Below are 57325 nucleotides of genomic sequence, written 5' to 3'. Positions count from 1 at the left end.
GGCGGATTCTGTTGGAATGTTAGGTAGATCGCAAACACTCAATCTGAGGTTTCACAATCCTGCGACTAGCGTTTCATTCGGTTTCTTATGGCAAGAACGATCAAGGCTAGGAGAACTGGACCTGCGGCTTTGACGAAGATATCAACCGCGATCCCCGCGCCGACCAGCGTGACTCCCGCCGTTCCTGCGGGGCGAAATATCGCGACTGTCTCTTGGGCAGCGAATGCCCACGGCCAGATCGCGCTGTCTGGATCTAGTGTGGCCGTAGAACGCGTAGCTCCTGGCCGGACCCAAGCGCTGTTAGTAAAACACCACCCTGCGAGTGTGACTACCATCGCCAATGCTAGGACCGCTCGCCAGGCGCGCAGGCCGTAGCCGGACAACGCCCTGTAGGCTTCCAAGAATAGTCTCTCTGCAGAAGGCATGGCCGCCGCCCGCCGCCGCATTTCCATCTCGCCGTAGTAGAAATCCGATGCGCCAGGAGAGTTCTTGCTCTCCTCGAGGGACTTCCTTAGCGTCCGATAGGTTGCAGAGACCTTACTCGCGGTACTGTGATACTGAGAAGAGTGCTCGGATCCCAACAAAACCTCGTCATAAATAATGCGCCGGTCTGTTTTCCACCACGTGTACCCATGATGACGGTCGATCTCATACGACCCGAAACTCGAACGCCGACTTTCGCCGCGATTGGAGGCGAGTCCATCCGACCCAGATATGACGAGGCTGTCGAGTCCTGAAGCGGCAGAGAACTCGCATCGGCGGAGATTGAGGTCCGAGATTGTGACGCCTGAGACCTGAGCACGACGTAGCGAGGTGACCTCGGGTCGGTTTCCAAGCCCAGGCATCTTTGACAGGCTCTTGTATAAAGAATTCATTGATTGACAATAGGCCCGCCAGACGTCGTCGAAATAGTCGCCAGAGCGCTTCTTAAAGTACTCTATCGGCAGTCTTCTGGGCGATCGTCGCACGTTGATCGAGTCAGTGTCCGGTGCTCCGGCAATTCTCGAACCCGGTGCGATATCTGCCTCTTCGAGTGTGAGCTGCGATTGTGTGCTCATCGTGAAATGGACGCTTTCTTTAGCTTGCATCCTTGTAGCATTTATGGACGGTGCATCCATGTTGATTCTGATTGAAGTCTTGAACTCGGCGTCCACGAGAGATACGGAAGCGCCTGCTGCAACGATGGAGTTGCTCGATAGTCCGCATTCCCAGACCGTCTGACTCAAGTCGAGTTTCATAAACAAGGCTCCCTCGAAGTCTGCCTCTTGGTAGAATCTTGCAGAGCCGAAGAACGCCTCCTTTGCGCAAATTGTATTGCGAAAACTTGCACTAGCTTCGAACGTCGCGTTCCTGAAGGATGCGCCTGAGATCAGAGTTGCACCCTGATACGTAGTGGGTCCTGCGAAGGCTGCTCTGTCGAAGTGGACGGGGCCGTTGAAGGTGCTCGAGTCGAACTGTGCTACACCGCGGAACAATGTGCCTCTAAAATTCGAACTGTTGCCGAAATACGACTTTTCGAAGTGTGCTTCCTTAAGGAACTGACATGCTGTAAAATTGGCTCCTCGTTGAAATATTGTTTCGGCACAATTGAAGTGCTCGGTGAATCTGGAACCCTTGAATCTTGGTTTAAGTGCGAATCTGGATTCGCTGAATGAAACGCCTGCGCGGTAGGTGGTTTGCTGAAAGTCGACCACCTCGTTGAAGGCAGCACGATCGAATCCAGCGCTTGAGTAGAACGTCGCGCCTGTGAACTTGGTGGCTCCTGGGAATTCCGCTCCCGAGAATGCGGCTCCGGCGACGAATGTTGTGCGCTCAAAGCTTGCATCCCCGGATAGCCTTGAATTCTTTCCGTCGACATGCCCTGTGATTACGCACGCGATGAGGTTGAGGGGTACGCGTTGTTCTCCGCGAAACTTGAGAACTCCTACAATCTTTGCGCCGTAAATATGGACACTGTACTTCTTTGTAAATAGCAGAAAGTGGATAAATTCGGCCCTGACGGACCTGCTTTTGTCCCAGCTTTCCGCCTGTTTTACTGTGGGGCGCCACCGCCCGTTTGCGCGTTCTTGGGGGGTGCGGAGGTCGCACGAGTCACTCCGGCTCGCGGCCTCGAGTACTCTCTTTTCTGCCGAAGTTTCGGGTTCCAAATCTTCTCCTGGAGGTAGGCAGCCTTGCTAGCCTCGACTGACGGTGGTGCGACGCGTGACTTCGAAGGGTAGTGTGAGTTCGCAAGCAATCCTAGCGAGTGGTGGCGCACCCGTACCCGTGTTTGATTCCTGTGCCGTGGTCGGGGCGTCTTCTCTCGTGTTGTGTGTAGTCGGACTGGGAGCGGACTATCGGGCATGTTCCCGAGGTTGGGCTTTGCGCGAAGGATGCGAATCGAATTCGTTGGCTTGCCGTCGTTATGTCATACCGGGCGATCGGTTGAGGAAATGGACCTGCGTGACGTCAATTGAGCCGTCCAAACGATCCCGCTGAGAATTATGGTGAATGTGGACAGGTTCGCCTTACGACTCCTACTGGCGGCGCGATCCATGTGGCTCCGTCGGCGCTTCGCAGCGTCTGAGGACTCTCTAGAGGCGGACCGGGTAGACCGGCTCCTCGATGGCGGGGTGGATGCGGTCCTCGACGAAGATGCCGTGCCAGACCATGAACACCAGCACGGTCCAGATCCGTCGGGAGTGGTCGGTGCCGCCCGGCCAGCCCTCGGGCGCCTTGGCCTTGTGCTCGTCGAGCATGGCGAGCACGGCGCGCCGGTCGATCCACTCGTCGGTCTGCGACTCCTCGATGACGTTGCGCGCCCAGTCGTAGAGCTCCGGGCCGGCCAGCCAGTGCCGCAGCGGCACCGGGAAGCCCAGCTTCTTCCGGTGCAGCACGTGCGGCGGGATGATCTCCTCCAGCGCGCGGCGCAGCGCGTACTTCGACGTGCCGCCGGCCAGCTTGAGATCCGCGGGCAGGGTCTCCGCGACGCGGAAGACCTCCTTGTCGAGGAACGGCACGCGCAGCTCGAGCGAGTTCGCCATCGTCATCTTGTCGGCCTTGACGAGGATGTCGCCGCGGAGCCAGGTGAACTGGTCGAGGTGCTGCATCCGCTCGACGGGGCCCCATCCGCGGGTCTTCGCGTAGATCGGCGCCGTCACGTCGGTGTGCGTCCACTCCGGCCGGAAGTCGCGCAGCACGTAGTCCAACTGCGCGTCGTTGAACGACCGGGCGTTGCCGTAGTACCGCTCCTCGAGCGGCAGCGAGCCGCGCTGCAGCAACGACTTGCCGCGCTTGCCCTCGGGCAGGCGGTCGCCGATCTTCCCGGCGGTGCGTCGCGCCCACGCCGGCAGCTTGTCGAAGGGTGCGAGCGAGAGCGGCTCCTTGTAGATGGTGTAGCCGCCGAACAGCTCGTCGGCGCCCTCGCCCGACAGCACCACCTTGACGTGCTTGCGGGCCTCGCGCGCGAGGTAGTAGAGGGGCACGAGCGACGGATCGGCCACCGGATCGTCGAGGTACCAGACGATGGCGGGGATCGCGTCGCGGAACTCCTCGGGCGAGACCGTCTTCACCACGTGCCGTGCGCCGATCGCCTCGGCGGACTCGGCGGCCACGTCGACCTCGCTGTAGCCCTCGCGCTGGAATCCGGTGGTGATGGTGATCAGGTCGGGATTGTGCTGGATCGCCAGCGCCGCGACGGCCGTCGAGTCGATGCCGCCGGAGAGGAAGGAACCGACGGTCACATCGGCGCGCATGTGCATCTTCACCGAGTCGCGCAGCGCGTCGGCGATATCGCGGTAGACGGCCTTCGCCTCGGCGGACTCCAGGCCGCCGCCCACCGGCTTCACGGGGAAGCGGGGCTCGAAGTAGCGCTTCCCGACGACCTCGCCGCCGGGGGAGAGGGTCGCGGAGCAGCCCGACTCGAGGCGGCGGATGCCCAGGTGCAGCGACTCGGGCTCGGGCACGTACTGCAGGACGGTGTAGTGCTGCACGGCGCGGGCGTCGAGGCCCTGCTTCAGGCCCGCCTCGTCGGCCAGGGCGAGCACGGACTTCTTCTCGCTGGAGAAGACGGTGCCCTTCGATCCGGTCGCGACGTACAGCGGCTTGATGCCGAACTGGTCGCGGGCGAGCGTCAGCTCCCGCTTCTCGGTGTCCCAGATCGCGAAGGCGAACATGCCCCGCAGCTCGGCCAGCACCCCGTCGATGCCCCAGTGGTGGAACCCGGCGACGATCGACTCGCCGTCGCCCTCGGTGCGAAACGCGGCGCCGAACTCGTCGGTCAGCCGCCGCCGCAGCTCGAGGTAGTTGTAGATCTCGCCGTTGAAGGTCAGCGCGTACCGGTCGGGGTTCTCCGGCGGGCCCCAGCGCAGCGGCTGGTGCGCGTGCTCGATGTCGATGAAGGCGAGGCGGTTGAAGCTCAGCGCCAGGTCGTCGTCGTGCCACGAGCCGCCGAACTCGTCCGGCCCGCGGTGCCGCATGCACCGGCCGGCGGCGGTCACCGCGTCGACGACGTCGCCCGCGCGCTGATCGGCGGACAGGAATCCCAGGAGGCCACACACGGTTGACCAGTATGCCGGAACGGGCCCCTTCCGCTGGAACGCCGCAGGCCCGCAACCCGGGCACGCGAAACGACGCGCCATTTGCCGACCCCGCAACGTGTACCCCGTCCCGTTGGTCTACGCTGCGTAGTACAAGGGGAACGTGCAGCCCCGGCCGTGAGTTCCCGGACGGGGAGAGCGGTCCGGAACGGGCCCCGTAGCACTGACCGTGTTTCAGCAGGAAGGCGCGACATTGGCACCCGGAAGTAACGCCCACGGTGGGGCCGCGTCCTGGCGTAAGCGCCTGGTTCTGGCCGCCGGGCTCGTCGCTGGCATGTTCGCTCTGGCGGGCTGCTCGGCCGACGAGGTGATGCGTTTCGGTTGGCCCGAGGGGGTTACCCCCGAGGCCCGTGACATGACTGAGCTGTGGAGCTGGTCCGTCGTCGCCGCCCTCATCATGGGTGTGCTCGTCTGGGCCCTCACGTTCTGGACCATCACGTTCCACCGGCGCAAGGCGGACTCGCCCGATTTCCCCCGGCAGACCGCGTACAACGTGCCCCTGGAGCTGCTGTACACCGCGATCCCGTTCCTCATCATCGCCGTGCTCTTCTACTTCACCGTCGTGGTGCAGACCAAGGTCGAGAAGATCGAGGACAACCCGGGCGTGACGGTGGACGTCACCGCGTTCCAGTGGAACTGGCGTTTCGCGTACCGCGAGGTCACCCTCGACGGCAACAAGATCAAGCTCGAGCGGGAGAACCCGTACGGCAAGCAGCCCGACATCGCGAAGCTCAACGAAGAAGCCGAGAAGATGAAGGAGCACGGGCACGTCGAGGCGCAGCCCGAGCGCGGCCCGAACCACGGCCGTTTCCAGGAGATCCGCGACTACCTGAAGTTCAGCACCGTCGAGGTGCAGGGCTCGTCCGCCGAGATCCCGGTCCTGGTGCTGCCGACCGACACCCGCATCCAGTTCGACCTGGCCTCCGCCGACGTCGTGCACTCCTTCTACGTCCCGCAGTTCGCCTTCAAGCGCGACGTGATGCCGAACCCGGTGCAGAACCACACCCAGAACAAGTTCCAGGTGTCCAGCATCGACCGGCCCGGCGCCTTCGTCGGTCGCTGCGCCGAGATGTGCGGCGACTACCACTCGATGATGAACTTCGAGATCCGCGCGGTGACGCCGGAGAACTTCAAGAAGTACATCGAGGCGCGTCAGGGCGGCAAGGACAACGTCGCGGCGCTCGAGTCGATCGGTGAGGTGGGCGTGTCCACCAGCACGTTCCCGTTCGACACCCGCCGCACCGGCCGCACCCCGTCGGGCAACAGCACCGCGCCCGTCAATGCAGAAGGAGCGAACTGACCCATGAAGGTCGAAGCGAAACTCTTCGAGTTCCTCACCGCGTTCTTCTTCCTCGCGGGCATCCTGTACACCGTCGCGACCGCGATCTGGGGCCCCGGCTACGGCTACGGCGCCGTGGAGTGGGTCGGCGTGACCGGCATGTTCCTCACCGGCGGCCTGACGCTGATCATCGGCACCTACTTCCGGTTCGTGTCCAATCGCGTCGACACCCGCCCCGAGGACTACGAGGACGCCGAGGTGTCCGACGGTGCCGGCGAGCTCGGCTTCTTCAGCCCGCACTCGTGGTGGCCCATCCTGCTGTCGGCGTCCGTCGCCGTGGTGGGCATCTCCGTGGCCCTGCAGCTCTACTGGCTCTGGTTCTTCGGTGGCCTGCTCGTCGTGGGCGCCGCCTGGGGCCTCGTCTTCGAGTACCACAAGGGCCCCGAGAAGCACTAGGACACGTTCTTCAGCGACGCCCGCCCCGGTTCTGAGAAATCAGTTCACCGGGGCGGGCGTCGCTCTTCCGTCGGCGTTCACTGCCGCGTCCCCTCCGAGTCGCCTCCGTCTGATTGCATGCACCCATGACGCAGGCCAGAGCCGGGCTGTCCGTACGCAGACTCACCGCCGACGAGGTGCGCGGCAGGGGAGGGACCGTCGCCCCGCCGAAGGTCAAGTTCGACTTCGCCGAGGCGGAGCCCGAGGCGTACGGTGCCGGCGACTACGACACCGTCGGCCACGTCGGCGTCGTCGAGGCCCCCGAGCGGTCCTACTTGGCCGTCGACACCGTCGGCAGCCCGCGCACCTCCGAAGACTTCCGCGCGGCCGCGGAGGCCCTCTACGCGGCCGCCTACGGCGTCAAGGTGCGCAACAAGGCGCTCTACCGGCGCGGTACCCCCGGCGCCGACGAGGCGCCCCGGAGCGACTTCCGGATGCCCCCGCTCGAACGCCTCCGCGGCGACGTGGCGCCCCAGCACACCGACTCCGCTCGCTGGACCCTGCTCCTGCGTCGGCCGGCGTGGATCGACGAGGCGGAAGTGGGGGACGTCCTCGAACAGCTCGAGGTCAGTAAGGGGCTGAGTCTGGCCCGCGTGCGCAGCCTCGACCTGCCCGCGTCGTCGTACCTCCAGACCCGCGTCGACGGGCGCTGGTCGGCCGCCCTGACACCCACCGCGAAGGCCTTCGCCGTGCAGCTGCGCGAGCGCGGCCTCACGGCCGTCGACGGCGCCTGGCACGAGGTGTGCCTCGGCAAGCCCGGCGCCCCGGTGGGGGAGAACAGCTACCTGCTCCGCCTGCGCCTGGCCTGAATCAGCGGCGCTCGTCGCCGCGGGCGCGGGCCCACGTCACGTCGTCCCGGCTGCGTCGTTCGCGCGTGACCCCGGCGACGGTGCCGGGCGCCGCGACTCCGAAGGCCGTCATCGACGTCACCTCCCACTCCCGCGGCACTCCGAACTCGACGGCGACGGCGTCGCGGTCGAAGGCGCGGAACTGGTGCGCGTCGAAGCCGATCGAGAGCGCCTGCAGCGTCATGTGCGCCACCGCTTGGCCCAGGTCGTAGCGGGCGAACTCCGAGTACTCCCAGTCCGTGTCCTCGACGAGAACCCGGGCGAGGTTCACGACGATCGCGGAGGCGTCCGGCGCCCACCGTGCCGAGCTGCCCGCGAGGTGCCGGACGATTCGCGCGTGCACGCCGTCGCCGCGGCGGCCCACGACGAACGCCCAGGGCTGCGAGTTGCCGGCCGAGGGAGCGAGGCGGGCGGCGTCGAGGATCGTGTCGAGCGCGGCGTCGCCGATCTCCGCGTCGGCGTCGAACGCCATCGGGCTGCGCCGGCGCAGGACGGCGGGATGGACCTCCGGGACGACCGGGATCTCGCAGATGCTCACGGAGTCCATTGTGCGCGATGACCGTGGGCCCTCCCGCCGGTGCGCGGACACCCCGTTCGGGCGGGGCGACGGTGCTGTCCGCGCTGCGGCGGACCGTCGGACCCGGAAACGACTGCGGCCCCTCCCCGGGGTAGGGGAGGGGCCGCAGCGGCTTCGTCAGGACTTACTCGACGTCGATCTTGCCGCCGTTGTCCTGGACCTTCTTGAGCGCCTCGAGCGCCTTGAGCTCGTTCGCGTGGTCGCGGGCGGCGTTGTCGCGCTGCTCCTCGGCCGAGTCGGCCCGCAGGAACGAGCCCGTGCCGGGCTGGCCGGCCGCGCCGAGCTGGTTGGCCTTGGTCGGGACGACCGCGCCCTCGTAGGGGAGCGGCACGGCGTGGCCGTGCTCGTCGACCGGGCCGAGCGGCTGGTGGAGCTCGATGAACTCACCGTTCGGGCGACGCACGATGACGCCGGTCTCGATGCCGTGCTCCAGCACCGCGCGGTCGGCGCGCTGCAGGCCGATGCAGAACCGGTAGGTCAGCCAGTAGGCGACCGGCGGCAGCACGACCAGGCCGATGCGGCCGATCCACGTCATCGCGTTGAGCGAGATGTGGAACTTCAGCGCGATGACGTCGTTCACACAGGACAGCGTGAGCACGATGTAGAACGCGAGGGCCATGGCGCCGATCGCGGTGCGCACCGGCACGTCGCGAGGACGCTGCAGGATGTTGTGGTGCGCATCGTCGCCGGTGAGCTTCTTCTCGATCCACGGGTAGCCGATCATCAGGCCGATGATCACGCCGATGATGATCGCCACGAACGCGGCGCCCGGAACCGTGTGGCCCCAGAAGTAGAGCTCCCACGCCGGCCACAGACGGGCCAGGCCGTCCGTCCACATCATGTAGACGTCGGGCTGCACGCCCGCGGAGACCTTCGCCGGGTCGTACGGGCCGATCGTCCACACCGGGTTGATGGTGAAGATGCCCGCCATGAGGGCGATGATGCCGAAGGTGGCGGCGAAGTAGGCGCCGGTCTTGACCGCGAAGACGGGGAGGATGCGGACACCCACCACGTTCTCCTCGGTGCGGCCGGGGCCCGCGAACTGGGTGTGCTTCTGGTACCAGACCAGGGCCAGGTGGCCCGCGATCAGCGCCAGGATGATGCCCGGGAACAGCAGGATGTGCAGCACGTACAGGCGCGGAATCAGCAGCTCGCCGGGGAAGTCCCCGCCGAACAGGGCCCAGTGGACCCAGGTGCCGACCACGGGGAGGCCCACGACGATGCCCGACATCGCGGCGCGGACGCCGGTGCCCGAGAGCAGGTCGTCCGGGATCGAGTAGCCGAAGAAGCCCTCGAACATCGCGAGCAGCAGCAGCGCGCAGCCGATGACCCAGTTGGCCTCACGCGGGCGACGGAACGCGCCGGTGAAGAAGATGCGGGCCATGTGGATGATGATCGACGCGGCGAACATCAGGGCGGCCCAGTGGTGGATCTGGCGGACGAACAGGCCGCCGCGCACCTCGAACGAGATGTCCAGGGTGGTGGCGTAGGCGCGCGACATCGCGACGCCGTGGAGCGGCTCGTAGGCGCCCTCGTAGTGGACCTCCGACAGCGACGGGTCGAAGAACAGGGTGAGGTAGACGCCCGACAGCAGCAGGATCACGAAGCTGTACAGCGCGATCTCGCCCAGCATGAAGGACCAGTGCGTGGGGAAGACCTTGTTGATCTGGCGGCGGATGCCCGGCGCGAGGTGGTATCGGGAATCCACCTCGTTGGCCTGCTGTCCGACGCGCTCGCCGAGTGTGGTCATCAGTGCGTCGCCTCCCAGAAGGCCGGTCCGACCTGTTCGATGAAGTCGCCGTTGGCGACCATGTAACCCTGCTCGTTCACCGAGATCGGCAGCTGCGCGAGCGCGCGGGCGGCGGGACCGAAGACCGGCTTGCCGTACTCGAGCGCGTTGAACTGCGACTGGTGGCAGGGGCAGAGGATGCGGTTGGTCTGCTGCTCGTACAGCGACGTGGGGCAGCCGAAGTGGCTGCAGACCTTGGTGTAGGCCCAGTAGTCGCCGTAGTTGAAGCTCTCCTGACCCTCGCGCTTGATCGCGCGCACGGCGTCCTCGGGACGCAGGCGGATCAGCATGACGGGGTTGCGGATGCCCTTGAGGCCGTGGAGCAGCTTGAGGCGCGACTCCTCGGTCTCGCCGAAGCCGTCCGAGACGCGCCACGGGAACACCGTCATCATGCCGCCGGCGTCGAGGTCCTCGGCGCGGACGAGCTTGACCTTGTACGGGTCGCCCACGTCGTTGCGGAGGAACACGGGCTCGTGGTTGAGGTCGCTCGAGAAGTCGTTCTCCAGCGAGTTCCAGTACGGGGACCAGCCGGTGTGCCACAGCGGCGAGGCCTCGCGCTTGGCCCACGGGTTCTTGATCAGGCCGCCGACGAAGCCGGCCGCGGCACCGAGGCCGAGGACGCCGACGCCGAACCCGGCCGAGGCCATGATCATCTTGCGGCGGGGGAGCGTGGAGGTCTCCAGCGCGTCCTTGAACAGCGCGGCCGTGGTGGCCTTGTCGACCTTGGACGAGCCACCGGCGTCGTGCCGCTGCTGGACCGCGATCTCCTCGGGAATGAACTTCTTCGTGAACTGCACGGTGCCCGCGAAGACGCAGAGCAGCGAGAGGCCGAAGGTGATGCCCAGCATCGGCGTGTACAGCGTGTACCACCAGTAGTGGGCGTCGTCGATGCCCTGGTACTTCCACGGCCAGAAGAGGAAGACACCGAGCAGCGCGGCGCCGAAGACGCCGGCCAGGGCGAACCACAGGGCGACGGTGCGCTCGGCGCGCTTCTCAGCGCGGGTGCCCGGGACGGGCCAACGGGGCTCGCGGTAGACCAGCTCGACACCGTCGAGGTTGGTACCGAGCTTCACCAGCTCCTCGTGCGACAGGTTGTCCAGTTCGTCGTCCGACGGGACGTTGTTCAACGGCTTGGCGGTCAATTCCTGCTCCCAACCCACATCGCGGCGCCGACGACGGCGATCATCCCGGTCACCCACATCACCATGCCCTCGGACGCGGTACCGAAACCGCCGAGGCCGTGGCCGCCGGGGGACTGCGTCTCGCCGACGTTCTTGATGAAGCCGATGATGTTCTTCTTCTCTTCAGGCGACAGTGCACGGTCCGAGAACTTGGGCATGTTCTGCGGGCCGGTCAGCATCGCGGCGTAGATCTCCTGCTCGTTCGCGGGATCCAGCGGAGGCGCGAACTTGCCACCGGACAGGGCGCCGCCCCGGCCGGTGAAGTTGTGGCACGAGGCGCAGTTGAGGCGGAAGAGCTCGGCGCCGGCGCCGAGGTTCTTGCCGCGCAGCGACTCCTGCGCGATGACGCGGTTGCCGTTCTCGTCGCGCTTGATCGAGCCGTCCGGGTTGTACTCCCATACGATCGACGGGCCGCCGCCGATGGACTGGATGTACGCGCCCATGGCGTCGATCTGCTTGGCGTCGAACTTGGCGGGCTTGCGCACGATCTGCGAGGAGTTGACCGTCGCGGGCATGCGGCCCGAGTGCACCTGGAAGTACACGGCGGAATCGCCGACGCCGACGAGGCTCGGACCGCGGTCCTTCACGCCCTCGAGGCTGGCGCCGTGGCAGCTGATGCACGAGGTCTCGTACAGGCGCTTGCCGTTCTCGACCTGCGCGGCGTCGAAGTCGTCGGCGATCGCGACCTGCGGGGTCGGGCTGGCGATCGTGGCGACACCGCCCGCGGCGAGGAGGCCGCCGACCAGCAGCGCCGCGCTCGCGAACTTGCGGCGGAGCTTGCGCTGCTTCCGGGCCTTCTGTGCCGAGGCGACGGACGCGCGCCCTGCACCGTCGGGCCCGCCTTCCTCGCCGGCGGGCTCAAAGTTGGCTGAACTCATCTGCTATCCCTCTGTGATGGCGACTGAGATAAACGTCTTTAGCGAATGATGTAAATGACGGCGAAGAGGCCGATCCACACCACGTCGACGAAGTGCCAGTAGTAGCTGACGACGATCGCCGAGGTCGCCTGGGCGGGCGTGAACTTCGAGGCGCGGCTGCGGGCCAGGATGAAGACGAAGGCCACGAGGCCGCCCATCACGTGCAGGCCGTGGAATCCGGTGGCCATGTAGAACACCGAGCCGTAGACCGAGGAGCTGAGGGTGAGGCCCTCGCCGATCAGGGTCTTGTACTCGTTGAGCTGGCCCGCGACGAACGCGGCGCCCATGATGAGCGAGACCAGGTACCAGATGCGGAACTTGAAGACGTCGCCCTTCTCCGCGGCGAAGACGCCCAGCTGGCAGGTGACCGACGAGGCGATCAGCACGATGGTCGGCGGCAGGGCCGCGGCCAGGCTGATGTTCGTGTCGGCAGGGGGCCATCCGTTCTCCCCAGCTCCGGCCCGCGCCACGAAGTACATGGCGAAGAGCCCGGCGAAGAACATGAGCTCGCTCGACAGCCAGACGATGGTCCCGACGCTGACCATGTTGGGCCGGTTGAGTGAGTGCACGCGCTGGGTGATGGCTGTAGCTGAGGTCGGTGCGGCGCTAGTCACTCCGCAAGTATGACCGGTCGTAGTATCGAATGCCTACCCGGGTCGCAGATTGGGCGCGTCGAATCTCGCGGGCAGGCTGCGCGCCCTCCGCTCGTACACTCGAAACACCACGTCAACGGCTGGATCGGCCCCGGCAGATAAGGCATACCTTGCCCTACGACCTCAACGGCAGACCCGAGCAACGGACCCGTCTGGGCCGGTTGCTGAGCCACCTCTCCGCGCGCACCGTCGAAGAGTTAACGCCCGGGCACCCGGGTTTGGTTCCCGTCGCCGCGTCGGACGACGACGCGGCGGCCTCCTCGTCGGTCCTCGATGCCGCGGAGGCCTTCGATCCGGACGCGCAGAGCGTGCTGCGGCACGTCCTCGAAGTGCCGCCCGCGGAGGTCGACGAGGTGCTGCGGCTCGTCGCGCAGGACCGGTACGAGCGGATGGCGCCCGACGGTGCCGCCCTCTCCGGGCCCGCGGGGCTGGAGACCGTGGTCGTCGCGCGGGTGCAGAAGGTGGACGCGCTGCACGTCTCCCAGGAGCGCTCGCGGATGGCCGGCGTGACCGCGCGGCACGGCGGCCGGGCCGTGTTGTGGCAGGTGCTCCAGATTCCTGCTTGACCGCCCCGATTACAGTTGCGGCCATGGATTGGCCGACGGTTCTCACCGAGCTCACCTCCCAGCGCGACCTCAGCGCGGAGCAGGCGCGGTGGGCGATGTCCGAGATCATGAGCGACGGGGCGACCCCGTCGCAGATCTCCGCGTTCGGTGTCGCCATGAAGATGAAGGGCCCGTCGCCGGTCGAGGTGCGGGCGCTGGCCGACGTGATGCTCTCGCTGACGACCCCCGTGCCCTTCGGCGCGCGCGCCGTCGACATCGTCGGCACCGGCGGCGACCGCTCGCACTCGGTCAACATCTCCACGATGAGCTCGATCGTCGTGGCCGCGGCCGGCGTGCCCGTGCTCAAGCACGGCAACCGGGCCGCCTCGTCCAAGTCGGGCGGCGCGGACTGCCTGGAGGCGCTCGGCGTCGCGATCGGGCTGAACGCCGACGGGGTCGCGCGCACCACCGCCGAGCTGGGTATCGGCTTCTGCCTCGCCTCGGTCTTCCACTCGGGCCTGCGCTTCGCCGGCGCGACCCGCAAGGAGATCGGGATCCCGACCGTCTTCAACGTGCTCGGCCCGCTCACCAACCCCGGCCGGCCCTCGGCCGGTCTCATCGGCTGCGCCTTCGCCGACCTCGCGCCCGTGGTGGCCCAGGCCTTCGCCGACCGCGGCGGGCAGGACCACGTCATCGTCGTCCGCGGCGATGACGGGCTCGACGAGCTGACCACCACGGCGACCTCGACGGTGTGGCGCGTGCAGGAGGAGGGCGTCGGCGTGGAGTCCGTCGACCCGCGTGAACTCGGCCTGGCTCGCGTGGCGATCGAGGACCTGCGCGGGGGCGACGCGACCGTGAACGCGGCGATCGCCCGCACCTTCCTCGCCGGGGAGACCGGCCCGGTCCGCGACGCGGTGCTACTCAACTCCGCCGGCGCCGTCGCCGCCTACGAGGGGCTGACGGCGGGGGAGTCCGTGCAGGACGCGCTCGCGGCGCACCTGCCGCGGGTCGCCGAGGCCGTCGACTCGGGTGCCGCGGCCGCGCTGCTCGACCGCTGGGTCGCGCTGTCGCAGGAGATCGCGGGCTCGTGAGCGACGCGGGACTGGACCGGATGCGCGCCGACGCCGAGGCGCGCGGCCTGACGGTGACCGTGCGCGAACGCCCGGCGGCGCGGAGCCTGGAGGAGGCGGCCGCGCTGATGGACCTGCCGCCGTCGCAGCTGGTGAAGTCGCTGGTCGTGCGCCGGGGCGAGGGGGCCTACCTGTTCGCGTTGGTGCCCGGCGACCGGTCGATCGCCTGGCCCAAGCTGCGCGCCGTGGTCGGCGTGAACCGGCTCGCGATGCCGCCCGCCGACGAGGCCCTCGAGGCCACGGGGTACGAGCGCGGCACGATCACGCCCGTCGGGGCCCGGGGCGACTGGCCGGTGTACGTCGACGAGCGGATCGCCGGCGCGACGGTGGCCCTCGGTGCCGGCGCACACGGGCACAGCGCGATCGTCGACGCCGACGCGCTCGTCGCGGCGTACGGCGCGACCGTCGCCGACATCTCCGACTGAGCACCCACGAACAGAACGCACAAAATTCCATTCCGTGGAATTCAGGGTTCCGCGCGCCTAACCTTGACACTGTGAGTAAGCGCACCGTCTCCCCGCAGATCGCCCGTTCCTGGCTGCTCGTCCCGGCCTCCCATCCCGAGTCGTTCGCCGTCGCGCAGGCCAGCGAGGCCGACGCCGTGATCATCGACCTCGAGGACGCCGTCGCCGCGAAGGACAAGGATCAGGCGCGGGCGGACACCGTCGAATGGCTGTCGACCGGCCATCGCGCCTGGGTGCGCATCAACGATGCGGCGAGCGAGTACTGGAGCGCCGACTGCGCCGCGCTCAAGCAGTGCGCCGGACTCGAGGGCGTGATGCTGGCGAAGTCCGAGGGGTCGAGCCACCTCGACGACACGGCGGACCGGCTGCCCGACGGTACGCCGATCCTCGCGCTCGTCGAAACGGCCCGCGGGATGCAGAACGTCGAGCGGATCGCGTCGGCGCCGTCGACCTTCCGGATCGCCTTCGGCACGGGCGACTTCAAGCGCGACACCGCCGTCGGCGAGGATCCGATCGCGCTCGCCTATGCGCGATCGCAGCTGGTCATCGCCTCGCGGGCGGCGCGCCTGCCCGCACCGATCGACGGGCCCACCCTGAACATCGCGCATCTGCCCACCGGGACCGCCCTGGCGAAGGAGATGGGTATGTCGGGCAAGCTGTGCCTCACGCCGGAACACGCGGGGACCATCAACAGCGGCCTCAGTCCGAGCGATGCGGAGGTGGCGTGGGCGCACGGCTTCATCGACGCCTTCGAGAAGTCGGGCGGCAAGATCACCGACGGCTCCGACCTGCCGCGCCTGGCGCGGGCCCAGAAGATCGTGCAGCAGGCCGTCGACTTCGGCATCGAGGTCGAGGCCGCCGAGGTCAGCCACAGCGGCTACTGACATTCGCGCCTACCCTTCAGGCATGGGGTGGTTCGGGAGGAAGAAGTCGGTCGAGGACCAACGGGACCCGTATCTGGGTCTGCTGACGGTGCGCGACGCCGATCGGTTGCGGGCTCTGACGCGGACGGTCTTGGCGGAGAACGGGTTCGAGGCGCAGCTGCGCGGTAACCATCTCGCCGTGGCCGATGGGCGCACGGTGGGGCTCGACAACCTCGTGCGCAAGGTTCGCGACGTCGGCGATGGGGAGTGGGATCGGATCGTCCGGTCTCATCTGGCGCCGCTGCTCAGGCCCACGGAGGATCCCACCGGCGACGAGCTGGAGACGCGGATCGTGGCGCGGCTGCTGGATGTCTCGGTGGGCTCCGGCGATCCGCGGCTGACCTTCGACTACGGGCTGCACTGGCAGCCGGGCGTCGCGGAGATCCTGGTGGTGGATCATCCCGATCACGTGAGCATGCTCGGCGACGGTTCCGTGCGCGACCTGGCGCCGCTCGGGCCCTGGTACGACCGCGCGCGGCGCAACCTGTTCCGCGAGCTGACCGAGACGGCGGTCCGCGTCGAGACAGTGGAGCACGACGGGCACCGGTTCCAGTGCGCCCTCAGCGAATCCGTGTACACGGCGAGCGGCGCGCTGCTGCTGCCGGACCTGCTGCCGCGCTGGGGGCCCGGCATCGACCTGCGCGGCGGTGTGCTCTTCGCCGTGCCGTTCCGCAACCAGCTGGCCTTCGCCGCGTGCTCGGACGCCGCGTCCGCGCTGGGCGGCCTCATGCTGCTGCCGGTGTTCGCCGCCAACGGCTACTCCGACGGGGTGGGGCCGGTCTCGCCCAACGTCTATTACTGGCGCGACGGCGTGGTGACGCAGATCAGCAGCATCGCCGAGGACGCGCTGACCGTGACCCCGCCGCCGGAGCTGCTGGAGATGATCGACGGCGAGTAGGCGTCAGTTGCCGATGTCGAAGCCCGCGTCGACGTCCGCCGACGCGTACTCGCGGAAGGCGATGTGGGTGGACGTGCTCGCGACGCCGTCGATCCGGTTGATCTTCTCGGTGACCACCTCGGCGATCTGATCGTGCTCGCGCACGCGCACCTTCGCGATGAGGTCGATGTCGCCGGCGCACGAGTACACCTCGGAGACGCCCTCGATGTTCGCGACGGCCTGCGCGGTCTCGGGGATGCGGTGCACGTCGGCGTTGATGAGGACGATCGCGGTGATCACTGCGGGGCCTTCCGGTCGATCTGGCGCTCACGCGGCGTGCGTGGCCTCCTCACTGTATTGCCTGGCGCGCCCGCGCGGATGCGCCGCCGCCGCCCGGGCGTCGCGGCCCGCCTCCGAGGCCCGCCCGGCCCATGCGAGCCAGCGACCCGCGCCCGCGAGCGGCTCGCCCCACGTTCCCTGTACGTCGACGATGCGCGTGCCCGGGCGCAGCGCCCAGCGGCGCAGGAGCGCGGCCTCCTCGGGGCTGGCGCCGTGCAGGTTGTCGGAAGGGAAGAGGGTGCCGGGCACGTCGGGCGCGGCGAGCTCAGCGCCGGCCGCCTCGTACACCGATTCGGCGCCCGCGCGCAGACGGTCGAAGACGGGCATCGGCGGCACGCCGCGCGGCGCCACGCCCGCCGCGGCGAGGCGGCCGTGCCGGACGATCGAGAGCTCCCACCCGCCGGCGCCGTCGGGGTGCGCGATCGACAGCTCGGGGACGTCCGCGAAGGCGACCAGCGCGTGCGAGCGGGCGACCGCGTCAACGAGCCGCGCGGCGCGGTCTCGCAGGCGGGCCGCAGACTCGAAGAACTCCCGCTCCGCGAGGGCCGCCAGGCGGGCCTCCAGCGCGTCGAAGACCTCCGACGAGCGTCCGGTGAGTGCGGCGGCCGCGCGGTCGGCCCGCGGCCGGTACAGGGCCGCCGGCTCGGGCAGCGCGACGGAGGCCTGGCACCCGCCGAGGGGACGCGCACCGTCGGGCCCCAGGGCGCAGGCGTGGACCGCCCCGGCTCGCAGTCGGGTGGTGCACGTACGGAGGCCGCACGCCTCGGCGAGCAGGTCCGCCAGATCGGCGGCGTCGGTCCGCGAGCGCACCGGCCCGATGCACGCGGCGCCCGCGGGCGCGGAGCGTTTGATCGCGAGCCGCGGGAAGGCCTCCGTCGTGAGGCAGATCCACCACCCGCGCTTGGGGTGCTTCGACCGCCGGTTGTACGGGGGAGTGTGCGCGGCGATGAGGCGCAGCTCCCGCGCGGCCGCCTCGAGCGCGTGCGCGCACTCCACGTGATCGACGCGCTCCGCGAGGCCCACCATCTCCTTGATCCGGCCCCGCGTCTCGCCCGACGTGAAGTAGCTCCTGACCCGGCGTCGGAGGTTCCCGGACGTGCCCACGTAGAGCACCTCGTCGCCCGGTCCGCGGAACAGGTACACGCCGGGCCGCTCCGGCAGCGGGTCGGCGAGGTGGCGCTTGGCGCGCTGCTGCGGCGTGACCGAGGGGAGGTGCCCGCGCAGCTCCCCGAGCGTGTGGATGCCGAGGTTGCCCACCCGGCCGATGAGCCCGTGCAGCACCTCGACGGTGGCCCGGGCGTCGTCGAGCGCGCGGTGCGTCGGGGTGGTCTCGGTGCGGAACAGGCGCGCGAGCTCGCTGAGCTTGACCGACGGTGCCTCGTCCCGCGTGAGCACGCGCCGGGCGAGTTGGACGGTGCAGAGGGACGCGGGCTTCGGCCACGGGGTGCCGGTGGTGGCCGCGGCGGCCTTGAGGAACCCGAGGTCGAACCGGGCGTTGTGCGCGACCAGGACCGCGCCGTGGGCGAACTCGAGGAACGAGGGGAGGACGGACTCGATCCGCGGAGCGCCGGTGACCATCGCGGTGGTGATGCCGGTGAGGTGGGTGATGTGCGGCGAGATCCCGCAGCCGGGGTCGACGAGGGTCGCGAACTCGCCCAGGACCTCGCCGCCGCGCACCTTGACCGCGCCGATCTCGGTGATCGCGTCCCCGCCCCTGGGGGAGCCGCCCGTGGTCTCCAGGTCGACCACGACGAAGGTCACCTCCCGCAGGAGCGGGTCGACGGTGCCCGTCTCGCAATCGTCCAGGCTGAGCTGCATGCGGCGACCGTAGAACACCCCACCGACAGGTTTCCGCCGCCCGAATGCGCGCTCGAAAGTTGTCGGCGGCGGGGGCTAGCGTCGCCGGCATCGAGAACCCGACGACGAAGGGACACCGCCATGACACTGCACGTCGACTGCTCCACCTGCCCCGCCCGGCCCCGAGCCTGCGGCGACTGCGCCGTGGGCTTCCTCCTCGGCCCGGTCGTCGTGGCCGCACCGACCGGGCCGGCCGCCGTCGAGGGCCCCGGCGAGCCGCCGGTCACGGCGGAACCTGGCCTGAGTGACGCGATCGCGGCCTTCGCGAACGAGGGAATGTTGCCCCGCCTCAGGGTGGTCCCTGACCAGGCGAAACGAGCCGGTTGAGAGGGTCGTCGCGGGTGTCTCGGGGTGCTTCCCCGGCGCGTCCGGCTAGACAGGCGCGTTTCCGTTTCGTAATCTTTCTGAGACCTTGCGGAGGTGCCCGGGGCGAAAACCGTCCCGTCTCCCGAGGTCACCGCCTAAGAGGGCGCGAGGCCTCGCCGGGGACCCACACGTGTTATCCGGGGTGAATCGCCGGAGGCTCTCGAGCCTCCGGGGTAGGGCATCTTCCTCGCCCGAACCCGTCAGCTAACTCGGTCGGCGGTCGGGAAGAAACTTAGGAGAATCGCTTCGTGGCGAAACACCGACTTCAGCCGCAGCCCAGCAAGGGTGCCACCGTTGCCCGCGGTGCGCTCGCAGCGGGCGCCGTGACCATCGGTACGCTCGCGGCCCCCACGGCCGCCTTCGCAGCGCCCGCCCCTGCGGCGCCGGCGCCGGTCGCGCCCAAGGCGAAGCCCGCACCCGCGCCGGGCGTGAAGCCCGCCGTCGCCGCCGGGAAGGCCAAGCCGGCCGCGAAGCCCGCGCAGAGCGCCGCCGGCCGCACCACCGCTGCACGGCCCAACGTCGTCAGCGGCGTCGCGATCGCCCCGAAGCCGGGCGTCACCACCGTCGCCGGCGCGCAGCCGGGCGGCGCGAAGGCCAAGGTCGTGCAGGCCGCGCTGTCGCGCACCGGCCTGCCCTACTCGTACGGCTCGGCCGGCCCCAACTCGTTCGACTGCTCGGGCCTCGTCTACTGGTCCATGAAGCAGGCCGGCATCACCGTCCCGCGCGACAGCTACGGCCAGCTCGGCGGCGGTCGCTCGATCCCGATCTCGGACCTCCAGGCCGGCGACATCGTGATCTACAACGGCGGCAGCCACGCGGCGCTGTACATCGGCAACGGCAAGGTCGTGCACTCGGTGAACTACGGCATCCCCGTCAAGGTGAGCCCGCTCAACGAGATGTCGGTCTACTCCGCCCGTCGTTACTGACGTAACCTGGCAGTGATTGCGTTCGCAATCGTGCTCCAGCTTGGAAGGACCCGCTCGGCCGTGTCATCGACCTCCCCCTCCCGCTCGCTCGTGCTGCGCGGTTCCGCGGCGTCGGCCGTGGTCGCCCTGGTGGCCGGGCTGACCGTCACCGGTAGCGCGACCGCGGACCCCGACACCGCCGACGCCGCGCTGAAGCAGTACGAGGCTCTCTCGGAGCAGGCCTCCGGCACCAACGAGGCCGCGAAGGCAGCGCAGGAGGACGCCGAGAAGGCCACCGCCGCCAAGCGCGCCGCCGATGCCACCCTGGTAGCGGCGAAGCGCGAGGTCTCGGCGGTGCAGGCGCGGAAGGCGGCGCTCCAGCCTCAGATCGACGCCGTCGTCGTCGCGAACTACAAGGGCTCGCGCACCAACCGCACCTATGCCCTGCTCGTCAGCGACTCGCCGCAGCAGATGCTCGACCAGATGTCGACGCTCGACTTCGTCAACCGTGACGTCATCGCCACCGTCGACGCCTACAAGAAGTCGAAGGCCGCCGCGGATTCCGCCGCCACGCGCGCCGCCGAGGCCGCGAAGTCGGCCGAGGACACTCGCACCGAGGCCGAGCGCAAGGCCGCCGACCTCAAGCAGAAGAAGTCGCGGCTGGCGCAGGAGATCGCCCGGATCAAGGCGATCTACGACCGGCTCACCGGCGCCCAGCGTCAGACCCTCATCGGCCCGCCCACGCCGTTCGACCCCAGCAAGGTGCCGCCGGGGAGCACGTCCGAGCTCGCCGCCGTGCGGGCCGCGCTGACCCGCGTCGGCAGCCCCTACGCCTGGGGCGGCACCGGCCCCGGCCAGTTCGACTGCTCGGGCCTGATGGTCTGGGCGTACCAGCAGTCGGGCAAGTCCCTGCCGCGCACCTCGCAGGCGCAGCTCAGCGGTGGCCGCCAGGTCTCGCGCGGCGAGTTGCAGCCGGGCGACATCATCGTCTACTACTCCGCCGCCACGCACGTCGGCATGTACGTCGGCGACGGAAAGGTGGTGCACGCCTCCACGTTCGGCGTGCCCGTCCAGGTCGTTCCGATCGACGCCGCGGGCCCGTACAACGCGGCCGTCCGCTACTAGCCCGCCGGCGTGCGGACGGGGCCTGCGGAGCTACAGTGAGCCCATGTCCGCCTTCCTGCTGAATCCGCACACCGCCGACTACGCGCATTTCGACGCCGAGACGCGTCGGCTGCTCCGTGCGACCGTCGACTTCTTCGAGTCGTACGGCAAGCGGCGCCTGCTGCAGGCCGACCTCGACGCCGACTGGGTGGCGGACTTCCTCGCGTTCGAGAAGCGCGAGAAGCTCTTCGCCACGTTCCTGACCCCCGCCGCCTACGCCGACGGGGACCCGAACCGACGGTGGGACGCCGTGCGCAACGCCGCACTCAGCGAGATCCTCGGGTTCTACGGCCTCTCCTACTGGTACGCCGAGCAGGTCACGATCCTCGGCCTGGGGCCGATCTGGATGAGCGACAACGAGGAGGCCAAACGCAAGGCCGCGCGCCAACTTGCCGACGGCGGCATCATGGCCTTCGGGCTCTCCGAGCGCGCGCACGGCGCCGACGTCTACGACACCGACATGATCCTGACGCCGACGGGTGATGGCGGCTTCACCGCGTCGGGCACGAAGTACTACATCGGTAACGGCAACGCCGCCGGCATGGTCTCCGTGTTCGGTCGGCGGGCGGACGTCGAGGGTCCCGAGGGCTACGTCTTCTTCGCCGCGGACAGCGCCCACCCGGCCTACGAGCTGATCGACAACGTCGTGCACTCGCAGATGTTCGTCTCGACCTTCGCCCTGCACGACTACCCGGTGGCCGCCGAGGACGTCCTGCACACCGGGCCGGACGCCTTCGCAGCCGCGCTGAACACCGTCAACGTCGGCAAGTTCAACCTCTGCCACGGCGCCATCGGCATCGGCGAGCACGCCTTCTACGAGGCGATCACGCACGCCAACAACCGGATCCTCTACGGCCACCCCGTCACCGGTTTCAGCCACGTGCGCGCCAACTTCGTCGACGCCTACGCCCGGCTCGCCGCGATGAAGCTGTTCAGCGACCGCTCCGTCGACTACTTCCGCAGCGCCGGCCGCGAGGACCGCCGGTACCTGCTGTTCAACCCGATGACCAAGTCGAAGGTCACCTCCGAGGGGGAGAAGGTCGTCACCCTGCTGCTCGACGTCATCGCGGCGAAGGGTTACGAGAAGACGACCTACTTCCACCAGGCCAACCGGTACATCGGCTGGATGCCGCGGCTCGAGGGCACCGTGCACGTCAATGTGGCGCAGATCCTCAAGTACATGCCCAACTACCTCCTCAACCCGGCCGAGTGCCCGGAGGTCGGCACCCGCCTCGATGCGGCCGACGACGCCTTCTTCTTCGCGCAGGGCCCGCTGGGCGGCGCGAGCAAGGTGGCCTTCGCGGACTGGACGACGGCGTACGAGGCCGCGGTGGACGAGCCGAACGTCGCGATCTTCTACGAGCAGGCGAAGGCGCTCCGCGACCTCCTGCTGACCGCCGCGCCCGATGCGGAGCAGAGCAAGGACCTCGACTTCGTCCTCGACATCGGGCATCTCTTCTCGCTCGTCGTGTACGGCCAGCTCATCCTGGAGCAGGCCGCGCTCACCGGGCTCGACCGGAGTCTGCTCAGCCGCATCTTCGACGTGCAGATCCGGGACTTCTCCGCGTACGCCGTGGGCCTGTACGGCAAGCCGGGCGCGACGGCGGCGCAGCAGCAATGGGCGCTCGGCGCGGTGCGCCGTCCCGTCGCGGATCAGGCGACCTTCGACCGGGTGTGGGAGCAGGTCGCCGCCTACGACGGCGCGTACGAGATGCGCCCCTGAGCCGCCCGGGGCGGGGCGACCAGTACGGTTGACGCCATGCCGCGCACGCTGCTGGTCACCAACGACTTCCCGCCCCGTCCCGGAGGCATCCAGACCTATCTCCAGGCGTTCGTCCGGCAACTGCCCGCCGACGAGCTCGTCGTGTACGCCTCGCGTTGGCGCGGCAGCGAGGAGTACGACGCGGCGCAGCCCTTCGAGGTCGTCCGTCACCCGACGACCCTCCTGTTGCCCACGCCCGACGCCTTCTCGCGCGCGCGGGACCTGGTGCGCGCGCGTGACATCGAGACCGTCTGGTTCGGCGCCGCCGCACCGCTCGCCCTCCTCGGCGCTCCGCTCAAGGACGCCGGCGCGTTGCGCACCGTCGCCTCCACCCACGGGCACGAGGTGGGCTGGTCGATGCTCCCGCCGTCGCGGGCCTGCCTGCGTCGCATCGGCGACACCACCGACGTGACGACCTACGTGAGCAAGTACACCCGTGGCCGGTTCGCCGCCGCCTTCGGCCCGCGGGCCGCGCTGGAGCACCTCCCGCCCGGCGTCGACACGGACGTCTTCCGGCCCGACGATGCCGCCCGCTCGGCCCTGCGCGCCCGCTACGGCCTCGGCGCGGACGAGCCGGTGGTGCTGTGCCTGTCACGCCTCGTGCCGCGCAAGGGGCAGGACATGCTGATCCGCGCCCTCCCGCGCATCCGGGAGCAGGTGCCGGGCGCCAGGTTGCTGATCGTGGGCGGCGGACCCTACGCCGAGACACTGCACAAGCTGGTGCGCCAGGTGGGTGTCGAGGAGCAGGTGATCTTCACCGGGACGGTGCCGTTCGACGAGCTCGCCGCGCACCACAACGTGGGCGACGTCTTCGCCATGCCGTGCCGGACCCGCGGCGCCGGCCTCGACGTGGAGGGGCTCGGCATCGTCTTCCTGGAAGCCTCCGCGACCGGCAAGCCCGTCGTGGCCGGCGACTCCGGCGGCGCCCCCGAGACCGTGTGGGAGGGCGAATCCGGCCACGTGGTGCCCGGGCGCGACGTCGAGGCGATCGCCGACGCCGTCGCCGGCGTGCTCGCCGACCCCGAGCGCGCCGCGACGATGGGTGCCCGCGGGCGCGAGCTGGTGGCCGAGCACTTCGACTGGCGCCGCCTCGGGCACCGACTGCAGACGCTCCTCAACCCGTACTGACCCGCGGACCGTCGGATACGAGAACAGAACCGCCGCACCGGGATCCGGTGCGGCGGTTCTGGGTTCGAGGCTACTTGGCGTAGAGCTCGGCGATGTCGTCGGCGTACTTCTGCGTCACGACGTTGCGCTTGACCTTCATGGTCGGTGTCATCTCGCCCGTCTCCTCGGAGAAGTCCTCGGGCAGGATGCGGACCTTCTTGATGGCCTCCGCCTTGGAGACCGTCTCGTTGGCGGCCGCCACGGCCTTGTTGATCTCGGCCAGGAGGTCGGGGTCGGTGCGCAGCTCGGAGACGGTGGCCGCCTCCGGCTTGCCGTTCGCGGACTTCCACTGGGGGAAGGCCTCGGGATCGATGGTGACGAGCGCGGCGATGAACGGCTGCGCGTCGCCGACGACCATGGCCTGCGAGATCAGCGGGTTGCTGCGCAGCGCGTCCTCGAGGCCGGCGGGGGAGACGTTCTTGCCGCCCGCCGTGACGATGAGTTCCTTCTTGCGGCCCGTGATCGAGAGGAAGCCGTCGTCGTCGATCGACCCCAGATCGCCGGTGTGGAACCAGCCGTCCTCGAGCGAGGCCCGCGTGGCCTCCTCGTTGCGCCAGTAGCCGCGGAACACGACGGAGCCCTTGAGCAGGATCTCTCCGTCCTCGGCGATCTTCGCGGCCTGCCCGGCCAGCGGCCGCCCGACGGTGCCGATCTTCTGCGCGCCCGCCACGTTCACGGTGATCGCCGCGGTGGTCTCGGTGAGGCCGTAGCCCTCCATGACGGTGATGCCGACGCCGCGGAAGAAGTGGCCGAGGCGCGCGCCCAGGGGGGCGCCGCCCGAGATCGCCACCTTGCAGTTCCCGCCGAGCGCGGCCTTGAGCTTGCCGTAGACCAGCTTGTCGAACAGGGTGTGCTTGGCCTTGAGGATGAGGCCGGCGCCGCCGGTGTCCTGGGCCTGGCTGTACTCGATCGCCGTCTGCACGGCGGCCTCGAAGATCTTGCCCTTGCCGCCGTCGACGGCGCTCTGCTGGGCGGAGACGAAGACCTTCTCGAAGACGCGCGGCACCGAGAGGATCAGGGTCGGCTGGAAGATCGAGAACTGCGGCACCAGGTTCTTGGTGTCGTTGAAGTGGCCGACCACCGCGCCGCCCTTGAAGCAGGCGATGTTCACGGCGCGGGCCAGCACGTGCGCCAGCGGCAGGAACATGACGTTCGAGCCGCCGCGGATGGCGTCGCCGAAGGGCGAGGCGAGGATGGCTTCGGCCTCGCTCATGAGGTTCGAGTGCATGAGCTCGCAGCCCTTGGGGCGGCCCGTGGTGCCCGAGGTGTAGATCAGCGTGGCGAGGTCGTCGGCCTTCACGTCCGCGCGGCCGGCGTGCACCTGCTCGTCGGTGACGTCGGCGCCCTCGGCGGTGAGCGTCTCGACGGCGCCCCGCTCGCCGTCCTCCGGGTCGATCCGCAGGACGCGCTGCACCTTGTGCAGATCCTTCAGCTCGGCGACCTCGGCCGCCTGCTTCGGGCCCTCGATGATCATGAGGACGGCGTCGGAATCCTCGAGGATCCAGTCGATCTGGCCGGACGAGCTGGTCTCGTACACGGGCACGGTCACGGCGCCGACGGCCCAGATCGCGAAGTCGATGAGGGGCCACTCGTACCGGGTCGAGGAGACCAGCGCCACGCGGTCGCCCGGCTGCACGCCCTGCGCCACGAGCCCCTTCGCGACGCCCAGGATCTCCTGCTCGTACTGCTTGGACGTGACGGGTTCCCAGGTTCCCGCGACCAGGCGCTTGATCCGGACGCTGTCCGGGTCCGTGCGGGCCACATCGAAGACGACGTCGACCGTGGAGGCCGAGGGGTCGATGGTGTAGTTGGCGGGAACGCTGATCTCGCGCACGAATCCTCCGGGTCGCAAACGGTGGTGTTGTGGTGAACCTTACACCGCTGCTACAGGCGCGTTCCGGGCCCGAACCGACCCGGCACCGTCCGCCTCACGGCCGGATGTGTGAAGCTTAGGAGGTGAGCACCATCCAAGTGGCCGACGTCGCCTTCGTCGCCGCCCACCCGAGTGCCGTGGCCGCCGCGATGGCGGGCGCGCAGCGGTGGCGCGGTTGGTTCCCCGACCTGCGGCTGACCGTCACCGAGGACCGGGGCGACCTCGGAATCCGGTGGAAGGTCGACGGTGCCGTCGCCGGGACCTCGGAGTTCTGGATCGAGCCGCATCTCGACGGAAGCCTGCTGCACTACTTCCTGCATGCCGAGCCGAAGGCGCCCATGACGCCCGAGCAGATCGCCGCCGACGTGCGGGAGCGGCGGGTCCGCGGGCACGACGTGATGTTCGACGTGAAGTTCACGGCCGAGGACGGCAGGGTGCTGGGCGGCCCGGCCGTGCCCGCCGCCGAGGAGGTGGGGCGTGTCTGACGCGGAGCGCACCCGCGAATCCATCGTGATCGCGGCGCCGCCGGAGCGGATCATGGCCGCTATCTCCGCCTTCGATCGCTACCCCGAATGGGTCTCGGCGGCGCGCGAGGTCACCGTGCTCGAGACCACGTCGGACGGGCGGCCCCGGCGCGTGCGGTTCGTGCTCGAGGAGGGCTTCCTCCGGGACACCTACGAGCTCGAGTACCGGTGGGCGCCCGGTGGCCGGTCTGTCGAGTGGGATCTCGCGGCGAGCACGCTCCAGAGCACCCAGCACGGCCGATACGACCTGACGCCGACCGCCGACGGGGCCGGCACCACGGTCACCTACACGCTCGAGGTGACGCTGCAGATCCCAATGCTCGGGATGCTCCGCCGCAAGGCGGAGAAGGCGATCACCGACACCGCCCTCAAGGAGCTCAAGCGCCACGTCGAGGCCCAGTCGGCGGCCGAATCCTGATGTCCGGGAAGGACACCGCCACTCGCCTGCTGCTGGTGTCCGGAGCCGGGGGAGCCGGTCGGACCACCCTGGCGACGGCGCTCGCGGCGCGCGCCGCGGCGCGCGGACGGACCCTCCTCGTCACCGTCGGGCGGGTCTTCGATCCGCTCCTGGCCGACGGCACCGGACCGTTCGACCACGTGCACCTCAATCCCGTCGAACTGCTCGCGCAGTGGTGGGAGGGCCTGTCCGCCACCGTGCGCGCCGGCCGGAGCCTCGCCGACGGCGCCGACGGCCGGGGGTCCGGCTTCGACCCGTTCGCGCTCGAGCCGCCCGAACTCACCGGACTCGCCGACGCGGAGCACGTCCTCGTGCTCCGCGCGATCTCGGGGCACGTCGAGTCGGGTGCGTACTCCACCGTCGTCGTCGACGGTCCCGCCTTCGACGATCTCGTCTCGCTGCTGACCGCGCCCGCGTCGCTCGCGGCGTACCTCGAGCGGGTATGGCCGCGGCACGTCCGGTTGTCGGGATCCGCCGCCGGACCGGCCGGCGGCTCGCTCGCCGCGCTGCTGCTCGCCGAGCCGGTGGCCGGGCTCGCCGACCGGCTGGCCGGCTTCGTCGCCGACCGCTCGGCGCTCGAGCTGGTGCACGTGGTGACCGGCGACGGCGGACGGGCGGCGCGGGCGCGGGAGGAGCTCGCGGCACTCGAGGTGCTGGGACTGCGTCCCGTCGCGCTCGTGCTCAACCGTCTGATCGACCTCGACGACCGGTTCGCGCTGGACCTGCCGCATCCCGCGGTGCGCCTCGTCCGGTCGCGGGTCGCCGCGCAGGACGACGCGCGGGAGGCCCTCGCGGACGTGGCGACGGTGCTGGGTCGTCCGGTGATCGAGGCGGCCGAAGCGGTCGAGACCGTGCTGACCCCCGCCGCGGCGGCGGCGCTGCGCTGGGACGCGGCGGCGATCCTCGACGCGGAGCCGGTGGCGGTGCCGGTCCCCGACGTGCGTCCCACGGGCGGCCCCGGCCTCGACGCCCGGTACGAATGGTCGGTCGCGCTGCCGCTGGTCGACCCCACCACGATCGGACTCGGCCGCGTCGAGGAGGACGTCGTCGTCGAAGCCCAGGGTGTGCGGCGCCGGATCCGGCTACCGTCGGTGTTGCGCCGCTGCGTCGTTGCGGGCGCCACGTACGAGGAAGGGGAGTTGCGCGTGACCTTCGTCCCCGATCCGGAGGTGTGGCCCCGTGGCTGAACCCACCCCCGATCCCTCCGAGGAGTTCCTGACCTCCGCGGCGCGCCTGTTCGAGACCGCCCGGCCCTGGATCGCCGCCGCCCTTGCCGAGCACTCGGCGCACCCCGACGGCGACCCCGGCGCGNGCCGGCNGNGCGCGCNCGGCGGCGNCNNCGNCCGGCACCTCGAGCCCTTCGCGGCCGAGGCCTCGAAGTCCTTCGGGCACTTCGCCGACGAGGTGCTCGCCGACCTGCTGCGGCTCGCCGAAGAACTGCTGGGCAGCGCGCGGATCGCCGCGGCCGCCGTCGTCGCCGACTACTTCGCCACCGTCGGCCGCGAGCAGCCCGAGGCCGCGGATCCCGCGGAGCCGGGCGCGGAAGCGACCGGGGAGCCCGCCGCGCCCTCGTCGCAGGCGGGGGGCTACGAGCGCATCGACATCCGACTGGCGGAACCCGGGGAGGACCAGCCTTAAATGACGCTGACGATCGGCATCGACATCGGCGGCACCTCGGTCCGCGCGGGCGTCGTGACGGACGACGGCACCGTCGTCGACACGGCCCGGGCCGAGACGCCGCGCAGTGCCGCGGCGCTCGAGCGCTGCCTCGATCGCGTGGTGCAGGAGCTGTGCGTCGAGCACGACGTACGGGCCGTGGGCCTGGCCGTCGCGGGGTTCCTCGACCCGGCGCGGCAGCGGGTCGCCTTCGCGCCGCACCTGCCGTGGCGCGACACCGCGGTGCCGGCCGAGATGGCGAAGCGGATCGGCCTGCCCGTGATCATGGAGCACGACGCGAACTCCGCCGCCTGGGCCGAGTACGTCCACGGCCCGGCGCGGCAGTCCCGGGTCACCTGCGTCGTCGCGCTGGGGACCGGCATCGGGGCCGGCCTGCTCATCGACGGGGAGCTCTACCGCGGGGCCTACGGGGTCGCGCCGGAGCTGGGCCACCTGCAGGTGGTGCCCGACGGCCGGCCGTGCGACTGCGGCAAGCGCGGGTGTTGGGAGCGCTACTGCAGCGGGACCGCGCTGGTGGAGACCGCGATCGACCTGATGGGTCCCAAGGGCTCGCGCGGCGTGCTGCTCGCGCGGGAGCTGGCGGAGGATCCGGGCTCGCTCACGGGCCGCAAGGTCGCCGCTGCCGCCGAGGCGGGGGACCCGGTGGCGCAGGAGGCGGTCGCCGAGCTGGCCCGCTGGCTGGGCGTCGGCCTCGCGATGGTCAGCGACGTCTTCGACCCGGACCTGATCGTCCTGTCCGGTGGCGTCGGCGCCTCGTCGCGCCTGTTCCTCGACGACGCCCGGGACCAGTACGCGCAGCAGCTCACGGGCGGCAAGTACCGCCGTAAGGCCCGCATCCGGGCGACCGAGCTCGGCGAGCGGGCCGGCATGCTCGGCGCCGCCGCGCTGGCGCGCGATGCCGTCATCGGCTGAGGAGCCCCGGTTACCGATCTTCGGTGATCCCAAACCTCGTCTCCCGGTCGGGCACACCGTAAGGTTCACGCGTGATCGCACCCAGAAACGCTCGGGGCCGCCGGCTGCTCGCCGTGATTCCGCTGCTCGGACTCCTGCTCGCGTTGGTCTCGCCGGTGGGCGTCGCCGCCGCCGCGCCCGACGCCGGCAAGTGCGCCCCGCCCGGTGAGGCGTCCGCCTCGGCCGCGCCGCTCAACCTCGCCGCCGCGGGCGATCGGGACGTCGACAAGTACACGACGCCGGGCGTGGTGCCGCTGGAGTCGATCGATCGGAACGCGCTGGGGCTGATCAAGCCGGGCACGATCACCGTCGGAACCCTCGGGGACGCGCCGCCGAGCATCTGCCTCGACCAGGCCACGGGCCGGTACACCGGTTTCGACAACGAGCTGCTGGCGGCGATCGCGGCGAAGCTGGGCCTGCGGGTCGAGTTCTCGGGCACCGAGTTCTCGGGCCTGTTGTCGGCGGTGGCCACCAAGCGCTACGACGTGGGCTCGTCGTCGATCACCACGACGGACGCGCGCCGGCAGACGGTGGCGTTCACCAACGGCTACGACTTCGGCTACTTCTCGCTGGTGGTGAAGGCGGGCTCGGCGATCACGGGCTTCAGCGACCTCTCCGCCGGCAACCGCATCGGCGTCGTGCAGGGCACGGTCCAGGACGAGTACGTCACGAACGTGCTGAAGCTCGAGCCGGTGAAGTACCCCGACTACGCGACCGCGTACGCGAACCTGCGTTCGGGCCAGATCGACGCGTGGATCGCGCCCTCGGCGCAGGCGGACGGGCAGGTCAAGCCCAGCGACGGCACGGCCGTCGTGGAGAACACCTTCTCGGTGAACAACTACGTGGGGTGGGCCGTCGCCCGGGGCAACCAGCCGCTGGTCGACGCCCTGAACTCGGGCCTGGACGCGATCATCGCGGACGGCACCTACGCGAAGCTGTACTCGGACTGGGCGCCGCGCGAGATGCCGCAGGGCTGGAAGCCGGGCTCGAAGGCCGCGCCCGCACCGCAGCTGCCGGACTTCGCGGCGATCGCGGCGGCGAACGCCGCGAAGAAGCCGGAGGCATCGAGTGCGACGGAGCAGAAGGGGGCGCTCGCCCAGCTCGGCGAGACCTTCTTCAACTGGAGTCTCTACCGCGAGGCCTTCCCGTACCTGCTCAAGACCGGCCTGCCGAACACGCTGATCCTGGCGATCGTCTCCGGCCTGATCGGCACCGTCATCGGCCTGCTCCTGGCGGTGGCGGGCATTTCCCGGACCCGCTGGCTGCGCTGGCCCGCCCGGGTGTACACCGACGTCTTCCGCGGGCTCCCGGCGGTCGTGGTGATCCTGCTCTTCGGGCTCGGCATCGGGCCGATCGTCAAGGACATGACGGGCAACAACCCGTACTGGCTGGGCGCGATCGCGCTCGGCCTGCTGGCCGCGGCGTACATCGGCGAGATCTTCCGTTCCGGTATCCAGTCGGTGGAGGCGGGGCAGATGGAGGCCTCGCGCGCCATCGGCTTCAGTTACCGGCAGTCGATGTCGCTCGTGATCATCCCGCAGGGCGTGCGGCGGGTGCTCCCGGCGCTGATGAACCAGTTCATCGCGCTCATCAAGGACAGCTCGCTGATCTACTTCCTCGGCCTGCTGGCCTCGCAGCGCGAGCTCTTCGCCGTCGGCCGCGACCTGAACGCCAACACCGGCAACCTGTCGCCGCTCGTGGCCGCGGGCCTGTTCTACCTGGTCCTGACGGTGCCGCTGACCCACCTGGTGAACCACATCGACGCGCGGCTGCGCTCGGGCAAGCGGGAACAGGCCCCCGTCGAGCTCGACCTCGCCGCGGAGAAGGGCTGATCGCCGTGACCGAGAACCAGAGCGCCGCACCGTCCGCACCGTCGGTGCCCGGGAAGACGCCGATCGTGCCCGTCTCGCTCGAGGGCAGGGGCCTGCACCTCGCGTTCGGCGCCAACCACGTGCTGCGGGGCGTGGACATCGACGTCCCGGCCGGCACCACCACGACGGTGATCGGACCGTCCGGGTCCGGCAAGTCCACGCTGCTGCGCGTGCTGAACCGGCTGCACGAGCCGCAGTCCGGGGACATCATGCTCGACGGGCGCTCGGTGCTGAAGGACGACCCGGACGAGCTGCGGCGCCGCATCGGCATGGTCTTCCAGCAGTTCAACCTGTTCCCGCACAAGTCGGTCGTGGACAACGTCGCGATGGGGCCGCGCAAGCTGCGGGGCCTGAGCGCCGAGGAGGCGCGTGCGCTCGCGCTCGCCGAGCTGGAGGTGGTGGGCCTGCGGGAGAAGGCGGAGCAGCGTCCGTCGAGCCTGTCGGGCGGCCAGCAGCAGCGCGTGGCCATCGCCCGCGCGCTGGCGATGCGGCCGCAGGTGATGTTCTTCGACGAGGCCACCTCCGCGCTGGATCCCGAGTTGGTGAAGGGCGTCCTCGCGCTGATGACCGAGTGCTCCGCAGAGGGGATGACGATGGTGGTGGTGACCCACGAGATGGGGTACGCCCGCACCGTCTCCGACAACGTCGTGTTCATGGACGCCGGGAAGGTCGTCGAGGCCGGCACGCCGGACAAGCTGTTCGAGGACGCCGAGAGCGAGCGCCTGCGCACCTTCCTCTCCCAGGTGCTCTGACCCCCGCACTCCGCCCGCGGCGGGCGGGCGGCGTCGGTAGAGTGAGGTGCAGCACGACGGGCATCGGACGGAGAGCTGGGCGACATGTGGTGGATGGTCTTCAAGTGGATCCTGATCGGGCCGGTGCTGCGCCTCCTCGGGCGCCCGCGCGTCGTGGGCGTCGAGAACCTGCCCAAGGACGGCGCGGCGATCCTCGCGAGCAATCACCTCGCGGTGATGGACTCGTTCTTCCTGCCGCTCATGGTGCCCCGGCCCATCAAGTTCCTGGCGAAGAGCGAGTACTTCACCGGTAAGGGCCTCAAGGGCGCCTTCAAGAAGTGGTTCTTCTCCTCGGTCGGCTGCATCCCGATCACGCGCGGCAGCGCCAGCGCGGCGCAGGACGCGCTCAACGCCGGGGTGGGCGCGCTCAACGACGGCCAGCTGCTCGGCCTCTACCCCGAGGGCACCCGCAGCCCCGACGGCCGGCTCTACAAGGGCAAGACGGGCATGGCTCGGATGGCGCTGGACACCGGCGCCCCGATCATCCCCGTCGCGATGGTCGACACCGAGAAGTTCAATCCGCCGGGCTCGACCCTGCCGCGCCCGACGAAGGTGCAGATCCGGATCGGGAAGCCGCTCGACTTCTCCCGGTTCGAGGGCATGTCCGGCAACCGGTTCATCGAGCGCGCCATCACCGACGAGGTGATGTACGAGCTGATGAAGCTGTCCGGCCAGGCGTACGTGGACGTGTACGCGCAGGACGTCAAGGACGGCGTGGTCGTCCCGGGCGAGGAGCGGGAGGCGGGCGCCGCGTAACCTCAGTGCCCATGCGCTACTTCTATGACCTGGAATTCATTGAGGACGGAAGGGTCATAGATCTGGTCTCCATCGGCATCGTCGGCGAGGACGGGCGCGAGTTCTACGCCGTCTCCACGGAGTTCGACCCGGAGCGCGCCGGGCCGTGGGTCCGCGCCAACGTGCTGCCGAAGCTGCCGCCGCCCGCGAGTAAATCGTGGCAGTCGCGGGCCGCGATCCGCGACGGGGTGCTCGACTTCCTCACCGCCGGCCCGGGCGACATCGAGCTGTGGGCCTGGGTCGCGGCGTACGACCACGTCGCGCTGTGCCAGCTCTGGGGCCCGATGACGGCCCTGCCGCGGTCGATGCCGCGCTTCACCCGCGAGCTCAAGCAGCTGTGGGACGAGCGGGGACGGCCCCACCTGCCCCCGGCCCCGGCGGACGCGCACGACGCGCTGGCCGACGCCCGGCACAACCTCGCCAAGTACCGGGCGATAGCGGGCGCGTAGCGCCCTCATGATCCGGGCGCGTCTCCTCGGCGTAATCTCTCTCACGTGGCAGTGAACTGGACCGTCGACGTCCCCATCGATACCCTCCCCAAGCTCCCGGCTCTCCCGGGTGACCTGCGCGAGCGCCTCGACGGCGCGCTGGCCAAGCCGGCGCTGCAGCAGCCGAGCTGGCCGCGGGAGCAGGCGGACGCGATGCGCACGGTGCTGGAGTCGGTGCCGCCGATCACCGTGCCGCCGGAGATCCAGTCGCTGCAGGACCAGCTCGCCGAGGTCGCGCTGGGACGCGCCTTCCTGCTGCAGGGTGGCGACTGCGCCGAGACCTTCGTCGACAACACCGAGCCGCACATCGCCGCGAACATCCGCACCCTGCTGCAGATGGCGGTCGCGCTGACCTACGGCGCGTCGATGCCGGTCGTCAAGGTCGCGCGCATCGCCGGCCAGTACGCCAAGCCGCGCTCCTCGGACACCGACGCCCTGGGGCTGACCAGCTACCGCGGCGACATGGTCAACGGCTTCCCGCCCGAGGAGGCCGTCCGCAAGCACGATCCGTCGCGCCTGATCCGCGCGTACGCCAACGCGAGCGCCGCGATGAACCTGGTGCGCGCCGTCACCGGCTCCGGCATGGCCGACCTGCACAAGGTGCACGAGTGGAACCGCGAGTTCGTCGCGAACTCGCCCGCGGGCGCCCGGTACGAGGCGCTCGCCGCCGAGATCGACGGCGGTCTGCGGTTCATGGCCGCGTGCGGTGTCGAGGACCGGAACCTCAAGTCCGCCACCATCTTCTCCAGTCATGAGGCGCTGGTGCTCGACTACGAGCGCGGCCTCCTGCGCCTGGCCGACGACCCGGACGATCCCGAGGCCCAGCAGGTGCTCTACAACCTCTCGGCGCACTTCCTCTGGATCGGTGAGCGCACCCGCCAGCTCGACGGCGCGCACATCGCCCTGATGGAGCTGATCCACAACCCGATCGGCGTGAAGATCGGCCCGACGACCACGCCCGAGCAGGCGGTGGAGTACGTCGAGCGGCTCGACCCGCACAACAAGCCGGGCCGGCTGACCCTCATCTCCCGCATGGGCAACGGCAACGTGCGCACCGCGCTGCCGCCGATCGTCGAGGCCGTCGAGGCGACGGGCCACAAGGTGATCTGGCAGTGCGACCCGATGCACGGCAACACCCACGAGTCCTCGACGGGCTACAAGACCCGCCACTTCGACCGCATCGTCGACGAGGTGCAGGGCTTCTTCGAGGTGCACCGCGCCATCGGTTCCCACCCGGGCGGCGTGCACGTGGAGCTCACCGGCGAGAACGTCACCGAGTGCCTCGGCGGCGCGCAGGACATCTCCGACGCCGACCTCGCCGGCCGCTACGAGACCGCCTGCGATCCGCGCCTGAACACCCAGCAGAGCCTCGAGCTGGCCTTCCTGGTCGCGGAGATGCTGCGCGGCTAGGCCGTGTAGCGGATCTCCCGGGGTGCGGGGCGCGCGGCGGGAGATCCGTCGCCGCCGCAGGGCACCAGGGAGAGCGCGTCGCCCTGCGCGACACCCCACCGGATGTCGGAGAGCTCCCGCTGCGACCACGGCTCGCGCCGGAAGAACATGTCGTCGAGGCCCTTGACGAACCACGACGCCGAGAACGCCAGGATGCCGATGACCTCGGCCACCCAGAGCGGGCCGAGGTGGAGCGGCAGCGTGGTGCCGGCCCGCGCCGCGAGCAGGCACAGCGCGCCGACGCCCACGATGGTCCCCGCGCACGCGAGGTGGAACCGCCACCCGGCCCGGTTGGAGACCGTCGCGAGCAGGCGGCGCACCGGGGTGCTCCCCGGCGGGGCGACCGCCGGCCGGAGGAAGGGATTGCGGCGGTCGTGCAGCGCCGTCGTCACGCACATGAGGGCGAACAGCACGAAAACCACGAGCGCCGCGATCGCGTGCACGAGCGCGGTCCGGTCCGTGCCGAGGGCGAGCTGGAGCGGCGTCGCGACCGGGGGCGGTGCGCCCGCGCCGCACTCGCCGGCGGGGATCCGCCCGGGCAGCCCCGTGGGGAAGGCGGCCACGGCGACCGCGGCGACGCCGGCGACGGTGCTCAGCGCGTTCGCCGCCGAGCGCCGGTTGAGCTTGTAGGAGAACAGCAGGAATCCCACGATGCCCAGGCCGATGACGAAGATGTCGCGGGCACCGGAGTGGTAGTAGACGCTGAGCGAGTCGCGGACCCGCACGCAGTACTCGCCCGAGGTCGCGAAGTCCACGGCGATGAGCGCCACCGGGAGCAGCAGGCCGACGGCGCCGCCGTAGAACCGGATGATGAGCAGTGACCGGACGGAGTTCGACGCCGCGATCGCCCGTCGGTCCTCGGCGGGCATCGTGTCCAACGCACATCGCCGGCGCGCGGCGCCGTTGGTCTCCGTCATCGCGACTCCGTCCGCCGTACCGGCCCGTGTGCCCGGAGGCTAACAAGCTCGCGCCCCGGGCGCCCGTCGTTGCCCGATGACGCGGGCCACAATCGCCGGAATCACCTGCCGCGCCCCCGGTGTCCTGAGACCATGCCCACATGGGTGCCTACGCCGACGAGTACCGCCGCAGCATGACCGATCCGGAGGGGTTCTGGGCCGAGCAGGCCGCCGCGGTCGACTGGATCGTCCCGCCGTCGCGGGTCCTCGATGATGCCGATGCCCCGCTGTACCGGTGGTTCCCGGACGCGGAGCTGAACACGTGCGTGAACGCGGTGGACCGGCACGTCGCCGCGGGGCGCGGCGATCAGCCCGCGGTGATCCACGATTCGGCGATCACGGGCGAGGTGCAGACCCTCACGTACGCGGAGCTGCTGGAGCGGGTCGCGAAGTTCGCGGGCGTGCTCGCCGGCCTCGGCGTGACCAAGGGCGATCGGGTGGTGATCTACCTGCCGATGATCACCGAGGCCGTGGTCGCGATGCTGGCGTGCGCGCGGATCGGTGCGGTGCACTCGGTGGTGTTCGGCGGTTTCGCGGCGCCGGAACTGGCGGCGCGCCTGGACGACGCCCGGCCGAAGGCGATCGTCACCGCGTCGTGCGGGCTCGAGGGCTCCAAGGTGCTGCCGTACCTGCCGATCGTGCACGCGGCGATCGACGCGGCAGTCGCGAAGCCGGACGCGGTGGTGGTCTGGCAGCGCCCGCAGCTGACGGCGGAACTGGGCCCGCGCGATCACGATTGGGCCGCGGCGGAGGCGGCCGCGCAGCCCGCGGACCCGGTCGCGGTCAAGGCCACCGACCCGCTGTACATCCTCTACACCTCCGGCACGACCGGTAAGCCGAAGGGCGTGGTCCGCGACAACGGCGGACACGCGGTGGCGCTGACCTATTCGATGCGGGCGATCTACGACGCGCACCCGGGGGAGGTGTGGTGGACGGCCTCGGACGTGGGCTGGGTCGTGGGCCACAGCTACATCGTCTACGCGCCGTTGCTCATCGGCGCCACGACGGTGGTGTACGAGGGCAAGCCGGTCGGCACCCCCGACGCGGGCGCGTTCTGGCGGGTGATCGAGCGGCACGGCGTGCGCAACCTGTTCACCGCGCCGACGGCGCTGCGCGCGATCCGCAAGGAGGACCCGGACGCCGAGTTCCTCACGCGCTCCGACGTCTCCGGCCTGCGCACGCTCTTCATGGCGGGGGAGCGGCTCGACCCGGACACCTACGAGTGGGCGGCGGCGAAGCTGGGCGTACCCGTGATCGATCACTGGTGGCAGACGGAGACGGGCTGGCCCATCGCGGCGAACCTGCGCGGAGTGGAGCCGATGCCGGTCAAGCCCGGCAGCGCCACGGTCCCGGTGCCCGGGTTCGGGGTGCGCATCGTCGACGATGCCGGACGCGACGTCCCGGCCGGGGCCGAGGGCGCGGTGGTGATCTCGCTGCCGCTGCCTCCCGGCACCCTCCCGACGCTGTGGGGCGCCGACCAGCGCTACGTCGACTCCTACCTCTCGACGTTCCCCGGCAACTACCTCACGGGCGACGGCGGCTACCTCGACGAGGACGGCTACCTGTTCGTCATGGGCCGCACGGACGACGTGATCAACGTGGCCGGGCATCGGCTCTCCACCGGCGCGCTGGAGGCGGCGATCGCGGGGCATCCGGCGGTCGCGGAGTGCGCCGTGATCGGCGTGGCGGATCAGCTCAAGGGCCAGCTGCCGCGGGCGCTGGTGGCGCTCAAGGCCGGTGGCGATTGGGACCACGACGCGGTGCGCGCCGAGATCGTGCAGCAGGTGCGCGAGACCATCGGCGCCGTCGCTGCACTCAAGGAGGTCGCGATCGTCGCGGCGCTCCCGAAGACCCGCTCCGGGAAGATCCTGCGGCGCAGCATGCGCGCCATCGCCGAGGGGCGCGACGAGGCGGTCCCGTCGACCATCGAGAACCCGGCCGTCCTCGACGACCTGCGCGGCGTCCTCCGCGGCTAGCGCTGCAGCAGGGGCGCGCTGCGGTAGCTCCACAGGCCGATGGTGCTCAGCGCGTCGCGGTAGATGCTGCGCAGCTCGTCCGCCGACGGCGTCGCCAGCTCGGCGAGCGGCTTGTCCACGGCCGCCACCGAACTCACGGTGAACGTCGCGGGCAGGTTCTCCCGCGCCGCCAGCATCAGGTCGACGGTGCCGCGCCGCACGTGGCTCGCGGAACTGATCAGGATCGCGTGGTCGACCCGCTTCGTCGCCAGCACGTACGAGCTGTACAGCGCGTTCTCGACGGTGGTGCGGGCGAAGTTCTCGTCGGTGATCCGCGCCGCGTCGACGCCGCGCTCCACGAGCCAGTTCTTCATCAGCGCGCCCTCCGTCTTCCCGGCCTGCTCCACGCCGCCGGTCACCACGATCGGCGCCGCGGGGAGGGCGCGCGCCACCTCGAGGGTCTTCTCGAGGCGCTGCAGGAGCGGCGCGTCCATCGTGCCGTCCTTCTTCAGCGCGTAGCCCAGCACGACGATGCCGGTGCTCGGCGGTGCGCTCGCCGGCGCCGCGTCGGTGAGCGGCGCCCGCACGGCTGCGTCGATCGCGGCGAACAGGGCCTCGACCTCGGGAACCCGGTCGGGCGCGACCCGGCGCAGCTGCTCGACCTCGGCGGCCGAGCCCGCGGCGTCGCCGAGGAAGCGGTTCCACACCGCGAGGTAGGTGTGCGCATCGTCGTCGTCCGGCGCGAAGGCCAGGACCTTGCGGTACAGCTCGAGGGCCCCGGGCACGTTCTTCTGCGCGATGCGTGCCGACGCCGCGCTGAACAACAGGTCCGCCCGGTACGGGGCCAGCGCGGACGCGTCGAGCAGCTTCTGCTCGACGACCGCCATGTTGTCGACGGTCTTGTCGGTGCTCCCCGCCGTGGAGGTGCGCGTGGGGTTGTCGAAGGCCTGCTTCGCCTCCGCGAGCAGCGTGGCCACCCGGCCGGCGACCCCGCCGGCGGCGGCGGAGGACGACGATGCGGCCGAGGACGCCGGCGCACCGTCGGAGGAGTTCGCCGTGCAGCCGGCGAGGGCGATCGCGCCGATCGCGGCGAGGGCGATCGCGCGGGTCGGGGCGGAGGTCCGGTTCATGCCGCCCACGCTATCCCGCGGGCCGATGTCCCGCCGGGGATCAGTCCGCACGCCGGGCGATGCTCACGGCAGGGCCGTGACGGTCACCGTCGACCCGGCCTGGACGCGCGAGCCGCCGCCCGGGTCCTGCCAGATGACCTGCGACTTGTCGGAGGCGAAGATCCCGTTGACCTTGACCTGCAGGCCGGCGTCCCGCAGCACCGAACGCGCCTGGCCCACGTTCATCCCGGTCACCGACGGCACCGTGACCCGGGCGGCCATGGTGACGGTGACGCGCTTGTTCGCCGGGTCCACGCGGCCGCCCGCCGACGGGCTCGTCGAGGTGACGACGGACCCCGAGCCGGTCTCGCCCGTGAGCTCGGCGACGAGGCCCGCGCGCTGCAGCAGCTGCTGCGCCTCGGTGGACGTCCTGCCGATCACGTCCGGCACCGTCAGCGCATTGGAGACCAGCAGGGTCACGCTGCCGCCCTTGTTCACCTGGCCCGACGGATCGGTGCCGAAGACCTTCCCGGCCTCGGTCCCGGAGTCGAACTGCTGCGTGGTCTCCTTCACCGTGAGGCCCGCCGAACGCAGCAGCGCCGTGGCCTCCTCGGGGGACTTGCCGCGCACGTCGGGGATGTCGACGGGCTGGTTGCCGGCGGAGGCGACCACGGTCACCGTCGCACCGACCGCCACGCGCGTGCCCGGCGTGGGCGAGAGACCGATGACGCCGCCCTGCGCGATGTCGCGGCTGAACTGGGCGGGCCCGCGTTTGGGCACCAGGCCGTTGTCGCGCAGCTGCTTCTCGACGTTCTCGGGGCTGTCGCCGGGGCGGAACTGGGGAACCGTCGGCCGCCCGCGGGAGTACTCGATGGTGACGGTGCCGAACCGGCTGATCCGGCTGCCGGCCGACGGGTCGAGGCGCGTGATCGTGTTCTCGGTGATGTCGTTGCTGTAGGTGCCGGCCAGTTCGACGTCGAGCCCGGCGTCCTTGATGGCCTGCTCCGCCGCGGGGCGGTCCATGCCCGTCACGTTGGGGACCGTCGTGTACTGCCCGGACGCCAGCCACCAGCCGCCGAAGGCGAGCAGCAGCGAGACCACGGCGATGAGCGCGACGATGATCCACGACTTCGCCCGGTTCTTCCGCGGCGGAGTCCACGGCTGCGCCGCCGTCTCGGGCGGCAGCGGCTCGTGCATGGTCTCGGCGCGGGTGTGTTGGACCGGGTTCGGCGGCACGGCCGGCTGCGCGAGGGTGNGGGCCGGCGCGACGGGCGGGACGCCCGGCGTCGCCTGACCGGGCCGGGTGGTACCCGGCAGCGGCTGGCCGGGCATGAGCGCGCCCGTGGGCTCCGCCGCGGCGGGGATCAGGGGCTCGCCGCGCTGCGCGTACATCGCCGCCGCGGCGCGCTGCTCGGCGCTGGACTGGGGCGCCGGCACCGTGAACGGCGGCAGGTCGAGATCCTCGGCGATCGCGGCGAGCGCCTCGGCCATGGCGAAGCCGTCGGTGTAGCGGCGCGACGGGTCGCGGTCGGTGGCGCGCGCGACGAACTCGTCGAACTCCGGCGGCACTCCGGCGATCGCGGCGCCGGGCCGCGGCACGTCGTTGTGCAGGCGCTGGTAGGCCAGCGAGATCGCGGTGTCGCCGGTGAAGGGCACCTGGCCGGTGAGGAGCTCGTAGACGAGGATGCCGCTGGAGTAGACGTCGGAACGGGCGTCGGCGTTGCCGGACTCCACCTGTTCGGGCGAGAGGTAGGCGGCCGTGCCGAGGATCACGGACGAACTCGTCACGGACGCCGCGGCGATCGCGCGGACGAGGCCGAAGTCGGCGACCTTGACCTCACCGCCGTCGGAGATGAGGACGTTCTCCGGCTTCACGTCGCGATGCACCAGGCCGGCGCGGTGCGCGGTGCCCAGCGCGGTGAGCACGGGGCCCATGACGGCCGCCACCGCGTGCGGCGGCATCGGGCCGCGCTCGCCGAGCAGTTCGCGCAGCGTGCCACCGGTGACCAGCTCCATGACGAGGAAGGCCAGGTCACCGTCGACACCCTGGTCGTAGACGGCGACGAGGCCCGGGTCCTTGAGCTTGGCGACGGCGCGGGCCTCGAACTCGAAGCGGGAGACGAACTGGGCGTCGGCCGCGTACTTCGGGTCCATCACCTTGATGGCGATCGGCCGGTCGAGCCGCAGGTCGAGGCCCATGTACACGGTGGACATGCCGCCGCGCGCGATCACCGCATCGATGCGGTAGCGGCCCTCGATGCGGGCACCGATCAGCGGGTCGCGCGGGGTGTTCACCTTCTCCGGGTCCTCTCGATGTGTGCGGTGTCGACAGTTCAGCCTAGCGACCCCGGGGGTGGAAGGGCCGAATCCGCGCGCTGGGTACAGTGTGACGGTGAGCTCCGTCCCGTATCTCAGCGACGATCTGCTGCCCGAGGGCACCGCCACCTACAACCTCGCCACGGTCGCCAAGGGCCTCGGCGTGTCGCAGTCGAAGGTGCTGCAGCTGTTGCGCGACGGCCAGCTGATCGCCGTCCGGCGCGGCGGCGACTTCCACGTTCCGCGGCTGTTCTTCGGGGAGGTCGACGGTCGTTTCTCCATCGCCAAGCATCTCACCGGGCTGTTCAGCGTGCTCCGCGACGGCGGCTTCGACGAGGCGGAGATCCTGCGCTGGCTGTTCGAGCCGCAGGACGACCTCGACGCCCCGCCCGCCGAGCTGCTGCACACGGACTCCGCGCGCGAGATGATCCGCCGCGCGCAGTCGATGGCGTTCTAGTTCCGGCGGCGCCTGGATCCGCAGGGCGCGATACGCGGTCGGCGTGCCCACGGGGTGCGGGGCGAGACGGTGTGGTTCTGCGTGCAGGGTATGCGGATATCGCATAGCTGAGTATGTGCATTTCAGGGTGGTTTTCTCGGTGCAGGGGTATGTCGATTCCGCATACCTCCTGCGCGGGCTACGACAGGTGGTCGACCACCGCGCGCGCCTGCGACCGCACGTCCGGCCGGTTCAGGAGTTCGACCCGCCGGCCCCGCGACCACACCCGCACCGGAACGGTCTCGAACCCCTCGAGGCGCGGCCCCGTCACCAGGGCGACGGCGAGATCGGACTCGCCGGAGCGCAGCGCCGCGACCGGGTCCTCGACGATGACCTGGTGGATCTGCAGCTCGTGTTCCCGGGTTCCATCGCGCGACCTTGCCCTCCAGATGGTCGGGCAGGCCGATCTCCGCGGTGCGGCTGATCGTGACGGACTGCTCCGCCGCGCCGCTCAGCGCGTCCAACTGATCGAGTTCCGCCACGATCCGTTCGATGACGGCGAGGGCCGGCAACCCGGCGGGGGCCGGGGAAGCGCCGCCGGGCCCGCGCTCGAACAGCGCGAATCCCAGCTCGCGCTCGGTCGCGGCGACGTACCGCGTGACGGTGGACTGCGCGATCCCGTGGGCGCGCGCCGCCGTGTTCATGCTGCGCGTGCGGGCCAGCGTCGCGACCACCCGGAACCGCTCGATATCCGACATGCCCGGACGGTAGCTCCGGGCACCGACATGTGGAGTCGATGGTGGGTCCGGCAGTGCGGAGACGGTCGGCGCCCGACCACCGCGTGATTGCCGGAGTGGTCGACGGTGTCGCGCGTCGGCCGGGATGACCGACGGTGCCGTGCCCGGAGCGCCGAGCGATGCCCGTTATGCCGAATCCGCATAGCCGCCCGTCGTTGCGACGCTCTGACTTGCGCATTCGCGGTATGCCGGAACTGCATAACCCGTTCGATGCGACACACCGCTTCTTCCGGCGGAGGAATCTTCCGGCGGAGGAGGTGGAGGCCCGTTCCCCGACCTGCCGTGCGCTCTCTGGGAGGTCCCGCCTACACCGCGGGCGCCAGGCCGAGCTTCGGCCGCACCTTGAGCGGGTCCGGGCCGAGCAGCGACCAGCCGGCCAGCGCGCCCAGTGCCACTGCCAGCGCGACGTTCCACAGCGAGTACAGGCCGATCGAGCCGGTCGGCATGAAGACCACCATGAGCCACACCGACAGGCCCGCGATGATCGCCAGCGTGCGCCGCGACCAGGTGAACGCGCCCGCCACGGCCAGGGGCCAGGTGTAGTACCAGGGCAGGGACGCGGGGGAGAGCACGCACACGGCCAGCAGGCCCAGCAGGATGCCCATCACGTTGCGGCGCTCGTTCTGCCGGAACCGCCACCACAGCACGACCAGCGTGATCGCGAGCAGCGCGATGCCCAGCGCGCGGGTCACCACGAGGATCGGCGCCAGGTGCAGGTCGGTGAAGGGGGCCGCGAGGAAGGCCGTGATCTGCGCGATCGCCGTCGGCAGCGTGATGTAGTTGATGATCTTGATCGACCCGGCGAGCGCCGTGGTCCAGCCCAGGCCCACGCCCGCGACGAGTGAGAACGCCGCGAACAGCGCGACGAAGGCGCCGATCGACGCGGCCAGCACCGTGCCGAAGGCCTTCGGCGCGGACTCCTGCGGATTCGCCTCGCGCCGGTGGTGGTACCAGATCCACACCACGAAGGGCAGCGCGATCGCCGCGGTGCCCTTGACGGCGACCGCGGTCACGATCACCGCGACCCCGAACAGGTGCTGCCGATCGAGCACCATCGCGATGCCCGCCACCATGAGGCCCACCATGAGCGCCTCGTTGTGCACGCCGCCCACGAGGTGGACGATCACCAGCGGGTTGAGCACCGCGAACCACAGCGAGACGGCCGGCTTCGCACCGAAGTGCCGGGCCAGCTTCGCCACGCCCCACACCGAGAGCGCGATGCCCGGCAGCATCGCCAGGCGCAGCGCGATGACGCCGGCGAGCACGTTGTCGCCGCACAGCTGCGTGATCCATTTCGCGATGAGGATGAACAGCGGGCCGTAGGGCGCGGTCGTCGTGGTCCAGATGCCGCTCACGTCGTCGAGCAGGCCGTTCGGATTGACGACGGGGCCGTCGACGTAGGGGTCGAAGCCGTCGCGCAGCAGTGCGCCCTGCGCGAGGTAGGAGTAGGCGTCGCGCGAGTACAGGGGCACGGCCACGAGCAGGGGCGCGATCCACAGGGCGACGGTGCCGGCGACCTGCGAGACCTCGAGCCGCCCGCCGAGCGCGGCGCGGCCCAGCCGGATCCACGCGATCACCAGCAGGGCGATCCCCGTCCAGAACAGGATCGAGCTGAGTACCAGTCCGTGCCCGAAGCGCAGCCACGACAGGTGCGCCGCCTCGAGCGTGGTGTCGTGCACGCGGATCGCGCCCGCGCCGAAGCTGCCCAGCGTGGTCAGGACGGCGCCGAGCAGCCCGAGCAGGGCGGGGCGCCCGTCGGGTGAGCGCAGGAACGTGCTGTAGCCGCGCAGCGCGGACTGAACTGATCCGGACATCCCCGCCAGTCTAGGCGGCGCGCACCGTCAAGCCAGCCCCGCATACACGGCCACCGGGCCGCCCTCGAGGACGTGCACTGCGACGGGGGTCTCGAAGATCTCGGTGAGCAGCTCGCCGGTCATGATCTCCGACGGTGCGCCCGACGCCGCGATCGTGCCGTTCTTCAGCGCCACGATGCGGTCCGAGTACGCGGCGGCGAAGTTCAGGTCGTGCACCACCAGGATGATCGTCTTGCCCAGCTCGTCCGCCGCGCGGCGCAGCCGGCGCATCATGCTCACCTGGTGCCGCATGTCGAGGTTGTTGAGCGGCTCGTCCAGCAGGATCACGTCGGTGTCCTGGGCCAGCGTCATCGCCACGTAGGCGCGCTGGCGCTGCCCGCCGGAGAGCTCGTCGAGGAACCGGTCGGAGAGCTCCGTCAGTCCGAGGAAGCCCAGGGCCTCGTCGACGTGCCGCACGTCCTCGGCGGTCATCCGTCCGCGGCTGTGGGGGAAGCGGCCGAAGGCGACGAGGTCGCGCACCGTCAGGCGGGCGTTGACCCCGTTCTCCTGCCGGAGGATGGCGAGCCTGCGCGCCACCTCCGTCGGCTTCATCGCGCGGATGTCGGTCCCCTCGAGCAGGGCCGTGCCCGAATCCTGCGTCAGGAGGCGGCCCAGGATGGTGAGCAGCGTCGATTTGCCGGCGCCGTTCGGCCCGACGAGCGCCGTGACGCCGCCGCGGGTGAACTCACCGGAGACGGGACCCAGCACGACGGTCTCGGCGTACTTCTTGGTCAGGTCCGTGAACGCGATCGCGGGCACGGTGCCGGTCGAGGTGGTGGTGTCTTGCACGCTGTGGTTCACATGGTCCCCCTTCGGCGGAACAGCATGGCGAGGAACAGGATTCCGCCGACGAACTCGATGATCACCGTGAGCATCCCGTTGGCGTAGAAGATGTTGTGCAGGATGAACTGCCCGCCGGCCAGCATGATCACGCCGATCAGGAAGGCCATCGGCAGTGTCGCGCGGTGCCGCCAGTCGCCCGCCAGCTGGTAGGCGAGCGTGGCGATGATGAAGCCGAAGAACATCATCGGCCCCACGAGGGCGGTGCTGATCGAGACGAGCACCGCGATGAGGACCAGCGCGAACGTGAGCTCGCGCTGGTGGTTCACGCCGAGGCCCATCGCGGGATCGCGGCCGAGCAGCAGCACGTCGAGCACGCGGCGCCGCCGCCAGACGATGACGCCCACCACGATGCACGTGACGGCGGCGATCGGCAGCAGGTCGGCGTTCACCGCGGTGAGCCGGCCGTACAGCTTGATCGACAGCGCGTCGAACTCGGTGGGGGAGAGCAGGCGTTGCAGGAACTCGGAGAACGCCCGGAAGGCCAGGCCCAGCACGACGCCGGCGAGCAGCAGCAGGAACAGGCTCGCGAAGCGGCCCGAGAACAGCCAGCCGTAGAGCACGGCGGCGAACATCACCATCGCCGCGGTCTGGGCGACGAACTGCGGCACCGAGTCCCCGTTGTCGACGAACCGGCCGCCCACGATGTACACGCCCACGGTCTGGATCAGCACGTACAGCGAGTCCAGGCCGATGATCTGCGGCGTCAGGATCCGGTTGTGCGTCACGGTGTGGAAGAGCACCGTCGACAGGGCGCCGCAGAAGGCGGCGATGAGGATCGCGGTGGCGGTCCGCAGGCGCCGTTCGAAGGACAGGCCGAACTGGAAGTCCCAGCGCAGCACGTCATCCGCGCCGGTGCGCATGAGCAGGTACACGGCCAGGCAGGCCGCCGCGAGCGTCGCGGCGATCGCCATGCGGGCGCGCCAGCCGATCCGGCTCGTCCGCCCGCTCAGGGCGGGCGCCGAAGTTGCCTCAGAGAGCGACACGGTTCCTCCTCGTCAGCAGGATCGCGAGGAAGGTGACGGCGCCGACCACGCCCATGATCACCGATACGGGGATCTCCATGGGCCGCACCACCACCCGGCCGATCAGGTCGCAGCCCACGATGAGCGCGGTGGCCAGCACCGCGACCCACGGGAGCCCGCTGCGCACGTCGTCGCCGCGCAGCGCGCTGATGATGTTCGGCACCACGAGGCCGAGGAACGGGATGAAGCCGACGACGACGCTGGTGACGCCGGAGGCCAGCGCCACCATGGTGACGCCGATGCCCATCGTGAGGCCGTAGCGCAGGCCGAGCGATGTCGCGACGTCCTTGCCGAGCCCGGCGATGGTGAAGTAGTTCGCCAGGAGGAAGGTGGCCACGGCGATGATCGCGACGGCCCACAGCGGCTCGTAGAAGCCGCGGACGATGTGCGCGAAACCGCCCGAGCGCCAGCTCACCACGGCCTGCAGCAGATTGGCGCCGATCGCGAGGTAGGTGGTGACGGCCTGGACGACGGCGCCGAGCATGAGGCCCACGAGCGGCACGATCGCGGAGCGGCGGGCGCGGATCCGGGAGATGAAGCCCAGGAAGATCATCGTGCCCAGGAAGGCGGTCGCGGTCGCGGCGACCATCCGCACCATCGGCGAGGCCCCGGGGATGTAGAGCATGCACAGCAGCACGCCCAGGCCCGCCCACTCGGCGGTGCCGGCCGTCGTCGGCTCGACGAACCGGTTCTGGGTGAGCCGCTGCATGATGACGCCGGAGAAGCTCATCGCGAGGCCGGCGAAGACCAATGCGGCCGTGCGGGGAACGCGGGAGATGAAGAACATCCGCCACATCTCCTCGTCGCCGGCCAGGAGTCCGGCGAGGGTGATGTGGTACTCGCCGGTCATCAGCGAGGCGAACAGCAGCGCCACGCAGGCGAGTGCGAGGAGGGGGAGCGCGACGCGACCCAGGCGGGCCCCCTTCCGGGGACCCGCCTGGGGCGGTGCATCGGTGTCGGTCGTCGTCACTTCTTGGCGGCGAAGGCCTCAGCGAGCTTGGCGTAGTTCTCGCCGTAGTCCTGGATGCCCTCGCGGATGTAGAAGTCGTTGTCCAGGTAGAAGATCCGGTCCTTCTGCTGGAACTCGACATTGGCGAACGCCTGCTGGGCCTTGAAGGTCTCGGCGGCCGGCCGCGGCGTGCTGCCGTCGGTCGGCGCGACGGCGGCGTCGCGGTCCATGACGATGACCCACTGCGGGTTCGCCTGCGCGATGGCCTCCGGCGTCAGGCCGGAGTTGGTGTGGTGGTCGCCGGCCTGGCCGCCGAAGACGTCCTTGACGTTCAGCGGCGCGACGAACGGCTGCATGCGCTTGGCGCCGTTGTCGATCTTGCCGCCGTTGACGATCGAGAGGAAGACGCTCTGGCCGGTGGCCTGCGCCTTCGCCGCGTCGAGGCTCTTGTCGAAGTCGGCGACGATCTGCTTGGCCTGCTCGTCCTTGCCGAAGATCTTGCCCAGGGTGATCGTCGAATCCCGCATGGTCTCGACGCGGCCCTTGGGCGCACCGTCCTCGGCGGCGATGTCGATGAAGGCGGCGCCGGTCTTCTCGGCGATCTTCTTGATGTCGCCCTCGGCCTTGGCGAACCGGTAGCCGCCGATGATGAGGTCGGGCTTGACGTCCTCGATGACGTCCAGCTTCGGCTCCGCGTGGGTGCCGGTGTCCTTGACGTCCGCGTTGTCGATCCAGTCACCCAGGACGCTCTTGGCGAACAGGCCCTTGGGGATCGCCACCGGGGTGATGCCCATCGCCTTGACGGTCTCGGCGCTCGTGTTGTCGAGGACCACGACCCGCTTCGGGTTCTTGGGGACCTGCACCTCGCCCTTGTTGGTGCTGACGGTGATCTTCTCGCCGCTGGCGGGCTTGTCCTCGTCGGCGCTGGTGGTGGAGCAGCCGGCGAAGACGAGGCCGGTCGCCATCAGCGCGGCCGCGACGGGCGCGGCCTTGCGGAAGCGGGTGAACATTGCGGGGTGACTCCTTCTCGCTCTTGCTTCAAGACGGGCACCGTAAGCCATGGGTAAAGAGGCTTAGGTAAACGGAACCATACCCAGGGGTGGCTAGGTTTGCCTAACTCTCCTGATCGGAATCAGGCCGCGCGGTCCACGAGGACCGCTGCGAGTCCGGCGAGGACGGGTCGCGCACCGTCGGCGATGGGGGCCTCGTCGATCGCGGACGTGGCCCGCGCGGTGAGCTCCTCGACGCGGGTCTGCATGGCCGACGGTGCTCCCGTCTCCCGCAGGGCGGCGCGGGCGCGCTCGACGCCCGCGTCGTCGAGGTCGGTGCCGACGAGCCCGCGCAGCTCGGCCGCGGCGGCGCCGCCGGTCGCGAGGGCGTGCGCGAGCATGGGGGTGTGCTTGCCGGAGCGCAGGTCGTCGCCCGAGGGCTTGCCGGTGACGGCCGGGTCGCCGAAGGCTCCCAGCAGGTCGTCGCGCAGTTGGAAGGCGACGCCCAGGTCCACCCCGATCTCCCGCAGCGCCGCGATCGCCGCGTCGGGCGCGCCGGCCAGCGCCGCACCCACGTGCAGCGGCCGCTCCACCGTGTAGCCCGCCGTCTTGAACCGCACCACGCGCTCGGCGGCCTCCTCCGACTCGTCGCGGGAGGCCTCGCTCACGATGTCCAACAGCTGGCCGCCCAGCACCTCGGTGCGCATGGCCGCCCACGCGCGCGCGGCCCGCAGGTAGCGCTCGGGCGCCAGGCCCGCGCCGAGGAACATGTCGTCGGCCCACGCCAGCGCGAGATCGCCCAGCAGGATCGCCGTCGCCTCGCCGAACTTCTCCGGCGAGCCCGACCAGCCGCGCTCGGCGTGCAGCTGCGCGAACTCGCGGTGCGTGGTCGGGAAGCCCCGGCGGGTCAGGGACGCGTCGATGATGTCGTCGTGGATGAGGGCGCACGCCTGCACGAACTCCAGCGAGGAACAGGCCCGCAGTGCTGCCCGGGCGACGTCCCCGTCGGCCTCGCCGCCGCCCGCCAGCCACCCCGCCCAGGCGAAGGCGGGGCGAATACGCTTACCGCCGCGCAAAACGAAGCGCTCCAGTCCCGCGGTGGCCTCCGCGAACACCGGACCGACGGGTTCGACCAGGTCACGGCGCTCATCGAGGAAGGATTCGAGGGTCGGCTGCACGGCCGCCGCGATGTCCGTGAGGGAGGTCTGGGGCGGGGCGACGGGCAGCGTCATACCTGGAAATCTATTCTCATAGGTGTGAGTGAACAAAGCCGGACCGTCCTCGACCGTCTCGACGCCGTGCGCGCGAGCGGCCGAATGCCGTTCTCGGTCGAGTTCATGCCGCCGCGCGACGAGGAGGGCGAGGCCCGGCTGTGGCGCGCCGTCCGCACGTTCGAGCGGATGGACCCCGCGTTCGTCTCCATGACGTACGGCGCGGGCGGGTCGACGCGCGATCGCACCGTCCGGGTGACCGGCGAGATCGCCGAGACCACCACGCTGCTGCCGGTGGCCCACCTGACCGCGGTCAACCACAGCATCTCGGAACTGCGCGCCCTCATGGGCTCGTACGCGGACCAGGACGTGCGCAACGTGCTGGTGCTGCGCGGTGACCCGCCGGGCGACCCGATGGGCAAGTGGGTGCGGCACCCCGAGGGCCTCAAGTACGCCAGCGAGGTCGTCGAGCTGGTGCGCGAGCTGGGCGACTTCCACGTGGGCGTGGCCGCCTTCCCCGAGGGGCACCACCGCTCGCCCGACCTGGACACCGACGTGCGGTACTTCGCGAACAAGCTGCGGGCCGGCGCCGACTACTCGATCACCCAGATGTTCTTCGACGTCGACGACTACCTGCGACTGCGCGACGCCGTGGTGGCCGCCGATCCCGAGCAGGGCGCCAAGCCGCTGATCCCGGGGATCATGCCGATCACCTCGCTGAAGTCGGTGGTCCGCATGGCCGAGCTGTCGAACGCGAAGATCCCCGAGTCGATGCGCGCCGAGCTGCGCGCCGCCGCGGGCGACGGGCCCGAGGAGAACCGCGCTGCCGTCCGGGCCGCCGGCATCGACATCGCCACCCGGATGGGGGAGCGGCTCATCGCCGAAGGCGCTCCGGCGCTGCACTTCTGCACGCTGAACTTCGCCAAGGCCACCTCGGAGGTGCTCGAGAACCTCGGGATGCTGCCGGTCGGCGTCTAGCGCTTCAGCTTCTCCCGCAGCCACTGCGGCAGCTCGACGAGGGATTCCGGCTCGGCCGACTCCTGTCCCGGCTTCGGGCTGCGGTCCCGGCGCACGTAGGCGGCGCCGGCGACGATCGCGGCGGCGAGGAACGAGACCAGGGCGGTGATCCACGCCCATCGCGTGAACGACGCGATCGACGGGTCCGCGTACTCGGCCTCGGACGTCAGTGCCGCGGAGGTACCGGCGTTGAGCGTCCAGGTCACCAGATCGTCGGCCTCCTGCTGACCGTTGGTGGCGGTCACCGGGCCGGGGAACTGCAGCGAGACCACGATGACCGCGGAGTTCGGAGCCAGCGACGACAGGTCGGCCGTGCCGGAGAGGATCACGGTGCCGCCGGTGCGCTGCACCCGCATCTTGATCGACGCCGCCGAGGTGTCGAACGCCTGCGAGACCACGTCGCCCACTTGGTTGAACTGGCCGAAGGTGATGTTCTGGAAGATCATCTGCGTGCCGACTTTGCCGTTCGAGTCGTACGGCTTGACCTCCGCGAGGCCCTTCAGCTCGCCGGGCGCCGCGATCTGCGGGCCCTGCGGGTTCGACGACGGGGTCTGCGCGGCGACGATCTTGCCGGACATCCGGTCGCCCGGGCCCGGGCTCGAGCACGCGGCGGGGGCGGCGACCAGCAGCAGGACCGCCACCGCCGCGAGCATCCTTCGGAGAATCACGATCGCCATCGTGCCAGGTGTCCCAGGTCGCGGGCGAGCAGCCGCGCCGCGATCCGCCCGCTCGATCCGTTCACGCCGCCCCCGGGATGCATCGACGCACCCGCGAGCGCCAGGCCCGGCGCACCCGGCACGCGGCCGCCGGCCAGGTCCGGGTCCGGCCGGAACAGCAGCATGTTGTGCAGCGCCATCTCGACGTGCATGACGTTCCCGCCGCGCAGTCCCAGCTCGGACTCGAGGCTCGCCGGAGTCTGCACGAACCGCCGCTCGATCGACTCCGCGAACCCGGGCGCCCAGCGCTGCGTCTCCGCGACGATCCGGTCGGCCTCCGCCTCCGCGACCGCAGCCCAGTCGTGCGGGGCGCGCAGCGCGTACGGGTACCACTGCGCCCACAGTGTGGTGTTGTGGCGCCCGTCCGGCGCGATCGTCGGGTCCAGACCGGAGAAGGTCATCGCCAGCACCGCGGGCCGCCGGGGCGCGTCGCCGGCCAGCATGTCGCCGCGCGCCCGGGCCAGGTGGCCGCGGTCGGCGACGAGCAGGCCCAGTCCGGACTGATCGGCGAGCGGCACCCCGTCGAAGGCGGGCGCCGCGGTGGTGCCCAGCCGCAGCACCATCCCCACGCCGGGGCCGACCTGGATGCGGCGGCGCCAGCCGGCGATCCGGGCGGCGTCGTAGCCGCCGCGTTCCAGCAGGTCCAGCGTGGTCAGTACATGGCACCCCGCGAGCACGGTGCGGGCCCGGACGGTGCGGTCACCGTCGGGCGAGGCGACGGTGACGTCCCACCCCCGACCGGACCGGCGCAGCGCCCCGACGGGAGTTCCGAGGGCGACGGTGCCGCCGTCGGAGCTGAGACGGGAGAGGAGCGCGGTGGTGAGCGCCCCGCTGCCGCCGACCGCGCGCCCCGGCGGGAGGACGTGCATGAGGGCCGCGAAGCCGACCATGGGCGCGGTGCCGGGCTCGCTCATCGCGGGGCCGGACTGCGCGCCGAACCAGGCGAGGGCGGCCTTGAGTCGCTCGTCGTCGAAGTACTCGTCGAGCAGTTGATCGCCCGAGGCGAGGTAGGTGCGCGACATCTGCGTGAGGCTCGCGCGCCCCTTCGTGGGCCAGAAGGCGCGGCCGAGCCGCGGCGCGCTGGGGGAGGAGCCGAAGGCGGCCATGGTCGCCTCCGCGCGGGGAGTCCACTCCGCGACGAACCGGCGGTAGGCCGCCGCCTCGCGGGCCCCGCAGGCCGCGGCGATCGACGCGGCGGTGGCGTCGAGGTCCTTCCGGAAGACGAGGGGCGGCGCCGACGACCCGGGCGGAGCGGGCGCGAACGCCCACGGGTCGCACTCGAGGTAGCGCAGGCCGTGTGCCGCGAGGTCGAGCTCCTCCGCGATTCCGGTGTGCCGGAACATCAGGTGCGCCGACGAGCCGCGGTCCACGCGGTAGCCCGGGAACCGTTCGACGGTGCTGACCGCCCCGCCCGGCACGGTGTCGGCCTCGAAGACCGTGACGGACCGGCCCTGCGCCGCGAGGTACGCGGCGCCGACCAGCGCGTTGTGGCCGGACCCGACGACCGCGACGTCGATCACGGCGCGGGCGGGACGAAGGGCAGGTCGTGGCCGAGGACGGCGAAGGGGCGCGGGTCGCCGGAGAAGCGGAAGTCGCGGAGCACGTCGTAGAAGCCGGTGCGGCGGTACAGCCGCCACGCGCGGTTCTGCTCGGCGGCCACCTCCGGGGTGGAGAGCAGCACACGCGGCTCGGGGCGGTCGGTGAGCAGGGCGCCGAGCAGCGCCGAGCCCACGCCGTGCCCCTGGGCCGCGGGATGCACGTGCAGTTCGGTGAGCTCGAAGTAGTCGGCGGCCACGGCCTCGATCTGCTCCTGTCGCAGCCCGCGGCGGCCCAATCCCACGCGGAGCTGGCGGTTCCACCACTGATCGCCGGCGCCGCTGTAGCCGTAGGCGATGCCCACGAGGTGATCGACCATGCGGCCGTCGTCGGTGCGGAGGGCCTGGACGGCGCCGAAGGCGGCGTAGCCGGGCCGGTTCAGGTGCTCGCGCCACATGGGTAGCCGGTGCGACTCGGTGCCCGCGGGGTACTCCATCGCCGCCACGTAGATCTGCAGGGCGGCGGGCAGCCAGAGCGTCGCGTCCTGCGGCGACAGGGCGTGGATCCGTGGTTGCTGCGTGGGCACTGCGGTCACGGACTTCCTCTCCCTTGACGTCTCGCACACTCACGCTATATTAGAAGTGATCGAATGATTGTTCGATCACGGGCCATCGGATTGGCGCGCATGTTCTGGCGCCGGGGCTTCGATCGCCGATCCCGGCCGCCGGGCGGGGCTGGCGCGGAACGAGGGAAGCGTTACGTGTCAGTCCCGTCCGGTACAACACGGAGTAACAGGGCGAGAGGCCCACGGAGCAGGAGGAAGGTCATGGTCGAATCGAAGACACGGATCGGTCACGTCGGTTCCGGGCGTCGCATGGGCGAGTCGGGCGCGGCGCGCATCCTCGACCGTGCGGATCAGTTCCTCGCCCGCGCCGGCGGCTCGCCCGCGCCCGCCGACCAGTACCGCGAGATCTACCACGCCGCACTGCGCGGCGCGGCCGCCCTCCTGGCCGAGCGGGAGACCGGTGTGCGGCGCCCCACGCGCAATGCGTGGCTGCGGCTCGCCAAGGCCGCGCCGGGGTACGCGGAGTGGGTCGCGTACTTCACGTCGGTCTCGGGCGTGGTCGCGGCGCTCGAGACCACGGCGCGCGCGGTGAACGCCGAGGACGTCGCCGTTCTGCACGCTCGTGTGCAGACCTTCCTGAATTCCGTCGAAGCGGATCTGTGCCGGGCTGCATGATTTCTCACAGCGAACACTCATTCTTCGACGGATGGTGGTCGTCGGGTCGCAAGCCTCGTATCATGAAGAGAGGAGTTGGACCCCATGAGTGCTGAAGGAGGGGAACGTGCCACTCTCCGAGCACGAGCAGCGCATGCTCGACCAGATCGAGAGCGCGCTGTACGCCGAGGATCCGAAGTTCGCGTCGAACGTACGAGGCGGACGGTTCGGCGGCGCTTCGGGTAAGCGCCGCGTCATCGCAGCGATCGGCTTCGCGGTCGGATTGATGCTGCTCATCGCCGGGATGCTGCTGGGCAAGGTCGAGTACACCGTGATCGTCGGCCTCGTCGGTTTCCTGTTGATGTTCGGTTCCGTGATCTACGCGCTGTGGTCCGGTCCCGCCGCCAAGGGCCCGCGCGGCACCGTCGAAGAGGACGGATCGGTGCGCTCCCGGGCGGGGCGCGGCCGTGGTGTCAGTGGCGCCCGCGCATCCGGGCAGTCCTTCGTCTCCCGCATGGAGGAGCGCTTCCGCCGCCGCTTCCCGTGAGACTCTCGCGCTGACGAAGCCGCCGACCTGATGGTCGGCGGCTTTTTCGTTGCGCTGTGAGCGAAAACCACCGCGGTCCCGGGGTGTCGCGCGGGGCACGGCGCCGGCAGGACGGAGCGCGCCGGCAGGACGGAGCGCGCCGGACGGTGAGGCGCCGGGGGAGCGGCGCCACCCGCGGGTGAGGGCCGGCTCCCCACAGATATCGCCGGACGCACCGGCGATCGCCGGTCGCCCCGCGGATTCCCGCGGCGTCCGGTGATCTCTGCTGCGGCGGGCGATGTCTGCCGCGCCCGCGATGCCCGGCCGCGCCCGCGAGCCCGGCCGCGCCCGCGATGCCCGGCCGCGCCCGCGAGCCCGGCCGCGCCCGCCGACCTCATCGTCACGGCCCCGCGACTCAGCGACCGTGACGGCCGCCCCTGTCCCGCCGCCGCGGCGGCCGCGGTTCGCGGGCCCCCACTTCACCCCACCTTCGTTCCCCACTTCTCCCCACGCCGTGCCCGACGGTGTCTCGATTCGCCTCAGGAGTCCCAACCGTCGCGTTCGCTCGAGACAAGCCCGCAGGTGTGACGAAGTCCGCCACGCCGCGGCGCGCCGCGTCCCCCACTTCTCGCCACACATCTGACCTGCCACAACTCTGAGAAAACGCCGCGAAACGCGGATCGATGTGGTTGAAAGTGGTGAATGGTGGGGTAATGTGGGGCGCACTGGAGAAAGACGCGCTAGTCTGAAGTCTCGATCCAGTGACAACCCCTCGGGGTAGGCGGGAGGTGGCCGTGATGTTCACGGGTACCTACACGCCGAAGCTCGATGACAAGGGACGGCTCACCCTCCCCGCGAAGTACCGCGAGGAACTCGCGGGTGGGCTGACGATCACGAAAGGACAGGATCGAAGCCTCACGGTGTACCCGAAGGCGGAGTTCGAGCGCATCGCCGAGAAGGCGGATGCCATCGAATGGACCGACCCCGCGGGACGCGCCTTCTACCGCAACTTCTTCGCCAGCTCGGACGACCAGCGCCCCGACTCCCAGGGTCGGATCTCGCTCTCGGCCGATCACCGTCGCTACGCAGGCCTGACCAAGGAATGCGTCGTCGTCGGATCGAGGAGATTCCTGGAGATCTGGGACGCGGAGGCGTGGGACGCCTACCAGGCACAGCACGAAGACGACTACGCGCAGCCGCAGTCCGAATCGCTCAAGGCGATCTTCTGACAACCGCGCTCTCGCGCGGCCCGGTCGAGGTGGACCGAGGCCTGCGCCCGAACCGGCCCTGACGTACTTCCCCAACGCCAGGTACGGGTCGGGCGGGGACCCCGCTCCATCCGCCAGTAACCATCGAACGCCATCGTGTGCCCTGGAGGAGTCATGTCCGACGAGTTCTTCGGCCACGTGCCGGTTCTCGCGAACCGCGTGCGTGAGCTCCTCGCCCCGGCCCTGCAGCACGACGGCGCCGTCTACGTCGACGCGACGCTCGGCGCGGGCGGCCATTCCGAGCTCATCCTCGAATCCTTCCCGCAGGCCCGCGTCGTCGGCCTCGACCGGGACACCGACGCCCACGCCATCGCCGGCGAACGGCTGGCCCGCTTCGGCGACCGCTTCATCCCCGTGCACACCCGCTACGACGGCATGGCCGACGCGCTCGACGAGCTGGGCATCTCGCTCGCCTCCGGCGGCCCCGGCGTCGATGCGATCCTGTTCGACCTCGGCGTGTCGTCCATGCAGCTCGACCGGGTCGAGCGCGGCTTCGCCTACTCGGTCGACGCGCCGCTGGACATGCGGATGAACGCGGAGGACCCGCTCACCGCGGCCGACGTGCTCAACACCTACTCCCACGGCGATCTCGCGCGGATCCTGCAGCGCTACGGCGACGAGCGGTTCGCCGGCAAGATCGCCTCCGCCGTGCTCAAGGAGCGCGAGAAGGAGCCCTTCACCACCAGCGGCCGCCTCGTCGAGCTGCTCTACGCCACGATCCCCGCGCCCGCGCGCCGCACCGGCGGGCACCCCGCCAAGCGCACCTTCCAGGCGCTGCGCATCGAGGTCAACGCCGAGCTCGCCTCGCTGGAGGCCGCGGTCCCGCAGGGCCTCGACGCGCTGGCGGCCGACGGCCGCGTCGTCTTCCTCAGTTACCAGTCGCTGGAGGACCGCATCGTCAAGGCCGCGCTCGCCGAGCGCACCCGGTCGACCACCCCCGCCGGGCTGCCCGTCGACCTGCCCGGCACCGGCGCGACCTTCGAACTGCTCACCCGCGGCGCCGAGCGCGCCACCGACGACGAGATCGCGGAGAACCAGCGGGCGGCGCCCGTGCGCATGCGCGCGGCCCGCCGCCTCGACACCCCCACCGACCGGACCCGCAGCACGAGGAGCGCGCGATGACCGCACCGAACGCGACCCAGGCACCGTCGACGCCGGACACCCGGACCCGGCGGGCCCCCGCGCGCCGCGACGACCGCGATACCTCGCGGCCCCGGTCCAGCTCGGCGCAGCGGGCGCTCGACCGCCGGCAGAAGCGCCTCGAACAGCAGAAGCTCGTCCTCGAAGCGGGCGGAACCCTGCGGGAGACGCCCGCCGAGCGCGCGCTGCGCCGGCACCGCGACGGTGCCGCCTCGCAGGGCCTCCTCGCGCGCCTGCCCCGGCCCACCGGCATGGTGCGCCGGGTGCCCTTCGTGCTGGCCCTCATCGCCCTCGTGTGCGCCGGGCTGGGCATGACGCTGTGGCTGTCGACGGGCAGCGCCGAGAACTCCTACGAGCTGACCCGCCGCGAGGCCGCGAACAACTCGCTCGCCGAGAAGAAGGCGGCGCTCGAGCGCGATGTGAAGTCGGGGGAGAGCGCTCCCGGCCTCGCCGAGCGCGCCACTGCGCTCGGCATGATCCCTGCGGGCACCGTGCCGGTCCTCGTGGGCAAGGAGGGCGGCAAGGTCGCCGTGGTCGGCAAGCCCGCGCCCGCCACCGGCGCCGCCAAGCCCGCGCTCAACCCGCCCGCGCAGCGCACCGATGACCCGACCGGCGCGACGTCCGACGGGTCCGGCACGCCGGTCGCCGGGAATTCCGGGCCCGCGCCGGCGGGCGGGGAACAATTGGTCACCATGAACCCCGGCAGCCCGACCGTCGTGAACGCGCCGACGCCCGCACCGTCGGCGNCCGCTCAGACCCCCGCTCAGACCCCGGCT

The 57325-nt window shown here is 70.5% G+C and carries 52 protein-coding genes, 2 pseudogenes and 1 riboswitch; of the genes and pseudogenes, 30 read left to right on the top strand and 24 right to left on the bottom strand.

Annotation, left to right across the window (positions count from 1 at the left end; translation table 11 throughout):
• Positions 1-65: 65 nt before the first annotated feature.
• Both ACNAYW_RS18660 and asnB read right to left on the bottom strand, forming a co-directional pair.
• Positions 66-2147, bottom strand: a complete 2082-nt coding sequence (locus tag ACNAYW_RS18660) for a pentapeptide repeat-containing protein (RefSeq protein WP_415851148.1) — start codon at positions 2145-2147, stop codon at positions 66-68.
• Between the two features lie 426 nt (positions 2148-2573).
• Entirely contained in the window at positions 2574-4538 is a 1965-nt protein-coding gene (asnB, locus tag ACNAYW_RS18655; protein ID WP_415851147.1) for an asparagine synthase (glutamine-hydrolyzing), read from the bottom strand.
• A 208-nt stretch (positions 4539-4746) separates the two neighbouring features.
• Between asnB and ctaC the strand changes: the two genes are divergently transcribed.
• The 3 genes from ctaC (at position 4747) to ACNAYW_RS18640 (ending at position 7160) form a co-directional block, all read left to right on the top strand.
• Entirely contained in the window at positions 4747-5877 is a 1131-nt protein-coding gene (ctaC, locus tag ACNAYW_RS18650) for an aa3-type cytochrome oxidase subunit II (protein WP_458630011.1), read from the top strand.
• Between the two features lie 3 nt (positions 5878-5880).
• Complete coding sequence (locus ACNAYW_RS18645) at positions 5881-6312, top strand: cytochrome c oxidase subunit 4 (protein WP_068521058.1); 432 nt, start codon at positions 5881-5883, stop codon at positions 6310-6312.
• A gap of 125 nt (positions 6313-6437) precedes the next feature.
• Complete coding sequence (locus ACNAYW_RS18640) at positions 6438-7160, top strand: hypothetical protein (RefSeq protein WP_415851146.1); 723 nt, start codon at positions 6438-6440, stop codon at positions 7158-7160.
• Between the two features lies 1 nt (position 7161).
• Here ACNAYW_RS18640 and ACNAYW_RS18635 read toward each other — a convergent pair whose 3' ends face one another.
• From ACNAYW_RS18635 to ctaE, 5 genes are all read right to left on the bottom strand, one after another.
• Complete coding sequence (locus tag ACNAYW_RS18635) at positions 7162-7737, bottom strand: nitroreductase family protein (RefSeq protein ID WP_415851145.1); 576 nt, start codon at positions 7735-7737, stop codon at positions 7162-7164.
• Between the two features lie 163 nt (positions 7738-7900).
• Positions 7901-9526: a cytochrome bc1 complex cytochrome b subunit gene (qcrB, locus tag ACNAYW_RS18630; protein WP_415851144.1), complete on the bottom strand. Its 1626-nt coding sequence runs from the start codon at positions 9524-9526 to the stop codon at positions 7901-7903.
• Positions 9526-10707 (bottom strand): cytochrome bc1 complex Rieske iron-sulfur subunit, encoded by a 1182-nt coding sequence (gene qcrA, locus ACNAYW_RS18625; protein ID WP_415851143.1) that lies wholly within the window; start codon positions 10705-10707, stop codon positions 9526-9528. The genes qcrB and qcrA overlap by 1 nt, the downstream gene beginning before the upstream one ends.
• Entirely contained in the window at positions 10704-11624 is a 921-nt protein-coding gene (qcrC, locus tag ACNAYW_RS18620; protein ID WP_415851142.1) for a cytochrome bc1 complex diheme cytochrome c subunit, read from the bottom strand. The genes qcrA and qcrC overlap by 4 nt, the downstream gene beginning before the upstream one ends.
• 38 nt (positions 11625-11662) lie before the next feature.
• Complete coding sequence (gene ctaE, locus ACNAYW_RS18615; RefSeq protein WP_415851141.1) at positions 11663-12277, bottom strand: aa3-type cytochrome oxidase subunit III; 615 nt, start codon at positions 12275-12277, stop codon at positions 11663-11665.
• 149 nt (positions 12278-12426) lie between these two features.
• On the opposite strand from ctaE, the gene ACNAYW_RS18610 reads away from it, so the two are divergent.
• From ACNAYW_RS18610 to ACNAYW_RS18590, 5 genes are all read left to right on the top strand, one after another.
• The gene (locus ACNAYW_RS18610; RefSeq protein ID WP_415851140.1) at positions 12427-12882 is read left to right on the top strand and encodes a hypothetical protein; all 456 of its coding nucleotides are present in this window, start codon (positions 12427-12429) and stop codon (positions 12880-12882) included.
• 23 nt (positions 12883-12905) lie between these two features.
• A complete protein-coding gene (gene trpD, locus ACNAYW_RS18605; protein WP_415851139.1) occupies positions 12906-13952 on the top strand; it encodes an anthranilate phosphoribosyltransferase in 1047 nt (348 codons plus the stop codon).
• Entirely contained in the window at positions 13949-14416 is a 468-nt protein-coding gene (locus ACNAYW_RS18600) for an aminoacyl-tRNA deacylase (RefSeq protein WP_415851138.1), read from the top strand. Before trpD ends, ACNAYW_RS18600 begins: the two co-directional genes overlap by 4 nt.
• A 71-nt stretch (positions 14417-14487) precedes the next feature.
• Positions 14488-15339: an HpcH/HpaI aldolase/citrate lyase family protein gene (locus ACNAYW_RS18595; RefSeq protein ID WP_415851137.1), complete on the top strand. Its 852-nt coding sequence runs from the start codon at positions 14488-14490 to the stop codon at positions 15337-15339.
• 22 nt (positions 15340-15361) lie between these two features.
• Positions 15362-16276, top strand: a complete 915-nt coding sequence (locus ACNAYW_RS18590) for a hypothetical protein (protein WP_415851136.1) — start codon at positions 15362-15364, stop codon at positions 16274-16276.
• Positions 16277-16279: 3 nt separating this feature from the next.
• On the opposite strand, the gene ACNAYW_RS18585 is transcribed toward ACNAYW_RS18590, so the two are convergent.
• Positions 16280-16555 (bottom strand): Lrp/AsnC family transcriptional regulator, encoded by a 276-nt coding sequence (locus ACNAYW_RS18585; protein WP_238220680.1) that lies wholly within the window; start codon positions 16553-16555, stop codon positions 16280-16282.
• 27 nt (positions 16556-16582) lie between these two features.
• On the bottom strand, positions 16583-18412 hold the full coding sequence (locus tag ACNAYW_RS18580) for a DEDD exonuclease domain-containing protein (protein ID WP_415851135.1): 1830 nt from the start codon (positions 18410-18412) through the stop codon (positions 16583-16585).
• A 120-nt stretch (positions 18413-18532) separates the two neighbouring features.
• Here ACNAYW_RS18580 and ACNAYW_RS18575 point away from each other — a divergent pair, with 120 nt between their 5' ends.
• From ACNAYW_RS18575 to ACNAYW_RS18555, 5 genes are all read left to right on the top strand, one after another.
• Positions 18533-18778, top strand: a complete 246-nt coding sequence (locus ACNAYW_RS18575; RefSeq protein WP_415851134.1) for a hypothetical protein — start codon at positions 18533-18535, stop codon at positions 18776-18778.
• Positions 18779-18899: 121 nt separating this feature from the next.
• A riboswitch (cyclic di-AMP (ydaO/yuaA leader) is annotated at positions 18900-19051 on the top strand.
• A 14-nt stretch (positions 19052-19065) separates the two neighbouring features.
• Complete coding sequence (locus ACNAYW_RS18570; RefSeq protein WP_415851133.1) at positions 19066-19743, top strand: C40 family peptidase; 678 nt, start codon at positions 19066-19068, stop codon at positions 19741-19743.
• Between the two features lie 60 nt (positions 19744-19803).
• Entirely contained in the window at positions 19804-20847 is a 1044-nt protein-coding gene (locus ACNAYW_RS18565) for an NlpC/P60 family protein (protein WP_415851132.1), read from the top strand.
• A gap of 43 nt (positions 20848-20890) precedes the next feature.
• A complete protein-coding gene (locus ACNAYW_RS18560; RefSeq protein WP_415851131.1) occupies positions 20891-22609 on the top strand; it encodes an acyl-CoA dehydrogenase family protein in 1719 nt (572 codons plus the stop codon).
• Between the two features lie 36 nt (positions 22610-22645).
• Entirely contained in the window at positions 22646-23776 is a 1131-nt protein-coding gene (locus tag ACNAYW_RS18555) for a glycosyltransferase family 4 protein (RefSeq protein WP_415851130.1), read from the top strand.
• 70 nt (positions 23777-23846) lie between these two features.
• Here the strand turns inward: ACNAYW_RS18555 and ACNAYW_RS18550 are convergent, their stop codons facing one another.
• On the bottom strand, positions 23847-25649 hold the full coding sequence (locus ACNAYW_RS18550; protein WP_415851129.1) for an AMP-dependent synthetase/ligase: 1803 nt from the start codon (positions 25647-25649) through the stop codon (positions 23847-23849).
• Between the two features lie 122 nt (positions 25650-25771).
• Between ACNAYW_RS18550 and ACNAYW_RS18545 the strand changes: the two genes are divergently transcribed.
• The 9 genes from ACNAYW_RS18545 (at position 25772) to ACNAYW_RS18505 (ending at position 34652) form a co-directional block, all read left to right on the top strand.
• Positions 25772-26173 carry a hypothetical protein gene (locus ACNAYW_RS18545; RefSeq protein WP_415851128.1) on the top strand — a complete coding sequence of 134 codons (402 nt, stop codon included), beginning with the start codon at positions 25772-25774 and terminating at the stop codon, positions 26171-26173.
• Positions 26166-26630 carry an SRPBCC family protein gene (locus ACNAYW_RS18540; protein ID WP_415851127.1) on the top strand — a complete coding sequence of 155 codons (465 nt, stop codon included), beginning with the start codon at positions 26166-26168 and terminating at the stop codon, positions 26628-26630. The genes ACNAYW_RS18545 and ACNAYW_RS18540 overlap by 8 nt, the downstream gene beginning before the upstream one ends.
• Entirely contained in the window at positions 26630-27856 is a 1227-nt protein-coding gene (locus tag ACNAYW_RS18535; protein ID WP_415851126.1) for an ArsA family ATPase, read from the top strand. The genes ACNAYW_RS18540 and ACNAYW_RS18535 overlap by 1 nt, the downstream gene beginning before the upstream one ends.
• Positions 27857-28307: 451 nt before the next feature.
• Entirely contained in the window at positions 28308-29258 is a 951-nt protein-coding gene (locus ACNAYW_RS18530; protein WP_415851125.1) for an ROK family protein, read from the top strand.
• 71 nt (positions 29259-29329) lie between these two features.
• A complete protein-coding gene (locus ACNAYW_RS18525; protein WP_415851124.1) occupies positions 29330-31129 on the top strand; it encodes an ABC transporter substrate-binding protein/permease in 1800 nt (599 codons plus the stop codon).
• 44 nt (positions 31130-31173) lie between these two features.
• Complete coding sequence (locus ACNAYW_RS18520) at positions 31174-31920, top strand: amino acid ABC transporter ATP-binding protein (protein ID WP_415851169.1); 747 nt, start codon at positions 31174-31176, stop codon at positions 31918-31920.
• An 84-nt stretch (positions 31921-32004) separates the two neighbouring features.
• Positions 32005-32715: a lysophospholipid acyltransferase family protein gene (locus ACNAYW_RS18515; protein WP_415851123.1), complete on the top strand. Its 711-nt coding sequence runs from the start codon at positions 32005-32007 to the stop codon at positions 32713-32715.
• An 11-nt stretch (positions 32716-32726) separates the two neighbouring features.
• A complete protein-coding gene (locus ACNAYW_RS18510; RefSeq protein WP_415851122.1) occupies positions 32727-33203 on the top strand; it encodes a polyadenylate-specific 3'-exoribonuclease AS in 477 nt (158 codons plus the stop codon).
• A gap of 51 nt (positions 33204-33254) precedes the next feature.
• Positions 33255-34652, top strand: coding sequence for a class II 3-deoxy-7-phosphoheptulonate synthase (locus ACNAYW_RS18505; RefSeq protein WP_415851168.1), 1398 nt, complete (start codon positions 33255-33257; stop codon positions 34650-34652).
• Here the strand turns inward: ACNAYW_RS18505 and ACNAYW_RS18500 are convergent.
• Positions 34649-35608 (bottom strand): hypothetical protein, encoded by a 960-nt coding sequence (locus tag ACNAYW_RS18500; protein WP_415851121.1) that lies wholly within the window; start codon positions 35606-35608, stop codon positions 34649-34651. The genes ACNAYW_RS18505 and ACNAYW_RS18500 overlap by 4 nt on opposite strands.
• A gap of 140 nt (positions 35609-35748) precedes the next feature.
• On the opposite strand from ACNAYW_RS18500, the gene ACNAYW_RS18495 reads away from it, so the two are divergent.
• On the top strand, positions 35749-37623 hold the full coding sequence (locus ACNAYW_RS18495; protein WP_415851120.1) for an acetate--CoA ligase: 1875 nt from the start codon (positions 35749-35751) through the stop codon (positions 37621-37623).
• On the opposite strand, the gene ACNAYW_RS18490 is transcribed toward ACNAYW_RS18495, so the two are convergent.
• The 3 genes and pseudogenes from ACNAYW_RS18490 to ACNAYW_RS18480 form a co-directional block, all read right to left on the bottom strand.
• Complete coding sequence (locus tag ACNAYW_RS18490; RefSeq protein ID WP_415851119.1) at positions 37620-38732, bottom strand: ElyC/SanA/YdcF family protein; 1113 nt, start codon at positions 38730-38732, stop codon at positions 37620-37622. The two genes, ACNAYW_RS18495 and ACNAYW_RS18490, sit on opposite strands and share 4 nt — an antisense overlap.
• 63 nt (positions 38733-38795) lie before the next feature.
• A pseudogene (locus ACNAYW_RS18485) lies at positions 38796-39966 on the bottom strand (PASTA domain-containing protein); the annotation flags it as partial.
• Between the two features lies 1 nt (position 39967).
• On the bottom strand, positions 39968-40985 hold a 1018-nt coding region (locus ACNAYW_RS18480), incomplete at its 3' end, for a protein kinase domain-containing protein (protein ID WP_415851167.1).
• Positions 40986-41103: 118 nt separating this feature from the next.
• Here ACNAYW_RS18480 and ACNAYW_RS18475 point away from each other — a divergent pair.
• On the top strand, positions 41104-41484 hold the full coding sequence (locus ACNAYW_RS18475) for an Rv2175c family DNA-binding protein (RefSeq protein WP_415851118.1): 381 nt from the start codon (positions 41104-41106) through the stop codon (positions 41482-41484).
• Between the two features lie 122 nt (positions 41485-41606).
• On the opposite strand, the gene ACNAYW_RS18470 is transcribed toward ACNAYW_RS18475, so the two are convergent.
• From ACNAYW_RS18470 to ACNAYW_RS18440, 7 genes are all read right to left on the bottom strand, one after another.
• A complete protein-coding gene (locus tag ACNAYW_RS18470) occupies positions 41607-42167 on the bottom strand; it encodes a LysR family transcriptional regulator (RefSeq protein WP_415851166.1) in 561 nt (186 codons plus the stop codon).
• Between the two features lie 398 nt (positions 42168-42565).
• Positions 42566-44074, bottom strand: a complete 1509-nt coding sequence (locus ACNAYW_RS18465) for an alpha-(1->6)-mannopyranosyltransferase A (RefSeq protein WP_415851117.1) — start codon at positions 44072-44074, stop codon at positions 42566-42568.
• Between the two features lie 27 nt (positions 44075-44101).
• Positions 44102-44914, bottom strand: coding sequence for an iron ABC transporter ATP-binding protein (locus ACNAYW_RS18460; protein WP_415851116.1), 813 nt, complete (start codon positions 44912-44914; stop codon positions 44102-44104).
• Positions 44911-45939: an iron chelate uptake ABC transporter family permease subunit gene (locus tag ACNAYW_RS18455; RefSeq protein WP_415851115.1), complete on the bottom strand. Its 1029-nt coding sequence runs from the start codon at positions 45937-45939 to the stop codon at positions 44911-44913. The genes ACNAYW_RS18460 and ACNAYW_RS18455 overlap by 4 nt, the downstream gene beginning before the upstream one ends.
• Complete coding sequence (locus ACNAYW_RS18450; protein WP_415851165.1) at positions 45926-46891, bottom strand: ABC transporter permease; 966 nt, start codon at positions 46889-46891, stop codon at positions 45926-45928. The genes ACNAYW_RS18455 and ACNAYW_RS18450 overlap by 14 nt, the downstream gene beginning before the upstream one ends.
• A gap of 53 nt (positions 46892-46944) precedes the next feature.
• The gene (locus ACNAYW_RS18445; protein WP_415851114.1) at positions 46945-47937 is read right to left on the bottom strand and encodes an ABC transporter substrate-binding protein; all 993 of its coding nucleotides are present in this window, start codon (positions 47935-47937) and stop codon (positions 46945-46947) included.
• A 122-nt stretch (positions 47938-48059) separates the two neighbouring features.
• The gene (locus ACNAYW_RS18440) at positions 48060-49148 is read right to left on the bottom strand and encodes a polyprenyl synthetase family protein (RefSeq protein WP_415851113.1); all 1089 of its coding nucleotides are present in this window, start codon (positions 49146-49148) and stop codon (positions 48060-48062) included.
• A gap of 84 nt (positions 49149-49232) precedes the next feature.
• On the opposite strand from ACNAYW_RS18440, the gene metF reads away from it, so the two are divergent.
• A complete protein-coding gene (gene metF / locus ACNAYW_RS18435) occupies positions 49233-50105 on the top strand; it encodes a methylenetetrahydrofolate reductase [NAD(P)H] (RefSeq protein WP_415851164.1) in 873 nt (290 codons plus the stop codon).
• On the opposite strand, the gene ACNAYW_RS18430 is transcribed toward metF, so the two are convergent.
• Genes ACNAYW_RS18430 through ACNAYW_RS18420 form a run of 3 tightly spaced genes read right to left on the bottom strand, consistent with a single transcriptional unit; the run spans position 50102 to position 52991 of the window.
• Complete coding sequence (locus tag ACNAYW_RS18430) at positions 50102-50812, bottom strand: LppM family (lipo)protein (protein ID WP_415851112.1); 711 nt, start codon at positions 50810-50812, stop codon at positions 50102-50104. The two genes, metF and ACNAYW_RS18430, sit on opposite strands and share 4 nt — an antisense overlap.
• The gene (locus ACNAYW_RS18425) at positions 50809-52380 is read right to left on the bottom strand and encodes a phytoene desaturase family protein (RefSeq protein WP_415851111.1); all 1572 of its coding nucleotides are present in this window, start codon (positions 52378-52380) and stop codon (positions 50809-50811) included. Before ACNAYW_RS18425 ends, ACNAYW_RS18430 begins: the two co-directional genes overlap by 4 nt.
• The gene (locus tag ACNAYW_RS18420; RefSeq protein ID WP_415851110.1) at positions 52377-52991 is read right to left on the bottom strand and encodes a GNAT family N-acetyltransferase; all 615 of its coding nucleotides are present in this window, start codon (positions 52989-52991) and stop codon (positions 52377-52379) included. Before ACNAYW_RS18420 ends, ACNAYW_RS18425 begins: the two co-directional genes overlap by 4 nt.
• Before the next feature lie 231 nt (positions 52992-53222).
• On the opposite strand from ACNAYW_RS18420, the gene ACNAYW_RS18415 reads away from it, so the two are divergent.
• The 5 genes and pseudogenes from ACNAYW_RS18415 to ftsL form a co-directional block, all read left to right on the top strand.
• Positions 53223-53636: an SAV_6107 family HEPN domain-containing protein gene (locus tag ACNAYW_RS18415; protein ID WP_415851109.1), complete on the top strand. Its 414-nt coding sequence runs from the start codon at positions 53223-53225 to the stop codon at positions 53634-53636.
• A 106-nt stretch (positions 53637-53742) separates the two neighbouring features.
• On the top strand, positions 53743-54162 hold the full coding sequence (locus ACNAYW_RS18410; RefSeq protein ID WP_415851108.1) for a DUF3040 domain-containing protein: 420 nt from the start codon (positions 53743-53745) through the stop codon (positions 54160-54162).
• Positions 54163-54938: 776 nt separating this feature from the next.
• Positions 54939-55370: a division/cell wall cluster transcriptional repressor MraZ gene (mraZ, locus tag ACNAYW_RS18405; RefSeq protein ID WP_126197196.1), complete on the top strand. Its 432-nt coding sequence runs from the start codon at positions 54939-54941 to the stop codon at positions 55368-55370.
• A gap of 153 nt (positions 55371-55523) precedes the next feature.
• Positions 55524-56531, top strand: coding sequence for a 16S rRNA (cytosine(1402)-N(4))-methyltransferase RsmH (rsmH, locus tag ACNAYW_RS18400; RefSeq protein WP_415851107.1), 1008 nt, complete (start codon positions 55524-55526; stop codon positions 56529-56531).
• Positions 56528-57295 (top strand): annotated as a pseudogene (gene ftsL / locus ACNAYW_RS24715) (cell division protein FtsL); the annotation flags it as partial. The gene rsmH and the pseudogene ftsL, both read left to right, overlap by 4 nt.
• Between the last annotated feature and the right edge of the window lie 30 nt (positions 57296-57325).

It is taken from the genome of Tsukamurella ocularis (assembly GCF_965138335.1).
Classification (GTDB): Bacteria; Actinomycetota; Actinomycetes; order Mycobacteriales; family Mycobacteriaceae; genus Tsukamurella; species Tsukamurella ocularis_A.
This window is presented reverse-complemented; position numbering and strand designations above follow the sequence as displayed.

Bases quoted from the DNA above. Each gene is read 5' to 3' on its own strand.
- ACNAYW_RS18645 (WP_068521058.1), top strand. From the start codon at position 5,881: ATGAAGGTCGAAGCGAAACTCTTCGAGTTCCTCACCGCGTTCTTCTTC.
- ACNAYW_RS18640 (WP_415851146.1), top strand. From the start codon at position 6,438: ATGACGCAGGCCAGAGCCGGGCTGTCCGTACGCAGACTCACCGCCGAC.
- qcrB (WP_415851144.1), bottom strand. From the start codon at position 9,526: ATGACCACACTCGGCGAGCGCGTCGGACAGCAGGCCAACGAGGTGGAT.
- qcrC (WP_415851142.1), bottom strand. From the start codon at position 11,624: ATGAGTTCAGCCAACTTTGAGCCCGCCGGCGAGGAAGGCGGGCCCGAC.
- trpD (WP_415851139.1), top strand. From the start codon at position 12,906: ATGGATTGGCCGACGGTTCTCACCGAGCTCACCTCCCAGCGCGACCTC.
- ACNAYW_RS18590 (WP_415851136.1), top strand. From the start codon at position 15,362: ATGGGGTGGTTCGGGAGGAAGAAGTCGGTCGAGGACCAACGGGACCCG.
- ACNAYW_RS18580 (WP_415851135.1), bottom strand. From the start codon at position 18,412: ATGCAGCTCAGCCTGGACGATTGCGAGACGGGCACCGTCGACCCGCTC.
- ACNAYW_RS18575 (WP_415851134.1), top strand. From the start codon at position 18,533: ATGACACTGCACGTCGACTGCTCCACCTGCCCCGCCCGGCCCCGAGCC.
- ACNAYW_RS18560 (WP_415851131.1), top strand. From the start codon at position 20,891: ATGTCCGCCTTCCTGCTGAATCCGCACACCGCCGACTACGCGCATTTC.
- ACNAYW_RS18555 (WP_415851130.1), top strand. From the start codon at position 22,646: ATGCCGCGCACGCTGCTGGTCACCAACGACTTCCCGCCCCGTCCCGGA.
- ACNAYW_RS18535 (WP_415851126.1), top strand. From the start codon at position 26,630: ATGTCCGGGAAGGACACCGCCACTCGCCTGCTGCTGGTGTCCGGAGCC.
- ACNAYW_RS18530 (WP_415851125.1), top strand. From the start codon at position 28,308: ATGACGCTGACGATCGGCATCGACATCGGCGGCACCTCGGTCCGCGCG.
- ACNAYW_RS18515 (WP_415851123.1), top strand. From the start codon at position 32,005: ATGTGGTGGATGGTCTTCAAGTGGATCCTGATCGGGCCGGTGCTGCGC.
- ACNAYW_RS18510 (WP_415851122.1), top strand. From the start codon at position 32,727: ATGCGCTACTTCTATGACCTGGAATTCATTGAGGACGGAAGGGTCATA.
- ACNAYW_RS18500 (WP_415851121.1), bottom strand. From the start codon at position 35,608: ATGACGGAGACCAACGGCGCCGCGCGCCGGCGATGTGCGTTGGACACG.
- ACNAYW_RS18495 (WP_415851120.1), top strand. From the start codon at position 35,749: ATGGGTGCCTACGCCGACGAGTACCGCCGCAGCATGACCGATCCGGAG.
- ACNAYW_RS18490 (WP_415851119.1), bottom strand. From the start codon at position 38,732: ATGAACCGGACCTCCGCCCCGACCCGCGCGATCGCCCTCGCCGCGATC.
- ACNAYW_RS18470 (WP_415851166.1), bottom strand. From the start codon at position 42,167: ATGAACACGGCGGCGCGCGCCCACGGGATCGCGCAGTCCACCGTCACG.
- ACNAYW_RS18465 (WP_415851117.1), bottom strand. From the start codon at position 44,074: ATGTCCGGATCAGTTCAGTCCGCGCTGCGCGGCTACAGCACGTTCCTG.
- ACNAYW_RS18445 (WP_415851114.1), bottom strand. From the start codon at position 47,937: ATGTTCACCCGCTTCCGCAAGGCCGCGCCCGTCGCGGCCGCGCTGATG.
- ACNAYW_RS18440 (WP_415851113.1), bottom strand. From the start codon at position 49,148: ATGACGCTGCCCGTCGCCCCGCCCCAGACCTCCCTCACGGACATCGCG.
- metF (WP_415851164.1), top strand. From the start codon at position 49,233: ATGCCGTTCTCGGTCGAGTTCATGCCGCCGCGCGACGAGGAGGGCGAG.
- ACNAYW_RS18415 (WP_415851109.1), top strand. From the start codon at position 53,223: ATGGTCGAATCGAAGACACGGATCGGTCACGTCGGTTCCGGGCGTCGC.
- mraZ (WP_126197196.1), top strand. From the start codon at position 54,939: ATGTTCACGGGTACCTACACGCCGAAGCTCGATGACAAGGGACGGCTC.
- rsmH (WP_415851107.1), top strand. From the start codon at position 55,524: ATGTCCGACGAGTTCTTCGGCCACGTGCCGGTTCTCGCGAACCGCGTG.